The organism is Blastococcus sp. TF02A-35 (assembly GCF_004571075.1).
In the GTDB taxonomy this organism is placed as follows: domain Bacteria; phylum Actinomycetota; class Actinomycetes; order Mycobacteriales; family Geodermatophilaceae; genus Blastococcus.
The window spans coordinates 113,100-169,083 of sequence record NZ_SPQP01000001.1 but is presented as its reverse complement, the minus strand read 5'-3'; the positions used below and the strand labels follow the sequence as shown (position 1 = coordinate 169,083).

57 protein-coding genes (2 of these 57 only partly in view) are annotated in these 55,984 nt (G+C 75.2%); 24 read left to right on the top strand and 33 right to left on the bottom strand.

Annotation, left to right across the window (positions count from 1 at the left end; all coding sequences use genetic code 11):
• Together E4P43_RS00805 and E4P43_RS00800 are read right to left on the bottom strand one after the other, a co-directional pair.
• Positions 1–1,432, bottom strand: the 5' portion of a protein-coding gene (locus tag E4P43_RS00805) for an FtsX-like permease family protein (RefSeq protein ID WP_135143509.1). 1,055 nt of this gene lie to the left of the window's left edge; 1,432 of the gene's 2,487 nt are visible here — the first part of the coding sequence; the start codon lies at positions 1,430–1,432; its stop codon lies off the left edge, out of view.
• Between the two features lie 5 nt (positions 1,433–1,437).
• On the bottom strand, positions 1,438–2,214 hold the full coding sequence (locus E4P43_RS00800; RefSeq protein WP_245158852.1) for an ABC transporter ATP-binding protein: 777 nt from the start codon (positions 2,212–2,214) through the stop codon (positions 1,438–1,440).
• A gap of 164 nt (positions 2,215–2,378) precedes the next feature.
• Here E4P43_RS00800 and E4P43_RS00795 point away from each other — a divergent pair, with 164 nt between their 5' ends.
• On the top strand, positions 2,379–2,906 hold the full coding sequence (locus E4P43_RS00795; RefSeq protein ID WP_135143508.1) for a hypothetical protein: 528 nt from the start codon (positions 2,379–2,381) through the stop codon (positions 2,904–2,906).
• Between the two features lie 6 nt (positions 2,907–2,912).
• Here the strand turns inward: E4P43_RS00795 and E4P43_RS00790 are convergent, their stop codons facing one another.
• On the bottom strand, positions 2,913–3,608 hold the full coding sequence (locus E4P43_RS00790) for a response regulator transcription factor (protein ID WP_135143507.1): 696 nt from the start codon (positions 3,606–3,608) through the stop codon (positions 2,913–2,915).
• Positions 3,605–4,789 (bottom strand): sensor histidine kinase, encoded by a 1,185-nt coding sequence (locus E4P43_RS00785; protein ID WP_135143506.1) that lies wholly within the window; start codon positions 4,787–4,789, stop codon positions 3,605–3,607. Before E4P43_RS00785 ends, E4P43_RS00790 begins: the two co-directional genes overlap by 4 nt.
• Before the next feature lie 91 nt (positions 4,790–4,880).
• On the opposite strand from E4P43_RS00785, the gene E4P43_RS20725 reads away from it, so the two are divergent.
• Entirely contained in the window at positions 4,881–5,009 is a 129-nt protein-coding gene (locus E4P43_RS20725) for a hypothetical protein (protein ID WP_280790918.1), read from the top strand.
• A gap of 4 nt (positions 5,010–5,013) precedes the next feature.
• Here the strand turns inward: E4P43_RS20725 and E4P43_RS20720 are convergent, their stop codons facing one another.
• A complete protein-coding gene (locus E4P43_RS20720) occupies positions 5,014–6,330 on the bottom strand; it encodes a Rieske 2Fe-2S domain-containing protein (protein ID WP_135143505.1) in 1,317 nt (438 codons plus the stop codon).
• A 216-nt stretch (positions 6,331–6,546) separates the two neighbouring features.
• On the opposite strand from E4P43_RS20720, the gene E4P43_RS00775 reads away from it, so the two are divergent.
• From E4P43_RS00775 to E4P43_RS00750, 6 genes are all read left to right on the top strand, one after another.
• Positions 6,547–7,671: a histidine kinase gene (locus E4P43_RS00775; protein WP_135143504.1), complete on the top strand. Its 1,125-nt coding sequence runs from the start codon at positions 6,547–6,549 to the stop codon at positions 7,669–7,671.
• On the top strand, positions 7,668–8,411 hold the full coding sequence (locus E4P43_RS00770) for a response regulator transcription factor (protein ID WP_135143503.1): 744 nt from the start codon (positions 7,668–7,670) through the stop codon (positions 8,409–8,411). The genes E4P43_RS00775 and E4P43_RS00770 overlap by 4 nt, the downstream gene beginning before the upstream one ends.
• 3 nt (positions 8,412–8,414) lie before the next feature.
• Positions 8,415–8,789, top strand: a complete 375-nt coding sequence (locus E4P43_RS00765; RefSeq protein WP_209313661.1) for a hypothetical protein — start codon at positions 8,415–8,417, stop codon at positions 8,787–8,789.
• 49 nt (positions 8,790–8,838) lie between these two features.
• On the top strand, positions 8,839–10,341 hold the full coding sequence (locus tag E4P43_RS00760) for a cation acetate symporter (RefSeq protein ID WP_245158851.1): 1,503 nt from the start codon (positions 8,839–8,841) through the stop codon (positions 10,339–10,341).
• Positions 10,342–10,537: 196 nt separating this feature from the next.
• A complete protein-coding gene (locus E4P43_RS00755; protein WP_135143501.1) occupies positions 10,538–10,936 on the top strand; it encodes a DUF485 domain-containing protein in 399 nt (132 codons plus the stop codon).
• Positions 10,929–12,569, top strand: a complete 1,641-nt coding sequence (locus E4P43_RS00750; RefSeq protein WP_135143500.1) for a cation acetate symporter — start codon at positions 10,929–10,931, stop codon at positions 12,567–12,569. The genes E4P43_RS00755 and E4P43_RS00750 overlap by 8 nt, the downstream gene beginning before the upstream one ends.
• A 70-nt stretch (positions 12,570–12,639) precedes the next feature.
• On the opposite strand, the gene E4P43_RS00745 is transcribed toward E4P43_RS00750, so the two are convergent.
• The 3 genes from E4P43_RS00745 to E4P43_RS00735 form a co-directional block, all read right to left on the bottom strand.
• Positions 12,640–12,900: a hypothetical protein gene (locus E4P43_RS00745; protein ID WP_135143499.1), complete on the bottom strand. Its 261-nt coding sequence runs from the start codon at positions 12,898–12,900 to the stop codon at positions 12,640–12,642.
• A 103-nt stretch (positions 12,901–13,003) separates the two neighbouring features.
• Positions 13,004–13,864 carry a manganese catalase family protein gene (locus E4P43_RS00740; protein WP_135143498.1) on the bottom strand — a complete coding sequence of 287 codons (861 nt, stop codon included), beginning with the start codon at positions 13,862–13,864 and terminating at the stop codon, positions 13,004–13,006.
• Positions 13,865–13,975: 111 nt separating this feature from the next.
• Positions 13,976–14,707 carry a HAMP domain-containing sensor histidine kinase gene (locus tag E4P43_RS00735; RefSeq protein WP_135143497.1) on the bottom strand — a complete coding sequence of 244 codons (732 nt, stop codon included), beginning with the start codon at positions 14,705–14,707 and terminating at the stop codon, positions 13,976–13,978.
• A gap of 60 nt (positions 14,708–14,767) precedes the next feature.
• Between E4P43_RS00735 and E4P43_RS00730 the strand changes: the two genes are divergently transcribed.
• Complete coding sequence (locus tag E4P43_RS00730) at positions 14,768–15,481, top strand: response regulator transcription factor (RefSeq protein WP_245158850.1); 714 nt, start codon at positions 14,768–14,770, stop codon at positions 15,479–15,481.
• Between the two features lie 108 nt (positions 15,482–15,589).
• Positions 15,590–16,690, top strand: a complete 1,101-nt coding sequence (locus tag E4P43_RS00725) for a saccharopine dehydrogenase NADP-binding domain-containing protein (RefSeq protein WP_135143496.1) — start codon at positions 15,590–15,592, stop codon at positions 16,688–16,690.
• A gap of 1 nt (position 16,691) precedes the next feature.
• Here E4P43_RS00725 and E4P43_RS00720 read toward each other — a convergent pair whose 3' ends face one another.
• Positions 16,692–18,155, bottom strand: a complete 1,464-nt coding sequence (locus tag E4P43_RS00720) for a PH domain-containing protein (RefSeq protein WP_245158849.1) — start codon at positions 18,153–18,155, stop codon at positions 16,692–16,694.
• A complete protein-coding gene (locus E4P43_RS00715; protein WP_135143495.1) occupies positions 18,152–18,664 on the bottom strand; it encodes a PH domain-containing protein in 513 nt (170 codons plus the stop codon). Before E4P43_RS00715 ends, E4P43_RS00720 begins: the two co-directional genes overlap by 4 nt.
• 57 nt (positions 18,665–18,721) lie before the next feature.
• Here E4P43_RS00715 and E4P43_RS00710 point away from each other — a divergent pair, with 57 nt between their 5' ends.
• Positions 18,722–19,051 (top strand): rhodanese-like domain-containing protein, encoded by a 330-nt coding sequence (locus E4P43_RS00710; protein ID WP_245158848.1) that lies wholly within the window; start codon positions 18,722–18,724, stop codon positions 19,049–19,051.
• A gap of 40 nt (positions 19,052–19,091) precedes the next feature.
• On the opposite strand, the gene E4P43_RS00705 is transcribed toward E4P43_RS00710, so the two are convergent.
• The 4 genes from E4P43_RS00705 to E4P43_RS00690 form a co-directional block, all read right to left on the bottom strand.
• Positions 19,092–20,708, bottom strand: a complete 1,617-nt coding sequence (locus E4P43_RS00705) for a long-chain fatty acid--CoA ligase (RefSeq protein WP_135143493.1) — start codon at positions 20,706–20,708, stop codon at positions 19,092–19,094.
• A gap of 75 nt (positions 20,709–20,783) precedes the next feature.
• Entirely contained in the window at positions 20,784–21,029 is a 246-nt protein-coding gene (locus E4P43_RS00700; protein WP_135143492.1) for a hypothetical protein, read from the bottom strand.
• Between the two features lie 71 nt (positions 21,030–21,100).
• Positions 21,101–21,469, bottom strand: coding sequence for a hypothetical protein (locus E4P43_RS00695; RefSeq protein ID WP_135143491.1), 369 nt, complete (start codon positions 21,467–21,469; stop codon positions 21,101–21,103).
• A 56-nt stretch (positions 21,470–21,525) separates the two neighbouring features.
• The gene (locus tag E4P43_RS00690) at positions 21,526–22,740 is read right to left on the bottom strand and encodes a cytochrome P450 (protein WP_245158847.1); all 1,215 of its coding nucleotides are present in this window, start codon (positions 22,738–22,740) and stop codon (positions 21,526–21,528) included.
• A gap of 100 nt (positions 22,741–22,840) precedes the next feature.
• On the opposite strand from E4P43_RS00690, the gene E4P43_RS00685 reads away from it, so the two are divergent.
• Positions 22,841–23,767 carry a DUF5926 family protein gene (locus E4P43_RS00685; protein WP_135143489.1) on the top strand — a complete coding sequence of 309 codons (927 nt, stop codon included), beginning with the start codon at positions 22,841–22,843 and terminating at the stop codon, positions 23,765–23,767.
• Between the two features lie 76 nt (positions 23,768–23,843).
• Here the strand turns inward: E4P43_RS00685 and E4P43_RS20325 are convergent, their stop codons facing one another.
• The 4 genes from E4P43_RS20325 to E4P43_RS00665 all read right to left on the bottom strand — a co-directional run bounded on the left by E4P43_RS20325 (position 23,844) and on the right by E4P43_RS00665 (position 29,200).
• Positions 23,844–24,824 carry an excalibur calcium-binding domain-containing protein gene (locus E4P43_RS20325; RefSeq protein ID WP_245158846.1) on the bottom strand — a complete coding sequence of 327 codons (981 nt, stop codon included), beginning with the start codon at positions 24,822–24,824 and terminating at the stop codon, positions 23,844–23,846.
• Positions 24,825–24,961: 137 nt separating this feature from the next.
• A complete protein-coding gene (locus E4P43_RS00675) occupies positions 24,962–26,404 on the bottom strand; it encodes a M20/M25/M40 family metallo-hydrolase (RefSeq protein WP_135143488.1) in 1,443 nt (480 codons plus the stop codon).
• Entirely contained in the window at positions 26,401–27,885 is a 1,485-nt protein-coding gene (locus tag E4P43_RS00670; RefSeq protein ID WP_135143487.1) for an MFS transporter, read from the bottom strand. Before E4P43_RS00670 ends, E4P43_RS00675 begins: the two co-directional genes overlap by 4 nt.
• Positions 27,886–27,976: 91 nt before the next feature.
• A complete protein-coding gene (locus tag E4P43_RS00665) occupies positions 27,977–29,200 on the bottom strand; it encodes an arginine deiminase (RefSeq protein WP_135143486.1) in 1,224 nt (407 codons plus the stop codon).
• Positions 29,201–29,316: 116 nt separating this feature from the next.
• Between E4P43_RS00665 and E4P43_RS00660 the strand changes: the two genes are divergently transcribed.
• Positions 29,317–30,084 (top strand): SDR family oxidoreductase, encoded by a 768-nt coding sequence (locus E4P43_RS00660; RefSeq protein ID WP_135143485.1) that lies wholly within the window; start codon positions 29,317–29,319, stop codon positions 30,082–30,084.
• A 70-nt stretch (positions 30,085–30,154) separates the two neighbouring features.
• On the opposite strand, the gene E4P43_RS00655 is transcribed toward E4P43_RS00660, so the two are convergent.
• Positions 30,155–31,816, bottom strand: a complete 1,662-nt coding sequence (locus E4P43_RS00655; RefSeq protein ID WP_135143484.1) for an FAD-binding oxidoreductase — start codon at positions 31,814–31,816, stop codon at positions 30,155–30,157.
• Between the two features lie 38 nt (positions 31,817–31,854).
• On the opposite strand from E4P43_RS00655, the gene E4P43_RS00650 reads away from it, so the two are divergent.
• The gene (locus E4P43_RS00650; RefSeq protein WP_135143483.1) at positions 31,855–33,357 is read left to right on the top strand and encodes a glycerol-3-phosphate dehydrogenase/oxidase; all 1,503 of its coding nucleotides are present in this window, start codon (positions 31,855–31,857) and stop codon (positions 33,355–33,357) included.
• Between the two features lie 60 nt (positions 33,358–33,417).
• On the top strand, positions 33,418–34,212 hold the full coding sequence (locus tag E4P43_RS00645) for a methyltransferase domain-containing protein (RefSeq protein WP_135143482.1): 795 nt from the start codon (positions 33,418–33,420) through the stop codon (positions 34,210–34,212).
• Between the two features lie 39 nt (positions 34,213–34,251).
• Here E4P43_RS00645 and E4P43_RS00640 read toward each other — a convergent pair whose 3' ends face one another.
• Positions 34,252–35,004: a MerR family transcriptional regulator gene (locus tag E4P43_RS00640; RefSeq protein WP_135143481.1), complete on the bottom strand. Its 753-nt coding sequence runs from the start codon at positions 35,002–35,004 to the stop codon at positions 34,252–34,254.
• Positions 35,005–35,098: 94 nt separating this feature from the next.
• Between E4P43_RS00640 and E4P43_RS20105 the strand changes: the two genes are divergently transcribed.
• Positions 35,099–35,815 (top strand): methyltransferase domain-containing protein, encoded by a 717-nt coding sequence (locus E4P43_RS20105; protein ID WP_135143480.1) that lies wholly within the window; start codon positions 35,099–35,101, stop codon positions 35,813–35,815.
• Here E4P43_RS20105 and E4P43_RS00630 read toward each other — a convergent pair.
• The 6 genes from E4P43_RS00630 to E4P43_RS00605 all read right to left on the bottom strand — a co-directional run bounded on the left by E4P43_RS00630 (position 35,802) and on the right by E4P43_RS00605 (position 44,347).
• The gene (locus E4P43_RS00630) at positions 35,802–36,269 is read right to left on the bottom strand and encodes a helix-turn-helix domain-containing protein (protein WP_135143479.1); all 468 of its coding nucleotides are present in this window, start codon (positions 36,267–36,269) and stop codon (positions 35,802–35,804) included. The genes E4P43_RS20105 and E4P43_RS00630 overlap by 14 nt on opposite strands.
• 51 nt (positions 36,270–36,320) lie before the next feature.
• Positions 36,321–36,914, bottom strand: a complete 594-nt coding sequence (locus E4P43_RS00625; RefSeq protein WP_135143478.1) for a TMEM165/GDT1 family protein — start codon at positions 36,912–36,914, stop codon at positions 36,321–36,323.
• A gap of 108 nt (positions 36,915–37,022) precedes the next feature.
• Complete coding sequence (locus E4P43_RS00620; RefSeq protein ID WP_135143477.1) at positions 37,023–38,471, bottom strand: sensor domain-containing diguanylate cyclase; 1,449 nt, start codon at positions 38,469–38,471, stop codon at positions 37,023–37,025.
• Between the two features lie 203 nt (positions 38,472–38,674).
• Positions 38,675–39,886 carry a nickel pincer cofactor biosynthesis protein LarC gene (gene larC, locus E4P43_RS00615; protein ID WP_135143476.1) on the bottom strand — a complete coding sequence of 404 codons (1,212 nt, stop codon included), beginning with the start codon at positions 39,884–39,886 and terminating at the stop codon, positions 38,675–38,677.
• A gap of 22 nt (positions 39,887–39,908) precedes the next feature.
• A complete protein-coding gene (locus E4P43_RS00610) occupies positions 39,909–42,533 on the bottom strand; it encodes a diguanylate cyclase (RefSeq protein ID WP_245158845.1) in 2,625 nt (874 codons plus the stop codon).
• Positions 42,534–42,661: 128 nt separating this feature from the next.
• On the bottom strand, positions 42,662–44,347 hold the full coding sequence (locus E4P43_RS00605; RefSeq protein ID WP_135143474.1) for a GGDEF domain-containing protein: 1,686 nt from the start codon (positions 44,345–44,347) through the stop codon (positions 42,662–42,664).
• Positions 44,348–44,457: 110 nt separating this feature from the next.
• Between E4P43_RS00605 and pheA the strand changes: the two genes are divergently transcribed.
• Genes pheA through E4P43_RS20715 form a run of 3 tightly spaced genes read left to right on the top strand, consistent with a single transcriptional unit; the run spans position 44,458 to position 45,817 of the window.
• Positions 44,458–45,405, top strand: a complete 948-nt coding sequence (gene pheA, locus E4P43_RS00600; RefSeq protein ID WP_135143473.1) for a prephenate dehydratase — start codon at positions 44,458–44,460, stop codon at positions 45,403–45,405.
• A gap of 58 nt (positions 45,406–45,463) precedes the next feature.
• A complete protein-coding gene (locus E4P43_RS00595; protein ID WP_135143472.1) occupies positions 45,464–45,661 on the top strand; it encodes a hypothetical protein in 198 nt (65 codons plus the stop codon).
• A gap of 24 nt (positions 45,662–45,685) precedes the next feature.
• Complete coding sequence (locus E4P43_RS20715; protein WP_280790917.1) at positions 45,686–45,817, top strand: hypothetical protein; 132 nt, start codon at positions 45,686–45,688, stop codon at positions 45,815–45,817.
• Here the strand turns inward: E4P43_RS20715 and E4P43_RS00590 are convergent, their stop codons facing one another.
• Together E4P43_RS00590 and E4P43_RS00585 are read right to left on the bottom strand one after the other, a co-directional pair.
• Positions 45,818–46,705 carry a 2-dehydropantoate 2-reductase gene (locus E4P43_RS00590; RefSeq protein WP_135143471.1) on the bottom strand — a complete coding sequence of 296 codons (888 nt, stop codon included), beginning with the start codon at positions 46,703–46,705 and terminating at the stop codon, positions 45,818–45,820.
• 11 nt (positions 46,706–46,716) lie between these two features.
• Positions 46,717–48,840, bottom strand: coding sequence for an MMPL family transporter (locus tag E4P43_RS00585; RefSeq protein ID WP_135143470.1), 2,124 nt, complete (start codon positions 48,838–48,840; stop codon positions 46,717–46,719).
• 77 nt (positions 48,841–48,917) lie between these two features.
• On the opposite strand from E4P43_RS00585, the gene E4P43_RS00580 reads away from it, so the two are divergent.
• Complete coding sequence (locus tag E4P43_RS00580; protein WP_135143469.1) at positions 48,918–49,385, top strand: MarR family transcriptional regulator; 468 nt, start codon at positions 48,918–48,920, stop codon at positions 49,383–49,385.
• On the opposite strand, the gene E4P43_RS00575 is transcribed toward E4P43_RS00580, so the two are convergent.
• From E4P43_RS00575 to E4P43_RS00555, 5 genes are all read right to left on the bottom strand, one after another.
• On the bottom strand, positions 49,348–49,692 hold the full coding sequence (locus E4P43_RS00575; RefSeq protein ID WP_135143468.1) for a hypothetical protein: 345 nt from the start codon (positions 49,690–49,692) through the stop codon (positions 49,348–49,350). The genes E4P43_RS00580 and E4P43_RS00575 overlap by 38 nt on opposite strands.
• Before the next feature lie 48 nt (positions 49,693–49,740).
• Positions 49,741–50,076 carry a co-chaperone GroES gene (locus E4P43_RS00570; protein ID WP_245158844.1) on the bottom strand — a complete coding sequence of 112 codons (336 nt, stop codon included), beginning with the start codon at positions 50,074–50,076 and terminating at the stop codon, positions 49,741–49,743.
• A 26-nt stretch (positions 50,077–50,102) separates the two neighbouring features.
• Positions 50,103–50,396 (bottom strand): hypothetical protein, encoded by a 294-nt coding sequence (locus tag E4P43_RS00565; RefSeq protein ID WP_135143467.1) that lies wholly within the window; start codon positions 50,394–50,396, stop codon positions 50,103–50,105.
• A 62-nt stretch (positions 50,397–50,458) separates the two neighbouring features.
• Positions 50,459–50,806 carry a metallopeptidase family protein gene (locus E4P43_RS00560; RefSeq protein ID WP_135143466.1) on the bottom strand — a complete coding sequence of 116 codons (348 nt, stop codon included), beginning with the start codon at positions 50,804–50,806 and terminating at the stop codon, positions 50,459–50,461.
• Positions 50,803–52,233: a GuaB1 family IMP dehydrogenase-related protein gene (locus tag E4P43_RS00555; protein WP_135143465.1), complete on the bottom strand. Its 1,431-nt coding sequence runs from the start codon at positions 52,231–52,233 to the stop codon at positions 50,803–50,805. The genes E4P43_RS00560 and E4P43_RS00555 overlap by 4 nt, the downstream gene beginning before the upstream one ends.
• A gap of 68 nt (positions 52,234–52,301) precedes the next feature.
• On the opposite strand from E4P43_RS00555, the gene serS reads away from it, so the two are divergent.
• The 4 genes from serS to E4P43_RS20320 form a co-directional block, all read left to right on the top strand.
• Positions 52,302–53,600: a serine--tRNA ligase gene (gene serS / locus E4P43_RS00550; RefSeq protein ID WP_135143464.1), complete on the top strand. Its 1,299-nt coding sequence runs from the start codon at positions 52,302–52,304 to the stop codon at positions 53,598–53,600.
• Complete coding sequence (locus E4P43_RS00545) at positions 53,597–54,505, top strand: HAD family hydrolase (protein ID WP_135143463.1); 909 nt, start codon at positions 53,597–53,599, stop codon at positions 54,503–54,505. The genes serS and E4P43_RS00545 overlap by 4 nt, the downstream gene beginning before the upstream one ends.
• Positions 54,498–55,301, top strand: a complete 804-nt coding sequence (locus E4P43_RS00540) for a Cof-type HAD-IIB family hydrolase (RefSeq protein ID WP_135143462.1) — start codon at positions 54,498–54,500, stop codon at positions 55,299–55,301. The genes E4P43_RS00545 and E4P43_RS00540 overlap by 8 nt, the downstream gene beginning before the upstream one ends.
• Positions 55,302–55,439: 138 nt before the next feature.
• Positions 55,440–55,984 carry the 5' end (the start) of a methyl-accepting chemotaxis protein gene (locus tag E4P43_RS20320; protein ID WP_245158843.1) on the top strand. 871 nt of this gene lie beyond the right edge of the window, so the window shows 545 of its 1,416 coding nt (coding positions 1–545); it begins with the start codon at positions 55,440–55,442; the stop codon falls past the right edge of the window.

Here is a 55,984-nt window from a genome sequence, read left to right as displayed (position 1 = left end):
TCGCGGCCGTCCGCCGGGGGTTGCGGGTCGCGTTCCCGGCCGCGAGCCGGGCCGGGACCCCGCCGAGCCGCCCGGCCAGCCGGCCCGCGGCCGCCACCACGGGCGGCACCCCGCGCTGGGCGAGCAGGACGACGCCCAGGAAGCTCAGCACGCCGCCCGGCAGCGCGATCAGCACGTCCCCCGCGGTCACGCCCACGGCCATGAGGCCGACCCCCGGCAGCAGGAGCAGCAGCCCCAGGACCAGCCGCAGGACGCCCGGCCGCGAACGCAGGGGCGCCTGGTCCACGGGGCGCAGGGCGGCCAGCGGGGCGACGCGCGTGGCGGCGCGGGCGGGGGCCAGCGCGGCCAGGAAGGTCACCAGCGTGCCGACGACCACGCCGGCCAGCGGGGCGTACCAGGGGACGGAGATGCCGGCGAGCGGGATCGGCGACTCGGCGCCGCCCACGAGCGCCGAGACCAGCGCGGCCAGCCCGATGCCCGCGACGGCGCCGGTCGCCGAAGAGACCAGCCCGGTGACCAGCGCCTCGCCGAGCACGCCGCGGCGCACCTGCCGGGCGGTGGCGCCCACGCAGCGCAGCAGCGCGAGCTCCCGGGTCCGCTGCGCGAGGAGGACGGCGAAGGTGTTGGCGATGACCAGGCCGGCCACGACGACGGCGACCGTCCCGAACACGAGCAGCACCGCGGTGAGCGCCATCGCGTTGCCGAGCATGTTCGCGGCCGCCTCGTCGGCGCGCTCGGAGCCGGTCAGCACCTCGACCTGCCGGTCCCCCAGAGCGGTGGCGGCGTCGGAGCGGACCTGTTCGTCACCCGCGCCGGGGGCGGCGGCGACCCGCAGCTCCACGGGGTCGACCGCGCCCCACTGCCGCGCCTGGTCCGCGGTCACGAAGGCCCGGCCGAACAGCCCGGCCTGCGGGTCCCCGCTGAGGTCGACGATCCCGGTGACCGTCGCCTCGGAGGTGCTCTCGCCGCCGGTCTCGTCGTAGCTGGTCACGGTGAGGACGTCGCCCACCTCGGCGCGGGCGCGCTCGCTGACGGCGACCTCGCCGGGACCGTCGGGCAGGGCGCCCTCGGTCATCCGCTGCCAGCGCAGCGCGGCGTCGTCGGCCACCGACTCGACGAAGAGGTACTGGGAGCCGACGCGGCCGGGGATCCCGGCCTGCACGGACGTCTCGTACGACGGGGCGACGGCGGCGACCGAGCCCAGGCCGGCGAGGGTGTCGACGTCGTCGGCGAGGGAGGCGCCGTCGGTCGAGGTCACGACCGCCGCTGCGCCGACGTACTGGGCACCGACGGCCTCGAGCACGGTGCTGCGGGCGGTCGCGTTGAGCACGAGCGTGGCGACCACGAAGCCCACCGCGATGACGATGGCCAGGGTGGAGGCGACCAGGCGCGCGGCGTGCGCGCGCAGCTGGGCGATGAGGACGGAGCGCATCGGGGTCAGGCCCCCAGCCCGCGCAGCGCGTCGAGCACCGTCTCGGCCGTGGGGTCGGTGAGCTCACCGGCGAGCCGGCCGTCGGCCAGCAGCACCACGCGGTCGGCGTAGGCGGCGGCCGAGGGGTCGTGCGTGACCATGACGACGGTCTGCCCGGTCTCCCGCACGCTGGAGCGCAGCAGGCCGAGCACCTCGGCGCCGGAGCGCGAGTCGAGGTTGCCCGTGGGCTCGTCGGCGAAGACGACGTCGGGGCGGGGGAGCAGGGCGCGGGCGATGGCCACCCGCTGCTGCTGGCCGCCGGAGAGCTCGTGCGGCCGGTGGCCCAGCCGCTCGCGCAGGCCCAGGCGGGCGACGACGTCGTCGAACCAGACCGGGTCGGGGCGGGAGCCGGCCAGCTGCATGGGCAGGACGATGTTCTCGCGGGCCGGGAGCGCCGGCAGCAGGTTGAACGCCTGGAAGACGAAGCCGATCCGCTGCCGGCGGAGGGCGGTCAGGGCGTCGTCGCGCAGGGCGGTCAGCTCGGTGTCGCCGAGCCAGACCTGCCCGGCCGTCGCGGTGTCGAGGCCGGCGAGGCAGTGCATGAGCGTGGACTTGCCGGAGCCCGAGGGGCCCATGATCGCGGTGAACCCGCCGCGGGCGAAGGTGACGTCGACGCCGGCCAGCGCCTGGACGGCGGTCTCCCCCTTGCCGTAGGTCTTGCGGAGGCCGGCGGCGCGCACGGCGACCCCGGCGGGGGTGGCGGCCGGCGGCTCGCCGGGGACGGTCATGACGGGGACGGACACTGCGGACCTCCGCGGGCAGGTGATCGGGACGCTGATCACGCTGCCGCCCGGCGTCGTCCCCCCGCGTCGGAGCCAGGGCCCGTCCTCCGGCGCGTGCAGGTGCCCCTCCAGGTGGAGGCCGTGTCATCCTGCGGTCGGAGTTCCGGAACCGTCGGGAGGCGTGCGTGGAGGCCGACGACCCGACCCAGGCCGGCACACGGCTCGGCCGGCTCGGCTCCGGGGAGGAGCAGGACCCCGACCACGACCAAGACGCCTGCCCGCGCGGCCGGCTCGGCGCCCGGCGGCTGCCGCCCTGGGCAGTGCTGGTGCTGGTGGGGCTCGGTGCCGCCTGGTTGGTCTCCGCCGTCGACCTCACGGCCTCGCTGATCGGGGCGCTGTACGACCAGGCGACCAACGGCATCACCTTCTTCGGCGAGCAGCCGACGGAGTGGGGTGGCCGGGACGAGGCGCAGGGCGACGCGCTCCGGCTCGCCTGGATCAGCCTCCTGCCCACCGCGGGGCTGGTGCTGGCGCTGAACCGGCGACGCCCGGTCCTCGCTGCCCTGTACGGCGCAGCGGCCCTGCTCGGGCTGGTCGCCGCGCTCGTGGCGCACGACTGGGTGACGCCGGACCAGCCCTCCTGGCAGCAGGATGACCGCCCGCGGGTGTGCCAGGAGCACAGCGGCGGGGACACCCGCTGCCCGGGCGGCTGAGCAGGCTCAGGCGTTGCGGAGCAGATCGGCCGGCGCCACCAGGCCGGTGCGGTAGGCGAGTACGACGGCCTGGACCCGGTCGCGGGAGCCGGTCTTGGCCAGCACCCGCCCCACGTGGGTCTTCACGGTCGCCTCGCTGACGAAGAAGTGCGCGGCGATCTCGGTGTTCGTCGCCCCGTAGGCCATCTGCTCCAGCACCTCGCGCTCGCGCGGCGTGAGCTCGGCCAGGGCGCGGTCGTCCGACGGTGCGGCCGCCTGCGTCGCGCCGCGGAGCATGGGCGCCACGTGCTGGAGCAGCCGCCGCGTGGAGCTGGCCGCGATCACCGAGTCGCCGGCGTGCACGGTCCGGACCGCGTCGAGCATCTCCTCGGGTGCGGCGTCCTTGAGGAGGAAACCGCTTGCACCCGCCCCGATGGCGGCGACGACGTACTCGTCGAGGTCGAACGTGGTGAGGACGACGACCTTCGGCGGCTCGGGCAGCGCGGTCACCTGCCGCGTCGCCTCGATCCCGTCGGTGCCGGGCATGCGGACGTCCATGAGGACGACGTCGGCCGGGGTGGCGGCCAGCAGCTCCACCGCGGCGGCGCCGTCGCCCGCCTCACCCACGACCCGCAGGTCGGGCTGGGAGTCGATGACCATGCGGAACCCGGCCCGGACCATCTGCTGGTCGTCGACGAGGACGACACGGATCGGCTCGCTCATCGACGGGAACCGTAGGGCAGGGCGGCGTGCACGCCGAACCCGCCGCCGTGCCGCGGCCCGGCCTCCAGGCGCCCACCGTGCAGCTGGGCGCGCTCCCGCATCCCGAGCACGCCCTGCCCCTGGCCGTCGGAGTCCACCATGGCCGCCGACGCCCCCCGCCCGTCGTCGAGCACCGACAGCTCCAGGGCGTCGGGGCGCCACTGCAGCCGCACCCAGGCGCGGGAGGCGGGGCCGGCGTGCTTGAGCACGTTGGTCAGGGACTCCTGCACGATGCGGTAGGCGGCCAGCTGGGGACCGGCCGGCAGCGGCCGCGGCTCCCCCTCGATGATCAGGTCCACGTCCAGGCCGCTGGCGCGCACGTCGTCGACCAGGGCGGGGATGGCCGCGACGTCGGGCTGGGGCGCGTACTCCTCGGCGCCGCCCTCGCGGAGCACGCCCAGCAGGGAGCGCATGTCGGTCAGCGCCTGGCGCCCGGTGGCGGCGATCGCCTCGAGGGCGCCGGTCGCCGCCTCCGGGTCGGCCTTCCCCGCGTAGCGGCCGCCGTCGGCCTGGGCGATGACGACCGAGAGGGAGTGCGCGACGACGTCGTGCAGCTCGCGGGCGATCCGCGCCCGCTCGGTGCTGGCGGCCAGCCGCATCTCCTGGTCCCGCTCGAGCTCCAGCAGCTGCGCGCGCTCCTCGAGCGCGGCCAGCTGCTGGAGCCGGGCCCGGCGCAGGTTGCCCAGCGCCCAGGCGGCGACCACCGAGACGCCGATGGCGGCGGCGGTGGCGAGTACGTTCGCGAGGTCGTCGAACGGGGCGAGGTACCGCACCGCGGCGAGCAGCGCGGCGAACAGGCCGACGCCCAGCCCGGCCTGCGACGCCCAGCGGGGCGCGTAGGCGGCCAGCGCGTAGACCATGAGCAGCGCCGAGACGTTGGCCGCGAGGAAGGTCGGGAGGAACACCAGCTCGAGCAGCCCGGCGGCCACGACCACGGCGGCGGCCGGGACGGGGGCCCGCCGGCGCCAGGCCAGCGGGGCGGTCAGCAGCACGCCGACGAGGAACGCCGGCACGGTGCTCGCCCAGTAGGTCTCCGCGGTGACCAGCACCGTGAAGAAGAAGACGGTCCCGGCGAAGGCGACGTCGACGACGAACGGATGCGTGCGCATCCACTCGGTCAGGCGGTTGAGGGGCCGGTCCACGGCGACGACCCTAGGCACTGGGGCCGCGGAAATCGTCGTCCCGCGGGGGGAGACGCGGGTCCTCCCGCGGGTGGAGGGGTAGGACGGTGCAGTGACCAAGGAGGAGGGCGGCGACGCCGCGTGCTGGCTGCGCCGGGTCTGCCCGGCCTGCGGGCGGATCGCCGACGAGGACCCGCCGACCCGCTGCCCCGCCTGCGGTGAGGAGCTGCCGGCGGAGTGACCGCTCAGGCCGCCCGGTGCCGCCGGCGGCCGGCCACCGTGAAGTCGCACAGGGCCTCGCGCAGCGCCAGGCCGAGCCGGTCGGCCGGCACGTGTACCTCGTCGCGCGGGTCCAGGGGGAGCCCGGGGACGGCGAGCGTCTCCTGGGAGCGGACGTCCTCGGCCAGGACCCGCCGCTGCAGCGCGACCTGCTCGGCCATCCAGGCGGGCGTGGGCAGCGGCTGGCCGGGACCGGCGGAGACCAGCAGGCAGGTGTAGACCCGGGTCGAGTCCAGGTCCTCCGGCTGCAGCAGGTAGAGCAGCGTCGTCGCCGCGCCGGAGTCGAGGAACTCCTGGCGCAGGCACATCCGGAACGGGGCGCGGAACGTGTACGTCGTCCGGCGGCGCTGGCGCAGCGGCCGGCCCCCGGTGGCCACCTCCGGGTCCACCGGGTTGTCCACCCACTGCTCCTGGATGCTGCTGAACCCGCCCGGCTCGCGGACCACCTCGCCCGGGACCACCTCGGTGCGGTCAACCGCCCCGATCGTCGCCGCGTGGACGAAGGGCCCGTGGGTCGCGTCGAGGAACGTGTCGGCCAGCGGACCGGCCGGCCCCGGGGAGCGCAGCGGTGGCAGCCAGCCGGCCACGAACCGGCGGTCGCCGACCTCCGGCACCTCCAGCGGCACGTCGGCGGGCTCCGCCGGCGCCAGCCAGATGAGACCGAGCCGCTCGCGCACGCCGAACGCGGCCGGCTCGACGGCCACCGCGCCGTCCGCGCCGCGCCGGAGGTTCCACGTGCAACCGAGCAGCCGCACCTGGGACCAGCCGCCGGGCCGCAGCTCCCGGCTGAGCGCCACGGGGTGCCACGCGTGCTCCAGGGCGGGCGCGAGGTTGTCGAACACGGGTCCGGCCGGGACCGGCGGGCCGGGGTCGGGCGCGGGCCGTGGGTCGGCGGCCGGCCGCGGCGGGCGCCCCGTCGTGGGCTCGGGGGCCACCCAGACCCAGCCGTGCCGCTCCTCCACCGCCCACGGGCCGCGCAGGTCGGCGCGCGGTGGGGGGCAGCCGTCGGCGCCGAGCGAGGGGACCTCGGTCCACCGGCCCTCGCCGTCGAACCGCCACCCGTGGGCGGGGCAGACCAGCCGGCCGTCCTCGACCCGGCCGGCGGACAGCGGCACCAGGCGGTGGGGGCACCGCGCGGGGAACGCCGTCACCTCGCCGTGCGGCCGGAGCCGGACGACGACGTACGACCGGCCACCCGCGCCGACCGGCACCGGCGTCGTCCCCACCTCCGCCGCCCGGGCCACCGGATACCAGCCCGTCGTCCCGCCCCCGACCATGTCCATGCCGCAGTGCACCAGCCCGGGGTTTCTCCGGAGTTACGCCCGTGCCACATGTCGCGCACCATGGGTTCCCCGGAACACGCCCGATTGGGTGATCCGGTGCCGGCGGACGGGCGTCTACGGTGCGCAGGCCCGCCTGCCCGGCTCTGCAGCGGGCACCGTGACCTGGGAGGGAGGGCGGGGACCGGGTGGCGCAGCGCTCCCGGCGCCCGGCTGTCGATGCGTGATCTCTGGCGGTGGCTGCGACCCGGCCACCTGGGCACCGAGGCCGAGCTGGCGACCTTCCGCACCCTCCACTCGGCCTCCCGCACCGCGCCCGAGCTGCGCGAGGGCCTGACGACGGAGTCCGCCGAGCGCGCGGTGCGGCACCTGCGGGACCTGCTCGGGGTCCCCGCCGTCGCCCTCACCGACACCGTGTCGATGCTGGCCTGGGACGGCCGGTTCGGGCACCACGAGCGCGACACCGCGGGGCTCGCCGCCCTCGTGCTCGGGTCCGGCAACACGGTGGTCCGCGACCGGAAGGACTTCCCCTGCGCGGACGCCGGCTGCGGTCTGCGCCAGGTGGTGGTCAGCCCGCTCGTCGTGGAGGACCGGGTCGTCGGAACCCTGCAGGCGTTCACCTCCTCGGCGTCCGCCGGGCTGGTCCGGGCCGCCGCCGAGGTCGCGCGCTGGGTGTCGGGCAACCTGGAGCTCGCCGAGCTCGACGCGTCCCGCACGCGCCTGATGGAGGCCGAGGTCCGGGCCCTGCGGGCGCAGATCAGCCCGCACTTCATCTACAACTCGCTGACCGCGATCGCGTCGTTCGTGCGGACCGACCCCGTGCGGGCGCGGGAGCTGCTGCTGGAGTTCGCCGACTTCACCCGGTACTCCTTCAGCCGACACGGTGAGTACACGACGCTGGCCGAGGAGCTGCGGTCGATCGAGCGGTACCTCGTCCTGGAGAAGGCGCGGTTCGGCGACCGGCTGCAGGTCACGCTGCGGGTGGCGCAGGAGGTGCTGCCCGTCGCCGTCCCCTTCCTCTGCCTCCAGCCGCTGGTGGAGAACGCGGTCCGGCACGGCCTGGAGCGCAAGCCGGGGACCGGGAGGGTGACGATCATCGCGGCGGACCAAGGGGGCGAGTGCCTGATCTCGGTGGAGGACGACGGCGTGGGTGAGGACCCGGAGAAGGTGCGGCGGGCGCTGGCCGGTGACGTCTCCGTCGACTCGGTCGGCCTGGGCAACGTGGACGCCCGGCTGCGGACGGCGTTCGGGGACGACTACGGGCTCGTGGTCGAGACCGCTCCCGGCGCCGGCGCCCGGGTGATGGTGCGGGTGCCGAAGTTCGCCCCGGGAGTGCGGCCGTGACCGCCGACCGGCTGACCGTCCTCGTGGTCGACGACGAGCGCCCGGCGCTGGAGGAGCTGCGCTGGCTGCTCGAGCGGGACGGCCGGATCGAGACCGTGCTGACCAGCGACTCGGCCACCGAGGCGCTGCGGCTGCTCCAGGAGCGGAGCGTGGACGCCGTCTTCCTGGACATCCGGATGCCCGGCCTCAGCGGGGTCGACCTGGCGCGGGTGCTGTCCCGGTTCAAGGTGCCGCCCGCGGTCGTCTTCGTCACCGCCCACGACGACCACGCCGTGGACGCCTTCGAGCTGGGCGCCGTCGACTACGTCCTCAAGCCGGTCCGCGACGACCGGCTCTCCGAGGCGGTCCGCCGGGTGGTCGGCGGCCGGGCCGGCGGCTCGGCACCGGCGGACGACGACATCGCCGTCGAGCTGGGCGGCGTGACGAGGTTCGTGCCCCGGTCCAGCGTCGGCTACGTCGAGGCGCAGGGCGACTACGCCCGGCTGCACACCCCCACGGGCAGCCACCTGGTCCGGGTGCCGCTGACCACGCTGGAGGAGGCGTGGAAGGACGCCGGCTTCGTGCGCATCCACCGGTCGCTGCTGGTCGCGCTCCAGCACGTCAAGGAGGTGCGGATGGACGCCGGCCGGTGCACGGTGGTCGTGGGCGGCGTGGAGCTGGGCGTGAGCCGTCGGCACACCCGGGAGCTACGCGACCTGCTGGTGCGCCGGGCACGGCCGGGCACCTCGGGACGGGGGTGACCGGTGTCGGAGACCCCGCCCCGGCGGGTGCGCGTCACCAGCCCGCGCACCGGTGCCGCCCGCGCCCAGCGGGTCCCGGCCGCCCGCGAGATCGACGCCCAGACCTTGCTGGGCGAGGTCTTCATGTCCTCGCTGCTGCGCTCCCAGCTGCGGCTGGCGCTGCTCGCGCTCACCGCCGTCGTGGTGCTCGTGGGCGGGATCCCGCTGGTGTTCTGGCTCTTCCCGGACCTGTCGCAGATCGAGGTGCTCGCCGTCCCGCTGCCGTGGCTGCTCCTGGCGTTCGCCGTCTACCCGTTCCTGCTGGGGATCGGCTGGCTCTACGTGCGCGCCGCGGAGCGCAACGAGCGGGACTTCGCCGACATGCTGGAACGCTCGTGACCCGCCCCGCCGGCCGGCGATGACGGCCGCCGGCTACAGCGTCCTCGGCGTGACCGCCGTCTTCGTGGCCACGCTGGCGGTCGGCGCCTACGGCTGGCGGTTCTCCCGGACCACCAGCGACTTCTTCGTCGCCTCGCGCACCGTGCGGCCGGGGCTGAACGCGTCGGCCATCGGCGGCGAGTACCTCTCCGCGGCGTCCTTCCTCGGCGTCGCCGGCCTGGTGCTCGCCTTCGGCACGGAGATGCTCTGGTACCCGGTGGGCTGGACCGCCGGCTACCTCGTCCTGCTGGTCCTGGTCGCCGCCCCGCTGCGCCGCTCCGGTGCCTACACGCTGCCCGACTTCGCCGAGAGCCGGCTGGAGTCCCGCATGGTGCGGCGGCTGTCCGCACTGCTCGTCGTGGCCATCGGCTGGCTGTACCTGATGCCGCAGTTCCAGGGCGCCGGGATCGCGCTGGCGGCGACCACCGGGACCGGGCCCTGGCTCGGTGGCGTGCTGGTCGCGACGGTCGTGCTGGTCAACGTGCTGTTCGGCGGTATGCGAAGCATCACCTTCGTCCAGGCCTTCCAGTACTGGCTGAAGCTGACCGCGCTGCTGTTCCCGCTGCTGTTCATGGTCGGCATCTGGATGGGCGACGGCGCCGTCTCCCCCGCATCGGTCGACGTGGGGCCCGGCGGCACGCCCGGGGACTCGTGGGAGTCGCCGCTGGCCGGGGCCGGCGACCACCAGCTCTACACGACCTACTCGATCATCGTCGCCACGTTCCTCGGGACGATGGGCCTGCCGCACGTGGTGGTCCGCTTCTACACCAACCCCGACGGGGCCGCGGCCCGCCGCACGACCCTCTTCGTGCTGGCCCTGCTGGGCGTCTTCTACCTGCTGCCACCGGTGTACGGCGGCCTCGGCCGGCTGTACGCCCCCGACCTCATCGCCAGCGGGCGCACCGACTCGGTGGTGCTGGAGCTGCCGGCCCGCATGCTCGCCGGCACGCTGGGCGACCTGCTCTCCGCGCTGACCACGGCGGGGGCGTTCGCGGCGTTCCTGTCCACGTCGTCCGGGCTGACCGTGGCGGTGGCCGGCGTCATCAGCCAGGACGTGCTGGGCCGCCGGTCCGGCGGGGTGCGGGCGTTCCAGGCCGGTGCCGTCGTCGCGGTCCTCGTCCCGCTGGGCCTGGCCCTGGCCGCCGAGGGCGTGGGGGTGGCCCAGGCGGTCGGCCTGGCCTTCGCCTTCGCCGCCTCCACCTTCTGCCCGCTGCTGGTGCTGGGCATCTGGTGGCGTCGGCTCACCGACGTCGGGGCGGTGGCCGGCATGGTCGTCGGCGGCGGCTGCGCCGGTGGGGCGGTGGTAGCCACGCTGCTCGGGGCGGCCCCCCTCGGCTGGCCGGGCGCCCTCCTCGGCCAGCCGGCGGCCTGGACGGTCCCCCTGGCGTTCCTCGTCATGGTGGGGGTCTCCCTCGCCACGCCCCGGCGGCTGCCGCCGCACGCCGCCCGCACGATGGTCCGGCTGCACACGCCCGAGGACGTCCAGCTGGACCGCGGGACGCCGCCCCGGTGAGCCGGCGCGCCCACCGCTGACCCGGCCACGACCGCTCGTCCCGCCGTACCTGCCGTACGGCGACGGCCGGTCACCGCTCGGCGCACAACGGCGTGACCCACTGCACTCCTGGCGGCCCTGCTCCTAACGTGACACCGCTCACAGCCCCGCGCCACCGCTGCGAGCGACCACCCCTACCCCGCCAGGAGGACGCACCTTGACCGAGCCAACGGAACGGCGCCTGCTGACCCCGGAGGAGTACCTGCAAGCACAGAACTCCCCCGAGTTCGCCGAACTGAAGAGCCGGTTCCGCCGGTTCGCCTTCCCGATGACCTTCGCCTTCCTGGCCTGGTACCTCCTCTACGTCCTGCTCTCGACCTACGCGCCGGACTTCATGTCCACGCAGGTCTTCGGCAACGTGAACCTCGGGATCCTGCTCGGGCTGGGGCAGTTCCTCTCGACGTTCGTGATCACCCACCTCTACGTCGCGCACGCCGGCAAGCGCACCGACCCCATCGCCGACGAGATGCGCGAGCGGCTCGAGCGGCACGACTACGCCCGCCCCGCCGGGACCGACACGACGAACGAGACGACCGGAGGAGCCACCCGTGCCTGACCTGCTCGCCGCCGACAGCACGATCGGCAACCCGACGATCAACATCGCGATCTTCGGCGCGTTCGTGCTCATCACGCTGGCCATCACCTTCCGGGCCAGCCGCAACAACAAGAGCGCGGCCGACTACTACGCCGCCGGCCGCAACATCAGCGGTACGCAGAACGGCCTGGCCATCGCCGGCGACTACCTGTCGGCCGCCTCGTTCCTCGGCATCGCCGGCGCCATCGCCGTCTTCGGCTACGACGGCTTCCTCTACTCCATCGGCTTCCTCGTGGCCTGGCTGGTCGCCCTGCTGCTGGTCGCCGAGCTCATGCGCAACACGGCGCGGTTCACGATGGCCGACGTCCTGGCCTTCCGGATGCGGCAGCGGCCGGTCCGCATGGCCGCGGCGATCTCGACCCTCGTCGTCTCGCTCTTCTACCTGCTCGCCCAGATGGCCGGCGCCGGTGGCCTGGTCACCCTGCTGCTGGGCGTCAGCGGCGAGGCGGCGCAGGCCGTCGTCGTTACCGTCGTCGGCGCGCTGATGATCTTCTACGTGCTCGTCGGCGGCATGCGCGGCACCACGTACGTGCAGATCATCAAGGCCACGCTGCTCATCCTCGGCGCGCTCGTGATGACGGTGTGGGTGCTCGGCAAGTACGGGTTCAACCTGTCCTCGCTGCTCGGCGGGGCGCAGGAGATGGCCGTCGAGGGCCGCGACGTCACCAAGCCCGGTGCGCAGTACGGCGCGACGAACACCTCGAAGCTCGACTTCGTCTCGCTCGGTCTGGCCCTGGTGCTCGGCACCGCCGGCCTGCCGCACGTGCTGATGCGCTTCTACACGGTGCCCACCGCCAAGGACGCCCGGAAGTCGGTCGTCTGGGCCATCTGGCTGATCGGCATCTTCTACCTGTTCAGCCTGGTCATCGGCTACGGCGCCGGTGCGCTGGTCGGCCCGGAGCGGATCCTCGGTGCTCCCGGCGCGGTCAACGCCGCGGCCCCGCTGCTGGCCTTCGAGCTGGGCGGCACGGTGCTGCTCGGCATCATCGCCGGCGTCGCGTTCGCCACCATCCTCGCGGTCGTCGCGGGCCTCACCATCACGGCGTCGGCGTCCTTCGCCCACGACGTGTACGCCTCGGTGATCAAGAAGGGCCAGGTCAGCGGCAACGGCGAGGTGAAGGTCGCCCGGGTGACCGCGGTGGTGATCGGCGCGATCTCGATCGGGCTGGGCATCCTCGCCCTCCAGGCGGGCCTCAACATCGCCTTCCTGGTGGCGCTGGCCTTCGCGATCGCGGCCTCGGCGAACCTGCCCACGATCATCTACACGCTGTTCTGGAGGGGCTTCACCACCCAGGGCGCGCTGTGGTCGATCTACGGCGGTCTCATCACCTGCCTGACGCTGATCGTCTTCTCGCCGGTCGTGTCCGGCGGGCCGGTCAACGCGGCCACCGGCAAGAGCACGTCGCTGTTCCAGGACGTGGACTTCCACTGGTTCCCGCTGAACAACCCGGGCCTGGTGTCCATCCCGCTGTCGTTCTTCCTCGGCTGGCTGGGCAGCAAGCTGTCGAAGGACCGCGGCGACGAGCTCAAGAACGCCGAGCTCGAGGTGCGTGCCTTCACCGGGATCGGTGCGGAGAAGGCCGTCGCCCACTAGGCAGTACCGCTCTCAGGGGCCCACTCCTCGGTCGTCGGGGGGTGGGCCCCTTCGCGTGCGGCGGGCCCGCTCAGGCCGCGGCGGCGGGGGCAGGGGCGGCGGTCTCGGGGGTGAGGGCGTCGGGCACGACGGCCAGGGGGACGACGACCGCGGCGCGCCGGCGGTGGCGCAGCGCCCAGCGGGCGGTGAGCCCGGCGAGGACGACGACCCCGGCCACCGTCGGGCGGCCCGGGTTGGCCAGGGCGACGGCGATGGCGGCGGCGTAGACGACGGAGAGCAGGAGGGCGGCGGGCGGCAGGTGGGGCAGGCGCAGGTGCAGGTTCGGGTGCACGGCGGTTCGACCTTCCGGGGGTGAGGGCCCGCCGGGCCGGCGGCCGCTCCCGCGAGGGGCGGCCACCGGCACGGCGACGGCGCAACAGGGAGTGGGCCAGGGCCTACTTGAGCATGTCCTTGGCCTTCTGCAGGAGCGACTGCCCCTCCATCTGCGGCGTCGGGAACAAGCGCGGGTCACCCGGGGGCAGGATCGGGGCGTCGGCGGTGGCCTCGATCGGGCGGGCCGAGAAGGTGCCGCGGCCGTCGATCGAGGGGCCGGAGGCCCAGCGGCCGGCGGCGGCGTCGGGGCCGTCGGAGGCGTCGATGAAGACGTAGCCGAGGTCGGCGACCTCCTCCTCCAGCGGGAACGCCTCGGGCACCGGGATGTTCTCCAGCCCGTCGGCCTTGAGCTCCTCGATCGCGGCCAGCCACTGCTGCTGGTGGTAGTGGTCGCGGGTGATGAGGAACCGGAGCATGTCCTTCACGCCCGGGTCGTCGGTCATGTTGTAGAGCCGGGCCACCTGCAGCCGGCCCTGCATCTCGGCCGTGGCGTTGTAGTGGAAGTCCGCCATCAGGTTGCCGCTGGCGGTCACGTACGCACCGGTCCAGGGGTTGCCCATGGAGTCCATGTAGCTGGCGCCGGCCCCGTTGACGATCGGGTGCTGCGGGTTGTGCTGCCCGTAGCCGGCGGCGGCCTCCTTGGTGCGGTCGGCCGAGTCGGGCTTGAGCGGGATGTGGTCCAGCAGCCGGTCGATCATCGTCACGATCATCTCGACGTGGGCGAGCTCCTCGGTGCCGATGGCGAGGAGCAGGTCCTTGTACTTGCCGGGCAGCCGGCAGTTCCAGCCCTGCAGCAGGTACTGGGTGGCGACCGTCATCTCGCCCCACTGGCCGCCCAGGACCTCCTGCATCTTGCGGGCGAAGTCCGGGTCGGGACCGTCGGGCTTGGCCTCGTACTGCAGAGCGTGGGTGTGCGTGAACATCTCGTGCTCCCTGGTGCGTCGTCGTACCGCCGCTGCTGCGGCGACACCAGGGAGATGCCCCCGGCCGATGGCCCGCCCGTGCCGACCGGTGGCCCCCGGGGGCCTACCTCGTCAGCGGTCCGGGAGCTGCACGGTGAGCGTGAACGCCTCCTCGTCGCCGGACCACAGGATCCGGCCGCCCAGCTCGCGGGTCTGCCGCTGCACCGACCACAGGCCCAGCCCGGTCAGGTCCAGCGGCGGCTGCGTGCGGCTGAGGTGGCCGACCACCCGCTGCGCGGGCACGCCGGCCTGGACCAGGGACAGGTCCACCCAGCCCGGCCGCGAGACCACCCGCAGCAGCACCGGCCGGCCACCGCCGTGCCGCTGCGCGTTCTCGAGCAGGTTGGTGAGTATCCGGCCGACCCGGGCATCGGCCACGCGCACCTCCCCGGCACCGTCGCCGACCTCGACGCTCAGCCGGCGCCTGGGCAGGCCGGAGGAGGCGGTGGCCGCCTGCAGCACGTCGCGGAGCGACCGTGTGCCGGCCCGCGGGGGTGCGCCGGCCGTCGCGTCGGCGGTGCGGAGCATCGAGGACAGGTGCGCCGTCTGCGCCCGGGCCAGCTCCAGCAGCTCGCGGCCCTGCTCCGGCGCCCGGTCCAGGCTGCCGAGCACGGCCTCCAGCGAGGCCAGCGGGGAGCGCATGTCGTGGCACAGCGCGCGGAGGACGGCGTCCTCGGTGGTGGGGGGCTCGGGGGTGGTGCCGCCCCTCCGCGGCCGCGGAAGATGCGAGCGGAGCACGCGGGCGAGATCGTTGAGCAGTCCGCGGCTGGGCTTCGACGTCGCGACGTCCGGAGCAACGGTCACGGGTACCTCCTCACGGAGACCGGTCAGCAACGCCGGGACACGACGGCCGACAGGGGAGATGTGGCGGAGAACGACGGCGCGCTCGCTGCTGAACGCGGGGCCCCGGTGGACGTGGTGGTCGTGGACGACCACCCGCTGTTCACGCGGGGCCTCACCCTGCTGCTGCCGGGGCTGAGCGGCGGCCGGGTGCGGGTGGTGGGGACGACGGACGACGCGTCGGCGGCGGCCGCGCTGGTGCGGCGCCACCACGCGGACGTGGCGATCGTGGACCTGCACATGCCGCCACCGGGCGGGACCAGGGCGATCGCAGCGATCCGGCGGGCGGACCCGATGGTGCGGGTGGTGGCCCTGTCGGGGCTGGCCGAGGCGGACGCGGCGATCGAGGCGCTGCGGGCCGGGGCGTCGGGGTTCCTGCCCAAGACCGCCGACCCGGAGCACCTGGTGCGCCCGCTGCTCGCCGTCCTCGACGGCTGGTCGGTCGTCCCGGAGGCGCTGCTGCGGCAGCTGCTGGAGGACGCGGCCCCGGCCGGCGACAGCATCGCCGACCAGCTCACCGCCGACGAGCGGCGGCTCTGGCGGCTGATCGCCGACGGCACCAGCACCGTGGACATCGCGACGACGCTGCACGTCTCGGAGCGGACGACCAAGCGGCTGGTGGCCCACCTGCTGCGCCGGCTGGACGTGACCACCCGCGTGGAGGCGGCCGCGCTGGCCGGGCGGGTGGGGCTGGGCAAGGACGGCGCCGGACGGCAGGCCGGTGGCCTGGCGGGGTGACCGGCGCGCGATGTCATCGCCGCCCCGCTACCCGGCACCGTGATCGACAAGCGCCGGTGACGGAAAGGTTCGCCTCACCTTTCCCGGCCGGTCACTAGGGTCCGCTGCATGAGCGCACGGATCGTCCTCTTCGGGGCCACCGGCTACACCGGTGCGCGGACGGCGGAGGCGCTGGTCGCCGCCGGCGCGCGCCCGGTCCTGGCCGGCCGGGACCCCGCCAAGCTGGCGGCGCTGGCCGACCGGCTCGACGGGGTGGAGACGGCCCGCGCGGACGTCACCGACCCGGCGTCGGTGCGCGCGCTGCTCAGCAGGGGCGACGTCCTCGTGACCACCGTCGGCCCCTTCCTCCAGCTCGGGCGGGCCGCCGTCGACGCGGCCGTGGAGGTCGGGGCGGTCTACCTCGACTCCACGGGCGAGCCGCCGTTCGTGCGGCGGGTGTTCGACGAGGCGGGCCGGCGCGCGGCCGCCACGGGCGCCGCGCTGGTCCCCGCGTTCGGGCTGGACTACGTGCCCGGCAACCTCGCCGCCGCCCTGGCGCTGGCCGAGGCCGGCGACCGCGCCCACCGCGTGGACGTCGGCTACAGCATGTCGGGCACCTCCGGGCAGGCGTTCTCCCGCGGCACGCTGGTCTCGCTCATGGGCGTGCTGACCGAGCCCGGGTTCGCCTACACCGGGGGGCGGCTGACCGAGGAGGGCGCCGGGCGCCGGGTGTGGGAGTTCCAGGTGGGCGGGCGCTCCCGGCGCGGGCTCTCGGTGGGCGGCTCCGAGCACCTGACGCTGCCTGGGCTGGCCCCGACGCTGCAGGAGGTGGCCGTGCACCTGGACTGGTTCGGCCCGCTCACCCGGCCGGCGCACGTGCTCGCCCCGCTCACCGGGCTGCTCGGCCGGGTGCCGGGTGCGCCCGTCGCGGCGCAGCGGCTCGCGGACCTGGTGGGCCGCCGCGTGGCGGAGGCGCCGTCGGCGGAGACGGTGGCCAGCGCGCGCACGCACACCGTCGCCGAGGTGCGCGACCGGGCCGGTGCGCTGGTCAGCCGGGTGCAGCTGGACGGGCCGGAGGCCTACGGGCTCACCGCGTCGCTGCTGGCGTGGGGTGCGACCACGGCCGCCGAGCACGGGGCGCGGGGCACGGGTGCGCTGGGGCCGGTGCAGGCGTTCGGGCTGCCCGAGCTCACGGCGGGTGCGGCGTCGGCCGGGCTGGTGCGGGCCTGAGTCAGCCGGCCGGCCGCATGGTGTCCGCCCACGGGCCGGAGGCGGCGGTGGTGAAGGCCGGCACCTCGGCGGCGGACATGTCCACCGCGGCGTAGCCGCCACTCCCGGCGCCGACGCAGGCGGTCACCGTGGCCAGCCCGTCCCGGCGCTGGAACCACGACTGCCGGACCTCCCAGCCGATGACGGCGCGGCGCTCGAGCACCGTCTGCTCGCGCACCAGCCATCCCCGGCGGACGCTGAACGAGCGGGGACCGACCGCATGCCCGAGGGAGGCGTACAGGCTGCGGGCCAGCAGGACGCCCAGGGCGGTGACCACCGGGCCGGCGGCGAGCAGCTCCCAGTGGCCCTGGGCCACGCCCAGGACGACGCCGCCCACGGTGACCAGCAGCCCGAGCGCGACGGCCCGCACGATGCGGCGGCGGCGCGCGGCCGGGGGGTGGGCGACGAGCGGGCCGGGGTCGTCGACCAGCCGGTCGGCCAGCGACCAGGCCTCCTCCCGCGGGCCGAGCGGCAGCAGCTGCCCGCGCCGCTCGGCGTCGGCCAGCCCGGTGACCAGGGCGCTGGCGCGGCCGGCCCCGACCAGCCGCATGCCGAGGCCCTCGGAGACGCTGACGCCGCGGATGCGGTCGATCTCCAGCTCCGTGTGCCGCCGGGTGACCAGCCCCCGGACGGCGACGAGCGAGCCGCCGCGGCGGACCAGGCGGAAGCCCCAGTTGACGACGGCGGCGCCGATGACCGAGCCGGCCACGAGCAGGAGCAGGGCCGCGGCGGCGACACCGAGGGCGAGGGCCCAGCCGGCCGGCAGCTCGAGGGCGAACAGGTCCTCGAGGGGGTCGCCGGGGATCTCGTCCACCAGCCGCGACAGCGCCCCGACCGCCGCCGCGGGGAGCGCCAGGTAGCTGCCGACGAGCGGGGCGTAGAGCAGCCAGCGGTTGTCCCAGCGGGAGAGCTCCTCCTCGGCGGGCGCCTCCCCGTCCTCCGCGTCGGGCGCCGTGGCGCCGCGGTGGGTGAGGACGGCGACGCGCAGCCGGTCGCCCTCGGCGCGGGGGACGCCGTCGACCACGACCTCCTCGTCCTCGCCCGCGGCCCCGGCGGCGGCGTCGATGCGCACGCGCACCAGCCCGAACACCCGGTGCACCGGCGGCGCCTCGACCTCGACGCCGCGGATGCGGTCGTTGGGCACCGTGCGCACCGACCGGGACAGCAGCCCCCGGGTGATCACGACGGCGCTGGGGCCGTCGGCGTAGGAGAACCGCCACCAGGAGAGCGCGGCGGCGGCCACCGAGACCAGCGTGATGGCGACCGCGAGCAGGACGACCGTGGTCACCCCGCCGCCGAACCCGATGCCGGCCACGACCGGGATGAGCACCGGGACCAGCTGGCGGGCCTGCTTGAAGGTGACGGTGTGGACCAGCACGATCCGCCGCGACGTGCGGCGGGCCTCCGGCAGCGGGCCCGCCGTCACGTGGCCTGGTCGCGGACCAGCTCGGCCCGCCGGGCGAGGTCGTCGGCGACGCGCTGGGCCACCGCGTGCTCCAGGTGCCAGATCCGCACCGTGCCCTGGCTGGACGCGGTGAGGACGGCCACCGTGGCCAGCCCGAACGCCTGCTGCAGCACGCCCCGGGTGACGTCGACGGTCTGGATGCGGCTGATCGGCACCAGCGTCCAGGTCTGGGTGAGCCAGCCGGTGCGGGTGTAGGCGGCCTCCGCGGTGATCTCCCAGCGGTACACGCGGTGCTTCACCCACGGGCGGATGCCGACGGCGACCACCGTGTGCACCAGCGCCAGGGTCGGCAGCAGCCAGCGCAGGACCGGCACCGGCCCACCCGCCGACGGCGGGACGAAGAGCAGGAAGGCCCCGGCGCCGAGCCACAGGAGCACCGTGCTGATCGCGCTCTCGACGGTCCACAGGCCGATCGCGGAGCGCGGGAGCTCCCACGAGGGCTCGCGGACCGGGGCGGGGGCGGTGGTCATCGCGCCCATCCTCGCAGTGGGAGGCGCTGCGGTGCGCGTGCCACGATGGGCGGTGTGATGCCGCAGCAGGTCCCGACCGTGTCCGCCGCCGAGCTGCCCGAGGGCGCCGTCGTCCTCGACGTCCGCGAGGACGACGAGTGGGTGCACGGCCACATCGACGGCGCGACCCACATCCCGATGGGCGAGGTCCCCTCGAAGCTGGACGCGCTGCCCGAGGGCGACCCCCTGTACGTGGTCTGCCGCAGCGGCGGCCGCTCCGCGCGGGTGGCCGCGTGGCTCAACGCCAATGGGTTCGACACGGTGAACGTCGGCGACGGCATGGGCGCGTGGGAGGCGGCCGGCCGGCCCATGGTGAGCGAGACCGGCCAGCCGCCCTTCGTGCGCTGACCCCAGGGGCCGAGATGGCCATTTCGGCCCCTGGAGGACGTCAGCTCGGGAGCTGGTACTCCGCGAACTTGCTGCGGAGGTCCTTCTTCGAGAACTTGCCGACGCTGGTCTTCGGGACCTCGTCGATGAACTCGACGGCGTCGGGCATCCACCACTTGGCCACCAGCGGCTTGAGGTGCTCGAGGATGTCCTCCTCGGTCGCGGTCTCGCCCTCCTTGAGGACGACGCAGGCCAGCGGGCGCTCGTCCCACTTCGGGTGCGGGATGCCGACGACCGCGGCCTCCTTCACCTTCGGGTGGCTCATGATCGCGTTCTCCAGGTCCACCGAGCTGATCCACTCGCCGCCGGACTTGATCAGGTCCTTGGTGCGGTCGGCGATGCGGATCGAGCCGTAGGCGTCCATGGCGGCGACGTCGCCGGTCTTCATCCAGCCGTCCTCGGTGGAGAGCTCCACGCCGGCGTCGGGGTTGTAGTAGTCCTTCGCGCACCACGGCCCGCGGACCTGCAGCTCACCGGTGGCCTTGTCGTCCCAGGGCTGCGGCTCGAGCGTGTCGGCGTCGACGATCCGGGCCTCGACGCCGAGGAAGGGGATGCCGGCGCGGGCGCGCTGGCTGGCCTTGGTCTCGTCGTCGGCGTCCTGGTACCGCTTGGGCAGCACGCCGGAGGAGGCGACCGGGTGGGTCTCGGTCATGCCCCACGCCTGCAGGATCGGGATGCCGACCTGCTCGCGGTAGGCCTCGGACAGCGCCTTGGGGACGGCGGACCCGCCGCAGCCGATGTCGCGCAGCTTGTGCGGCTGGCCGGCCAGGTGGGGGAGGACGCCCTGCCAGATGGTCGGGACGCCGGCGGTGAAGGTGACGCCCTCGTCGACGATCAGCTTCGCCAGCGCCTCCGGCTGCATGAGCGCACCGGGCATGACCAGCGAGGCACCGGCGGCCGGGGCGGCCTGCGCGATGCCCCAGGCGTTGGCGTGGAACATCGGCACGACCGGCATGGCGACGTCGTTGATGCCCAGGCCGAAGGCGTTCGGGGCCATCACGCCCATCGTGTGCAGGAACGTCGAGCGGTGCGAGTAGACGACGCCCTTGGGGTTGCCTGTGGTGCCGCTCGTGTAGCACATCGAGGCCGCGGAGTTCTCGTCCGTGACGTGGAAGTCGACCGGCTGCGCGTCGGCCAGGAGCGTCTCGTAGTCCAGGATCCGGGCGTCGTCGGGGATCTGGTTGTCCCCGCCGTCGTCCATGACGACGACGTGCTTGACGGTCTTCATCGTGTCGATGAGCGGCCACAGCAGGGGCAGGACCGTGCGGTCGACGAAGACGACCTCGTCCTCGGCGTGGTTGGCGATGTAGGTCAGCTGCTCGGGGAAGAGGCGCACGTTGAGCGTGTGCAGCACCCGGCCGGTGCAGGGGGCGGCGAAGTACAGCTCCAGGTGGCGCTGGCTGTTCCAGCCGAAGGTGCCCACCCGGCCGTCCGCGCTGATGCCGAGCGTGTCCAGGACGCCGCCCAGCCTGCGGGTGCGCTCGGCCCACTCCGCGTAGGTGGCGCGGGTGACGCCGCCGGGGTTGTTGGTGACGATCGTCCCGTCGCCGTAGTGCTGCTCCACGTGGCGGAAGATCGCGTCGATCGTGAGGGGGTAGTCCTGCATCAAGCCGCGCATGGCCGCATCGTGCCAGTGACCGTGCTCACCTTCTAGCCGGGAGGTCGCGCCCGCCTCGACCTTCGCGGCGCGGGCTCAGGCGCCCTGGCGCACGGCCTCGCGGCGGGTGGGCGCAGAAGGCGGCACGTCGTGCAGGACCCAGCGGCCGTAAGGAACCAGGTAGTCCTCGATGTAGTCGTGGAGCAGCCGGCCGACCTGCAGCTCCCACACCGTTCCAGGGGCGTAGACGCCCTGCTGGCAGGCGGAGCGCGCCTCCCACCACGCGGCAAGCCGCGGAAGCCCGTCAGGAGCGTCCGACGGCCGGGTGAGGGAACCCTCCACGTGACCGACGACCTGCCTGGAACTCCAGGTCGCGCCTGCCTCCGCGGGGTCCTTCTTGAGGTAGGAGTTGATCAGGTTGTTCGCGACGTCGAGGACCCACGCAAGACATCGCCCATGTCCCCGCGCATGAGCCGGTAACGCATCGCCAGGTTCTTGAACGTCCGGAAGTTCTCCTCCGCCAGCTCCAGCGCGCGGTGGTACTCCGAGCCGCCGAATGCGTGGAGGGCGGGGCGGGCCTGGATGTGGGTGACGACCTCTTGGGCGGCGGTGACCATCTCGGCGAGAACCCCTGCGACGCGACTGCGCTCCTCGCTCTGCTTGGCGTGCCTCAGCTGCCTCGCGGCGTAGACCACGGTCGCGAGCGTCACGACCAGGCTCGCCAGCGGGATGGCGGTGTTCGGGTCGATCGAGGTGAGCAGGTCGCCGACGCGGTTCAACACACGGTGATGATCGGTCGCGGCGCGGAGTGCTTGAGCCAGGATGGCCCGTCGACCGGTCAGGCCGTCAGGACGACGGGCAGGTCGGACAGCCCGCGGATCACGAACTCGGGGCGCCGCACCGGCTCCGCGCCCAGCTCGATGACCGACGTCCGGTCCAGCAGCGCGCCGAAGCTCGCCTGCAGCTCCACCCGCGCCAGCGGGGCGCCGATGCAGAAGTGGACGCCGGCGCCGAACGTGATGTGCGGGTTGTCCGCGCGGCCGACGTCGAGGGTGTCGGGGTCGGTGAACACCGCCGGGTCCCGGTTGGCCGCGCCGAGCAGTGCCGCGATCTTCTGGCCCCGCTCGACGGTGACCCCGCCGATCTCCACGTCGGTCGTCGCCGTGCGCTCGAACAGCTGCAGCGGGGAGTCGTAGCGGATCAGCTCCTCGATCGCGCCGGGCAGCAGGGAGCGGTCCGCGCGCAGGCGGGCGAGCTGGTCGGGGTTGCGCAGCAGGGCGAGGGTGCCGTTGCCGCTCACGTTGACCGTCGCCTCGTGGCCGGCGTTCAGCAGCAGGATGCAGGTGGTGACCAGCTCGTCCTCGGTGAGCGCGTCGCCCTCGGCGTCGCGGACGCTGACCAGGTGGCTGACCAGGTCCTCGCCCGGAGCCTTCCGGCGCTCGGCGGCCAGCTCGCGCAGGTAGGCCACGAACTCCTGGGCCGCGCGCTCGGCGTCGTCCTCGATCTCCGTCGTCCGGCCGTACTCGTACATCTTCACGATCGCGTTGGACCACGGCCGGAGCAGGTGCCGGTCGGCCTCGGGGACGCCCAGCAGCTCGGCGATGACGGCGACCGGCAGGTGCTCGGCCATGCCGCTGAGCAGGTCGACGGCCTCCGTGCCGCCGGACCGCTCGACCAGCTCGTCGACCAGCCGGCCGGCGAGCTCCTCGACCCAGGGCCGCAGCCGCTCGACGTGCCCCCGGGCGAAGGCGGAGCTGATCAGCCGGCGCAGCCGCGTGTGCGCCGGCGGCTCCATCTCCAGGATCGCGTTCCGGTGGATCAGGTTGAAGCTGTCGAACCGCTCGGCCGGCTCCTTGTCCGACCAGATCCGCCCCAGCCGCCGGTCGCGGAGGACGGCGTTCGCCTCCGGGTGCGTGAAGGCGAGGAACAGGCCGAGCTCCTCGTGCCACTGGACCGGCGCCTCGGCCCGCGCCCGGGCGAAGGCGGGGTAGGGGTCGGCCACGACGGCCGGGTCGGTGAGGTCGAGCGGTGTCGGTGCGGCGGCCAGGGTCACGGGACGAGCGTAGGAACCCGCCACCGTGCCCGGACAGGCCGGGGAACGTGTGCCCGGGTGACGTGCGCCGCCGCGCGGGGGCACACCTACGCTCTGTCCCATGGCTTCCCGCAAGCGAACGTCCGCCCCGGCCGCGACCGAGGGCATCAACCCGAAGGCGCCGTGCCCGTGTGGTTCGGGCCGTCGCTACAAGCACTGCCACGGCTCGGGCTACGCCCCGCCGGTGACCCGGCCGTTCGAGGGCCTGCCCGGCGAGGCCGACTGGGTGGCGCTGCGGGAGCTGGTCCCGGCCGCGACGGCGAAGCTGACGACGGCGGACGGCCGACAGGTCACGCTGGCCAGCGTGCTGCCCGGTGGGGCGCCGGCGCTGGTGCGGGCCAACGGCGAGATCCTCGTCGGCGCCCAGCTGGCGACGTCGTCGGACGACGTGAGCCGCGACCTCGGGACGGCGCTGGCCGCGGCGCTCGAGGCGCCCAAGGGTGCCCCGGTCGACCCGGGCCCCATCGGTGGTGCCGGCTCGGCCGGTCCCCGGCTGCAGGAGGTCCTCGACCTCTCCGCGCCGCTGGACGTCGTCGTGCACGACAGCTTCGACTTCTGGCTGGAGGGCACCGAGCCCGGGGCCGCGGCGCGGGCGGGCCTGACGCAGGCCAACGAGGCGATCCTGCCGACCGTGCGGCTCGAGGGCCTGGAGGCCGCCTACTGGGTGCGCCCCGGCAACGAGCGCGCGCACCTGCGCTGGGTGCGCCCGGAGCCGGAGGAGCAGCTCCTCGACGCGCTGGCCCGGCTCTCGGCCGCCGAGCAGATCCTCCTCGGCGAGGGCACCCGCTACGCCGGCGCCTTCCGCGCCCACGGCCTGGTCGTCCCGGTGTGGGACCTGCCGGCCGACACCCCGGCCGAGGAGTGGGCCGGGCCCGCGGCGGAGTTCCAGGCCCGCCTGGAGAAGGCGCTGGCCGTGACGACGCCGCTCGACGCCGACGAGCGGCGGGCGCGGGCGGGGCTGCTGTCCCGCCAGATCACCCTGCGCTGAGCCGGTCCCGAGAACGACGGAGGCCGCTCCCCACCTCGGTGGGGAGCGGCCTCCGTGCTACCGGGACCTGCCGGTCTCAGCTCCTGCGGCGGGCGGCGAGCAGCGTCAGCGTGCCCAGGGAGAGCAGCGCCGCGCCGCCGGCGATGGCCGGGCCCGGGTCGAAGCCGGTGTAGGCCAGCTGCGGGGCAGCGGTGGGCGTGTGGCTCACCAGCGCGGCCTCCTGCTCGCAGCCGACGCCGTCGTTGTCGCTGTCGAGGTGGGCGCCGTAGCCGGGCTGACCGGCGTGCACCGGGGCGGCCCCGCGGGCGCGGGCGTCGTCGCAGTTCGCGTAGCTGACGGCGGCCGGCTGGGCCACGGGCTTGGCCGGCTCCGGCTGCGGCTCGGGCTGGGGTGCCTCGGGCACCAGCAGCTCCAGGCAGGCGAGGAACTGCTCCGCCGACTCCTCGAACAGCTCCTGGCCGTCGACGACGACCTCACCGATGGACTCCTCCAGGAGACCGCCGACCTCGGTCAGGAAGCCTGCCGGGTCGGTCAGGAAGTCCGCGAGGTTGGCCGGGTCGGTGAACTCCATGAGCGTGTCGCCGATCTCGACCGTCACGCTCTCGACGGTGCCCTCCAGGAGACCGGTGAGGCCCTCGACGAAGTCCTCGCCGACGCCGGCCAGGCACTCCAGGGTCGCCTGGATGTTCTCCGGCAGCTCCTCGGGGTTGCCGCCCGGCCCGGGCGGTGCTGGCAGGGGGGCGGCGCCGGTCGGGGGTGCCTGGTCCCCGGGGACCTCGAGCGGCACCACCGTGCCGGACCCGCCCGGGACGGTGAGGGTCTGGGTGGTCGCCTCCTGCGGTGCGGCCGGCGGGGCGTCGGGCTGGGCGGCGTCACCGGTCGGCGCCGCCTTGCGGGCCGGGTCCAGCGCGCAGACCGGCGCGTCCGGGGTCGTCGCGCAGAACTCGCTGAGCGGCGACGGGACGGGCTCGTCGGCAGCGGCTGCCGGACCGGCCCAGAGCAGCACCAACGCCGGGGCGGTCAGCACGGCGAGCGGCAACTTCAGGTACTTCGACAACGGACGTCCCCCGCGACTGGGCTACAAGGCCTGTGCAGTGCATCACCGTTCACAGGTATCGCGAAGGTCGAGCTGGTAGCGGAACCGAGGGGGTCCGTGCGTCGTCACCGGTTGTGACGGATCGGTCCGCCCAGAGTTCAGAGGTGCGCGATCAGATGCCGGAAGAAGCCGGCTCCGCGGTGCAGCGTGGCGACCGAGATGCGCTCGTCGGCGGCGTGCAGGGCGGCCAGCTCCTCGCGGCTGAGCGCGAAGGGCATGAACCGGTAGACGCTGTCGCTGATCTGGCTGAAGTGCCGCGCGTCGCTGGCCTGCACCATCAGGTACGGGGCGACGGCGGCGTCCGGGTAGGCGGTCCGCGCCGCGGCGCTGATCCGGGCGAACGCCTCGTTGTCCGCGCGCGACACCGGCGACGGGTCGCTGCCCGACACCACCCGCAGCTCCACCGACGGGTCGTCGATCACCTGCTGCAGCCGGTCCACCGTCGACCGCACCGTCTCGCCGAGCGCGATGCGGATGTTCAGGTGCGCGAGCGCCCGGGTTGCCAGCACGTTGGCCGCCGGGCTGCCCTCCAGCCGGGTCACCGCGACCGTCGTCCGCACCAGGGCGTTGGCCTCGCGCCCGGCGCGGGACAGCACCTGCGCCAGCGCCGGCCGCAGCTGCGCGGCGTGCGCGAACAGCGCCCGGTACGGCGGGCCCGCGTGCCGCCCGACGGCGTCGACCATGCCCAGGACGACGTCGTGCAGGCGGGCCGGGAAGGGGTGCTCCTCGATCGCCAGGATGGCGCGGGCCAGCCGGGCGGGGGCGCCGCCCCGCGTGGGCGCCGACGCGTGCCCGCCGGCGTCGCTGGTGACGACCTCGACGTCCAGCACGCCCTTCTCGGCGAGCCCGACGACCGCGACCCGGCCCGGGACGCCCGGGAACATGCCGGTGACCACGGCCCCGCCCTCGTCGAGGACCGCCCACGGCCGGATGCCGCGCTCGGTGAAGGCCTGCACCGCCAGCCGGGCGCCGACCCCGAGGACCTCCTCGTCGTCGCCGAACGAGAGGTAGACGTCGCGCCGGGGGGTGACGCCGGCGGCGACCAGCGCCTCGACCGCCTCCAGGATCGCCACCATCGAGCCCTTGTCGTCGATGGCGCCGCGGCCGTGGACGTAGCCGTCCTCGACCAGCCCGGAGAACGGGTCGCGGCTCCACTCCTGCCCGTCCACGGGCACGACGTCGTAGTGCGCCATCAGCACCAGCGGCGGATCGTCGGTCGAGCCGCGCCACCGGTACAGCAGCGCGCCCTCGCCCAGGACCTCGCGCTCGAGCGCGGCGTGCGTGCGCGGGTACAGCTCGGCCAGCTTCTGCCGGTAGCGCTCGAACGCGCCGGTGTCGGTCTCGCCCGGCACCCGGGAGGAGACCGTGGGGATCCGGATGAGCTCGGCCAGCCGGCGCGCGGCGCCGTCGGCGTCCAGGCCGGTAAGGTCCAGCGGGGCGGGCTCCGGCTCGACCGGGCGGAAGCGCTGCACCCGCCGGGCGCTCGCGGTCACCGCGGCGGCGGCCGCTCCGGTCGCGGCCAGGGTCAGGGCGCGCCTCATGCTCGGTGCTCCTCGGCGAGTGCGGGGACGTCGGGGTCGGAGAAGGCGAGCCTGGGGACGACGAGCAGCGCCAGGGCGGCCAGCAGCGCCGTCGTCCCGCAGATGACCCACACGGTGATGTAGCCCGACAGCGAGCCGGCGGTGCCCGCCACCCCGTCGACCAGCACGGGGGCGCCGGAGGCCAGCGCGAGGGCGAAGGCGGCCGAGGCGAACGACCCGCCGATCACCTTCGTCGTGTTGGTCAGCCCGGTCGCCACGGCGGTGCGCCCGGCCGGCGCGGCCGCCGCGGCCGCCGCGGGCAGCGCCGCGACCAGGGCCCCCGAGCCCAGGCCCGCGACGGCGATGCAGGCGAGCATCTGGGCGAGGGTGTCGTGGAACGGGACCAGCAGCAGGTAGCCGGTGCCGGTGAGGGTGGCGGCGCCGATCAGCGTGGTCCGCGGGGTGGTGCGCCGGCTGACCCGGGAGAACTGGCTGGCGCCGACGAGCATCGAGACGACGTAGGCCCCGATGACGATCGACACCTCGCTGGTCGAGAGGCTCAGCCCGTAGCCGTAGGTCTCCCGGTCGGTGCGGGCGTAGGTCGACAGCGGGCCCTGCGCGCCGAGCACGCTGACCCCGAACAGGCCGGCGGTGAGCTGCACCGGCCACATCGCGGGGCTGCGCAGCACCCGGAAGTCCACGAGGGGGTCGGCCTGGCGCAGCTCGTAGGCCACGAAGGGGACGACGAGCAGCACGCCGAGCCCGGCGACCGCCCACGGCCACAGGGCGCCCTCGTTGAGCCGGACGAAGCTCAGCCCACCGGTGACGACCAGCAGGATCAGGCTGAGCAGGGCCACCCCGGTGGCGTCGACGGTGCCGCCGGTGCGGTCCTCGCTCTCCGGGACCCGGAACGCCACGACGACGCAGACACCGATGACCAGCACCGCGGGCAGGACCAGCACCAGCCAGAGGTGGTCGCCCAGGCTCTGCCCGACCTGGCCGCCGCCGAGCGCCCCCGCGATGGCGCCGGCCTGGAGCGCGGCCACGATCAGCCCGGTCGCGCGCCGGGTCTGCCCCGCTGCGCCCGGCGTCCGGCGGGACCGGTCCCAGATCAGCGCGACCTGCAGCGGCAGCCAGACCACGTACAGGCCCTGCAGCGCCCAGGCGGCCAGGAACAGCGGGAAGCTGGTGGCGAAGGCCAGCGCGACGGTGGACAGCGCCGTGGCGACCGCGGACCACAGCAGCACCTTCCGGTGCCCGTGCAGGTCGCCGAGCTTGGCGAGCACCGGCACGGCGATGGCCGAGAGCATCAGCTGGGCGGCCTCGAGCCAGTTGACGTCGGCGTCGTCGACGTCCAGGTACCGGGCGATGTCGGTGAGCAGCGGGATGTAGTAGCCCTGCAGCACGCCGCTGGTGAACTCGACGAAGACCAGGTAGCCGACGAGGCCGCCGCCGATCCCCGCGATGCGCCCCGGCCTGCGGGCCGTTCCCGTCCCTGCCACCGCGCCGTCCCTCCGCCGAGCGCCGGGCCCGGCGCGGGAGGCAGCAGCGTAGCGGCAGATGATCACGGCCCGGCCACGGTCACCGGACGTCTCAGAGGGGCGCGCGGGACACCGGGCAGGACATGCAGCGCGGACCGCCCCGGCCGCTGCCCAGCTCGGAGCCGGCGATCCGTACGACCTCGATGCCGGCGGCCTCGAGCGCGGCGTTCGTGACGGTGTTCCGCTCGTAGGCGACGGTGAGCCGCGGGGCCAGGGCGAGGGTGTTGTTGCCGTCGTCCCACTGCTCCCGCTCGGCGGTGACCGGGTCCAGGCCGGTGTCGATCACCCGCAGCCGGTCGATGCCCATGGCCGCCGCGGCCGCGACAACGAACGGCTCCGGCCCGCTGACGGCGAGGTCGGTCGCGTCGGCGTCGTCCTGGATGCCGTAGGGCGCGCGGACGGTCCAGGCGACCAGCGAGTCGGCGACCGCCGGGTACATGACCATCGCGTCGACGTCGACCATCGTGGCGATGGTGTCCAGGTGCATCGTGGCCCGCTCCTGGGCGATCGGGACCACGAGCACCGTGTGCGCCAGGCCGCGGGCGAACAGCCTCCGGGCCAGCCGCTCGGCGCCGCCCGGGGTCGTCCGCTCGCCCACGCCCACGGCCACCACGCCCTCGGAGAGCAGTAGCACGTCGCCGCCCTCCAGGTGCTCCAGCTGAGCCCCGTAGAGCTGCTCGGCGCCGGCGAACCGCGGGTGGTGGGTGTAGATCGCGGCGGTGATCGTGCTCTCGCGGTGCCGGGCCGGCATCGCCAGCGACGTCACGGCCACCTCGTCGCCGACCCAGACCGAGGAGTCGCGCGTGAACAGCAGGTTCGGCAGGGGCGGGACGACGAAGTCCGACCGGTCCATCAGCTGGTAGGCCAGGCCGTGCCCGCGCAGCTCGTCGTGCGCGAGCCCGGCGATCAGGGCCGCGGCCAGGTCCTCGGGGGCGAGCCAGGCCAGGTGCCTGGTGGCGTCGCGCTGCAGGGTCGCGCCCAGCCGCGGGTCGTCGACCGCCGCGCCGATCAGCTCGGCGCGCGCTGCCGGGAACGCGAGCACCTCGGCCAGCAGCGTCGCCACGTGCAGCACCTCGACGCCGCGGTCGGTCAGCGCCTGCGCGAATGCGTCGTGCTCCTCCTGCGCCCGGGCCACCCACGGCACGCCGTCGAACAGCAGCTGGTCGTTGTTGCGGGGCGTCAGCCGGCGGAGCTCGGGGCCGGGCCGGTGCAGCAGGACCGTCTGCAGCGGGCCGACCTCGCTGGTGGCGCCGAGGGCGGCGGCGGGCTGGATCATGATCGAAGGCTGGCACAGGTGCCCCCTGCGGCGCCCGTTCCAGCGCCGGGAACCGCCTGGTTAGGGTGCGCGAGGGGCCGGAGCGGCACCCGACGCCGCGACCCCCGGAGGTACCCGTGGACCTGTTCGACCTGACCGGCAAGGTGGCCGTGGTCACCGGCGGCACCCGTGGCATCGGTCTGATGATGGCCCGGGGCCTGCTGCAGGCGGGCGCGAAGGTCTACATCAGCTCCCGCAAGGCCGAGGCCGGCGACGCCGCCGTCGCGGAGCTCTCGGAGTTCGGCACCGTGGTCTCCGTGCCCGCCGACCTCTCCACCGAGGCGGAGTGCCTCCGGCTGGCCGAGGAGGTCGGCAGGCACGAGCAGCGGGTCGACATCCTGGTCAACAACGCCGGCGCCAACTGGGGCGAGGCGCTCGAGACGTTCCCCGCCTCGGCGTGGGACAAGGTGCTGGACCTGAACCTGAAGTCGCCGTTCTTCCTGACCCGCGCCTTCCTCCCGCTGCTGGAGGCCGCCGGCGCCCCGGGCGAGCCGGCCCGCGTGGTCAACGTCGGCAGCATCGACGGGCTGCACGTGCCCGGGCTGCCCACCTACTCGTACTCCTCCAGCAAGGCGGCGCTGCACCACCTCACCCGGGTGCTCGCCGGTGAGCTGGGCCGCCGCCACATCACCGTCAACGCCGTCGCCCCGGGGCCGTTCGAGTCCAAGATGATGGCCGCGACGCTGGAGGCGTTCGGCGACGCGATCGCCGAGAAGGCGCCGCTGGGCCGCATCGGCCGCCCCGACGACATGGCCGGCGTCGTCGTCTACCTCTCCTCGCGGGCGGGCTCCTACGTGACCGGCGCGGTCATCCCGGTCGACGGCGGCATCGCCACCACCCTCTGAGCCCGCGCGAGATCTGCACACTCGCCCCTGTCGGACCGCTGACGGGGGCGAGTGTGCAGATCTCGCCGCTTCAGTCGGGGAGCAGGACGCCGGGGTTGCAGATCCCGGCCGGGTCCAGCCGCTGCTTGACCGCGCGCAGCACCTCGACGCCGAGCGGCCCCACCTCGCGCTCCAGCCAGGGGCGGTGGTCGGCGCCGACGGCGTGGTGGTGGGTGAGCGTGCCGCCGGCCGCGAGCAGGGCGTCGGTGGCCGCGCGCTTCGCGGTCAGCCACTGCTGGATCGGCAGCGCGTCGTCCCGGTCGGCGAGCACCGTCAAATAGAGCGAGGCCCCGGTCGCGTAGCCGTGCGACACGTGGCTCATCACGAGCGGCTCGTGGCCGCGACGGCCCAGCGACTCGCGCAGCGCCCGGCGGGTGGCGTCGTAGACGGTGGGGAGCGCCGACCAGGTGGCCGCCGTCTCCAGCGTCTCGACCAGCAGCCCGCTGTCCATCAGCCTGTCCCGGGTGTACGGGGCGCCGAAGCGGTGCGAGCGCCACGACTCGGCGACCCGCCGGCCCAGCCGCACCGCGCCGCCGTCGCGCAGCAGCGACGACGCCGCCCGCTTCCGGGCCCGCACGAGGTCGGGCAGCCCCTCCCAGCCCAGGATGAGCATGCAGCCCTCGCCGTGCCCCCGGGCCCGGAGGCTGCCGCGCAGCAGGGCCGCGCCGGTGCCGGCGGCCATGACGAGGTTGGCGCGGGTCTCGTCGGCGTCGGAGAGCCGGACCACGTCGGGCAGCAGGTCGTGGCGGGCCAGGTTCTGCAGGGTGGCGAGCCCCTGGGGCCAGGTGCGGAACGACCAGCCCTCGTAGCTCGTCACCGCCGGCTTCGGGCGGACCCGCAGCTTCAGCTCGGTGATCACGCCGAGCGTGCCCTCCGACCCCAGGGCCAGGCCCAGCAGGTCGGGGCCGGCCGCGGAGGCCGGCGGGTGCCCGAGCTCCAGGACGCCCGACGGCGTGGCGAGGGTGAGGCCGGCGACGAGGTCGTCGAACCGGCCGACCCCGGTGGAGGCCTGCCCGGCCGAGCGGGTCGCGGCGTACCCGCCCAGGGTGGCGAACTCGAAGCTCTGCGGCAGGTGGCCGAAGGTCAGCCCCTCCCGCCCGAGCGCCTGCTCCAGCGCCGGCCCCCGCATGCCCGGCCCGACGGTGACCATCGACGACGGCACGTCGAGGACCTGCACGGACGCCATGCGCCCCAGGTCGACGGCGACGGCGGGCCGGTCGTCGGGGTCGACCCCGGCCAGCCCGCCGACGACGCTGGTCCCGCCGCCGAACGGCACGACGACGACCCCGTGCTCGCTGCAGAGGGCCAGCAGCGCCGCGGTCTCCTCGGTCGTGCCGGGGAGGACGACGGCGCACGGCGCGTCGGAGGCGTCCCCGCCCCGCCGGCGCAGCAGGTCCAGGTAGCTCTTCCCGCCGGCCCGGCGCAGGCGGGACTCCCGGTCGGTGCGCACGTTGTCGGCGCCGAGGAGCTCGACCAGCGCGGTGTGGGCCGCCTCGGGCAGCCGGCTCGGCGCCAGCCGGATCTCGTCGACCGGCACGGGCGGGGTGGCGCGCGGGGTCCAGCCGAGCTCGCGGGCCAGGTGCCGGCGGGCGGCCTTGGTGAGCGTGCCGTCGAGCCCCTCCCCGTCCTGCGCGGCGGCTCCGGCGGGGGTGGGGCCCCATCCCTGGATCGTCAGTTCCGGCTGCTCGGGCACGGCTACAGTCTGCCGGTGCCCACCAGGGGGAGAGCCAGGTGATCGGGTCGCTGTCGCCCGGCCGGCGTACCCGGGACCTGGCGGAGCTGCCCGGCTCGACTGTCGACGTCGTGGTCGTCGGCGGCGGCGTCACCGGGGCCGGGGTGGCCCTGGACGCCGCCTCCCGCGGCCTGTCGGTCGTGCTGCTCGAGCGGGCCGACCTCGCCGCGGGCACCAGCCGCTGGTCCTCCAAGCTGGTGCACGGCGGGCTGCGCTACCTGGCGCACGGCGAGATCGGCCTGGCCCGGGAGAGCGCCCGCGAGCGCGCCGTCCTGATGGGTGCCACCGCTGCGCACCTGGTGCGGCCGCTGCCCTTCCTGGTGCCGGACGTCGCCGGGCGGGACGTGACCGCGCTGGCCGAGCTGGGCGGGCGGCTGGGCGACGCCGTCCGGCTGTCGGTGCCCGGCGGCCGCGGCTCGCTCCCCTCCACCCGCCGGGTGCGGGCCGACGACGTCGCGCGGCTGACCCCGGGCGTGCGGCCCGGCGCCGGCGGCGTCGTCTTCTGGGACGGGCAGCTCACCGACGACGCCCGCCTCGTGGTGGCGCTCGCGCGGACCGCCGCGGCGTACGGGGCGCGGGTCCTGACCGGGGCCGAGGTGCGCGCTGTCGACAGCGCGGACGTGCACGTGCGGGTGGACGGCGCGGACCTGTCGCTGCGGGCCGGCGTCGTGGTCAACGCGGCCGGTGTCTGGTCGCAGCAGCTGGCGCCGGGGATCCGGCTGGTGCCCTCGCGGGGGTCGCACCTCGTCGTCCCCGCCGACCGCCTCGGGTCGCCGTCCGCGGCGATGACCGTGCCGCTTCCCGGCTCGCGGTCCCGGTACGTCTTCGCCCTGCCGCAGCCCGGCGGCCTGGTCTACCTCGGCCTCACCGACGAGCCGGTCGACGGGCCGGTGCCCGACGAGGACCCGCTGCCGTCGGACGGCGAGGTGCAGCAGCTGCTGGACACCATGAACCAGGTGCTCGACGAGCCGCTGGCCCGCGGGGACCTGGTGGGCGCCTACGCCGGGCTGCGGCCGCTGGTCCTGCCCGAGTCGGCCGGCACGGGCCCGGGCGACGCGACGGCGGACCTCTCGCGCAAGCACCTGCTGCGCTGGGACGGAGCGGTCCTCTCCGTCGTGGGCGGCAAGCTCACGACCTACCGGGCGATGGCCGAGGAGGCCGTCGACGCGGTGGTCGCGCGGCTGGGCAGAGGTGCGCGGCGGACGACGACGGCGCGGCTGCCGCTCGTGGGCTCGGCCCCGCGGGTGGCGCTGGAGCGGGTGGCCGCGCCACAGCGGCTGGTCGCCCGGTACGGCACCGAGGCGCCGCTGGTGGAGTCCCTCGGCCCGGCGCTGGTGGTGGCCGGCCGCGACGAGACGGTGGGGGAGCTGCGGTTCGCCGTCCGCCACGAGGGTGCGCGCTCGGTCGCCGACCTGCTGGACCGCCGCACCCGGATCGGGCTGGTGCCGGCCGACCGGGAGCGGGCGGTCGCCGTCGCCGAGCAGGTGCTGGCCGAGGGCTGACCGTCCCAACATGCGGGAAAGCGGTTTCGCAGAGTGGGACGAGGGGAGTAGCACTTCCCCGTGGACACCTACACGCACGGGCACGCGGAGCCGGTCCTGCAGTCCCACCGCTGGCGGACGGCGGAGAACTCCGCGTCCTACCTCCTGCCCTCGCTGCGCCCGGGCCTGGACCTGCTCGACGTGGGGTGCGGGCCGGGCACGATCACCGTCGACCTGGCCGCACGCGTCGCGCCCGGCCGGGTGCTCGGGCTCGACCTCTCGCCGGACCCGCTCGACGAGGCGCGGACCGCCGCGGCCCGCGCCGGCGTGGAGGTCGGCTTCCGCGTCGGCGACGTCTACGCGCTCGACCTCCCCGACGGCTCGTTCGACGTGGTGCACGCCCACCAGGTCCTGCAGCACCTGACCGACCCGGTGGCCGCGCTGCGGGAGATGGCCCGCGTCTGCCGGCCGGGTGGCGTGCTCGCCGTCCGGGACGTGGACTACGCGGCGACCACGTGGTTCCCGCCCGACCGCGGGCTGGACCGGTGGCTGGAGCTGTACGGGCAGGTGGCGCGGCGCAACGACGCCGAGCCCGACGCCGGGCGCCGGCTGCTGGCCTGGGCGCACGCGGCCGGCCTGCGCGACGTCACGGCGACGACGTCGTCCTGGTGCTTCGCCACCCCGGCCGAGCGGCAGTGGTGGGGCAACTCGTGGGCCGGCCGGGCGACGTCGTCGTCCTTCGCCGAGCAGGCGGTGGCCTACGGGCTGGCCACACCCGCCGAGCTGGAGGAGGTCGCCGGCGCCTGGCGACGGTGGCGGGACGCCGACGACGGCTGGCTCGGCATGCTGCACGGCGAGCTGCTGATCCGCCTCTGAGAGGGGCCGAAATGGCCATGTCGGCCCCTCTCGGCCGGGTCAGGCGTGGCGGGCGGCGTTGGCCTGGACGGCGGTGCTCACGTACTGCGCGAGGCCGGGCGCGACCCGCTCGTAGTACGCGGTGAACCGCTCGTCCTCCACGTACATCCGGCCCAGGCCCGCGTGCATCTCCGGGGAGCAGTCGTAGAAGTTCCGGCTGATCTGCTGCCGGTGCTCCTCGGCGAGGTCCATCGCCTGCTCCGAGTCGGCCGGGACCCCCGAGCGCAGCGCGGCCGCGAACCGGGCCTCGACGTCGTCGCTCTCGGCCTTCACCCGCAGCCAGTCGTCCTTGGACATGGCGCGGGTCCGCTGCTGGGACTGCGCCCAGGCGTCGGTCCCGCCCCACTTCTCCTCGGCCTCGGCGGCGTACTCCTCGGGCAGCCAGTCGCCGAACACCTCGAACCGCTCCTCCGGGGTCAGGGAGATTCCCATCGCTCTCGCCTCCATCTCCTTCTCGACGGCCGCGACCATCGCCGACGTCCGCTCCAGCCGGTCCCGCAGCAGCCGGTGCTGCCGCCGCAGGTGCTCCGCGGGATCGGCGGACGGGTCGTCCAGCAGGGTCGCGACCTCCTCGAGGGGGAACCCGAGCTCGCGGTACAGCAGCACCTGGTGCAGCCGGTCCAGATCGGCCGGCGAGTACTGCCGGTAGCCGGCCGCCGTCCGCCCGGACGGCTGCAGCAGGCCGATCCGGTCGTAGTGGTGCAGCGTGCGCACCGTGACGCCGGCCAGCGCGGCGACCTCGCCTACGTTCATGGGGCCCCTCCTCCCTTGACGACGACGAGCGTCGGGCCTGACGTCGCGTCAGGGTCAAGCAGCTTTCCCGACGACGGCGCCTAGGGTCGACCCGATGAGCGACGAGGGACCGAGCGGCTGGGGCGCGCCGCTGCACGAGGCGGTGCTCGACGCGACGGCGGTCGGCGCCGGCACCCGCCTGCTCGACCTCGGCTGCGGCACGGGCCTCCTCGCCCGGGCGGCGGCCGGCCGGGGTGCCGCGGTGACCGGCGTCGACCTCGACGACGGCGCCGTCGAGCAGGCGGCCGCCGCCGTCCCGGAGGGCACCTTCCTGGTCCGGCACGCGCAGGACCCACCGCCGGGCCCGTTCGACGTGGTGGCCGCCGTGCAGCTGCTGATGCACGTCGCCGACCCGGTCGCGGTGCTGCACCGGGCCGGCCGCGTGGGTGCCGTCGTGGCGGCGACGGTGTGGGGCCGCGACTCCGAGTGCGACCTCCGCGTGCTGCAGGAGGCGCTGGCGCCGCGGCGGCCGCAGCGCCCGGCCGCGGTGAGCGAGCCCGCCCGGCTGCGCGCGATGGCCGAGCGGGCCGGGCTGGTGGTGGAGCGGCTCGACGAGGTGGTCGTGCCGTTCGACTACGCCGACGAGGACGAGCTGCTCCGCCCCCTGCTGGCCACACCGGTCGCCCGCGCGGCCGTCCAGCGGTCGGGCGCCGACGCGGTGCGCGACTCGGTGCTCGAGGCGGTCGAGTCGTTCGGCACGGGCGACGGCGGCTACCGGCTGGAGAACCTGTTCCGGGTGCTGGTCGCGCGGCCGCGGGTCAGCGGGGGCTGAGCGCCGCGCCCTTCGGGACGGCGTGGATCTCGCGGGCGGAGGCCAGCTCGTGCCCCTCGTCGCAGCGCAGCTCCAGGTGGACCGGCGCCCCGCAGCTGCGGTGCTCCAGGGCCATCGGCGGCACCTCGCCGTCGGCGAGGTACTTGTCGCCCCACTCCATGAGCGCCACCAGGGTCGGGACCAGGTCCAGCCCCTTGGCGGTGAGCCGGTACTCGTGCCGCTGGCGCTCGCCCTCGGCCTGGTAGGGCACCCGGCGCAGGATGCCGTGCTCGACGAGCGTGGCCAGCCGGTCGGTCAGCACGGCCTTGGGCGCACCCGTGTACCGCTGGATGTCGGCGAACCGGCGGACGCCGTGGGACGCCTCCCGCAGCACGAGCAGGCTCCACTTCTCACCCACCACGGCCAGCGTGCCCGCGACCGAGCACTGCGACCGGTCCCACGAGGCCTCGCTCATGGGTGCAGCCTAACGCGGCTGGGTTCGTTCGACGAACCTCGAAGGAGGTGGTCAGGCGAGCGCGCGGACGGTCTCCACGACCGCGACCACCGCGAAGAGGAGGAACAGCCCCGCCGCCACCCGCCGGATGAGCGCGATGGGCAGCTTGTCGGCCAGCTTCTTGCCGAGGAACACCGCGAGGCCGGAGACGACGAGCAGCGCCGCCCACGCCCCGACGAAGACCGACAGCGGCTCCTCGTAGCGGGCCGCCAGGCCGGCGGTGGCCAGCTGCGACAGGTCGCCCCACTCGGCGGCGAAGAGGACACCGAAGGAGATGGCGGCCGCGCGCAGGAACGACGTCTGCTCGCGGGCCTCGGCAGTCTCCCCGCCGTCCTCGACGTCCCCGGCGCTGCGCCACAGGAGAACCGCGCCGACCAGGAAGAGCACCGCGACCACGCCGGTGACCAGGGCCTCGGGCAGCAGCGACAGCAGCGAGCCGGCGGTGACGGCGATGGCGACCTGGAGGCCGAACGCCGTCCCGACGCCGACGAACACCGGCAGCGGCGGGAACCGGGTGGCCAGGACCAGGCTGGCGAAGAGCGTCTTGTCGGGCAGCTCCACCGGGAGCACCAGGACGAACGCGGCCAGCACGACCGACCAGATCACGACGAACCCTCCTCCGCGCGGCGCTGCCGGGCGGTGCTCGGGCAGGCGGTCTCTCGGCCGACCACGGTAGCGGTCGGTCCGGCCACCTCCCGCGGCCGGTGGAGCCGGTCAGCGGCGGCGGCTGGCCTTCACCCGGTACATCGCGGCGTCGGAGCTGGCCAGGGCCGTGTCGGGGGTGTCGCCCGGGCCGCAGAGGGTCACGCCGATGCTGATGCCGACGGAGTGCTCGGCGCCGTTGGCCCGGCGCAGCGGCTGCTCGAACGCGGCGGTGATGCGGTCGGCGATCACCTGGGCCGCCTGCTCGCTGCCGACCTCCGGGCAGAGCACGACGAACTCGTCACCGCCGATCCGCGCGACGGTGTCGCCCGGCCGGATGGCGCCGGCCAGGCGGCGGGCCGCCTCGACGAGCACCTCGTCGCCGGCGGCGTGGCCGGCGGAGTCGTTGACGGGCTTGAACCCGTCCAGGTCGCAGTAGAGGACCGCCATGGTGCGCTGCGCCCGCTCGGCGGCGGCCAGGCTCTGGTCCAGCCGGTCCAGCAGCAGGTTGCGGTTGGGGAGGCCGGTGAGCGGGTCGTGCAGCGCGGCCTCGCGCAGCGCGGCCTCCAGCTCCCGCTGCGCGGTCACGTCGTGCAGCACCGCGACGACGCCCAGCAGGTTGCCGTCGTCGTCGAGCACCTGCGCGCCGGCCGCGGCGACGATGCGGGTCGGCCGCCCGGGCACGGTGATGCCCGACTCCAGGCCGTCCAGCTTGCCCTCCGCGTAGATCCGCCAGAGCGGCACCTCGTGGGGCTCCAGCGGCCGGCCGTCGACGTCGGTGAGGGAGTAGGTCTCGGGGATCTCGGACCTCCCCACGGTCGGGTCCGCGTCCACGCCGTGCCACTCGCGGCTGGTCGCGTTGAAGAGGGTGACCCGGCCCTCGGCGTCCGCGCCGACCACGGCGACGGGCAGCACCTCCAGCAGGGCCTCGGTGAACGCGGTGGAGCGGGCCAGCTCCTCGTGCGCGCGGCTGACCTCGGCGCGGGCGAGCTGGCTGGCGGCCGCCAGGTCGGCGAGCGTGCGCGCCTGCTGCCGCGCCTGCACCAGGGAGGCGACGGCGGCGGCGACGTCGGCGAGGCGGGCCTGCTCGTCGTCGGTGAAGTCGTGCGGCTGGTCGTCGAAGACGCACAGCCCGGCCAGCCGGACGCCGTCGACGAGGACCGGCACGCAGGCGAAGGCCCGGATCCGGCCGCGCCGCCCGTCGGCCCAGGGGCTGCCGCTGAACTGGGACTCGGCAGCGATGTCCGAGCAGCACTGCACGCCCGGGCCGCGCTCCATGACGGTGGCGATGATCGAGCCCTCGCGCGGCCAGGAGGCTCCGCGGAAGCCGTGGTCGGACATGATCCGCATGACGGGGGTGTCCATGGTGACGACCGCCGCGAACCGCATCCCGGTGACCGCCGCGGCCACCCGCACCAGGCCGTCGAGGGCGGCGTCGGAGTCGAGCGCCGAGTGGCCGAGGTCGTCCGCCAGGGCACCGGGACGGCGGAGCTCCGGAGAGGGCTCCACCGTGCTGGCCATCTGGGGGTCCTTCCGCACACCGACCGGCGGCTCCGGTCCCGTCAGTTCCGCAACGGCGCGGACGCGGAGCTGGTTGAGCGCTCGCGGGCCAGTTCCCCCGCACGGGTCACCCCGCAGGCCGTTCCGGCGGTTCCCGCCTCACCGGTGCGGGCCGGTGTACCCCCGGGCGCCCCGCTACTCCTGGGGCGAGGGCGGGCGGGCGGTCACTCCCAGAGCGGGGGAGCGTCCTCCAGCCGCGAGGCCGGGTCGGCCGGGTAGGCGGCCTCCGCGGCGGCGGTGGCCGCGCGGAGCACCTCCTTGACCGGCAGCCCGCGCTCGCCGGCCAGCGCGACGACGTCCTCGAACTCGACGCTCACGTTCACCACGCGCTCGCCCGCGGCGGCGACCTTCACGCCCACCTGCCCGCCGAGGACGTCGACGGCGGCCTGCGTGCGCTCGAGCGCGACCTTGCGGACCTCGACGACCCGCATGCCGGTGGTGGAGGTGCTGGAGAAGACGGCGGACTGGACCGGGTTCAGGACGTCGGGCCGGCACAGGGCCGAGAGCATGTGCGCCGGCCGGCCGTGCTGCACCAGGATCGGCGTCAGCCACGCGTCGGAGGCGCCGGCGGCGAGCACCGCGTCCAGCACGCCGGGCCAGAGCCGGGGGTCCAGGTCGTCGACGTTGGCCTCCACGACGACCGGCAGGAGCGGCGCGGGCCGCGAGGGCTCGCCCAGGACCAGCCGGACGACGTTGGGCAGCTCGTCGGGGTCCTCCGCGCCGGCGCCGGTGCCCACCCGGGTCGGGCGCAGCGCGGGCAGCGGCGTCCACTCGTCCACCCGGGCCGCCAGCAGCGCGGCTGCGGTGGGCGTGCACATCTCGGTCGGCCGGGCCCCCGCGTGCACCGGCAGGCCGGCGAGCAGGTCGAGCACGGCCGGCGCGGGGACCGGGACGACGCCGTGCGGGCCGCGGACGGAGCCGCTGCCCAGCGCGACCGGGGAGGCCGTCAGCCGGTCCAGCTCCAGGTACTCCAGGGCGGCCACGACCCCCACGACGTCGGCCAGCGCGCCGAGCCCGCCCAGCTCGTGGACGAGCACGTCCTCCGGCTCCACCCGGCGCGCCCGTGCCTGCGCGGCGACCAGCCGCTCGAGCACGGCGAGGGAGCCGTCGCGCACGGCCGGCGGCAGGGCGCTGTCGCCGAGCAGGGTGCGGACGTCATCCCACGTCGAGGGCCCGCCCGCCTCCGGGGCGTCCACGCGGACGTGCGTGGCGCCCAGGCCCTGGCGGGAGACCTGCTCGGCAGCCGGCCGCAGGTGTTCCACGTGCAACGCCGCGACGGCCTCCGTGGGCACCTCGAGCGGGACCCCGGCGTCCACGAGGGCGCCGAGCAGCATGTCGCCGGACGCGCCGGCGGCGAGGTCCAGCCAGCCGATCACGCGAGCACCGCCTGCGGCCCCGTCACCGGGTCCTGCCGCTCCTCCTGGCGACCCGCGCGGCGAAGACGCCGGCCGAGTACCCGTTGTCGATGTTGCTGACGGTCATGCCCGGCGTCGCCGCCGTCAGCATGGTCATCAGGGCGCCGAGCCCGGCGAAGGCCTGCGGCTGGCCGGTCGAGGTCGGCACCGCCACCACGGGGACGTCGGTGAGCGCGCCCACCATCGTGGCCAGGGAGGCCTCCATGCCGGCGACGACGACCAGGCAGTCGCTGTCGTCGAACAGGGACCTGTCGGCGAGCAGGGACCGCGTCCGGCTGCCCGCGACGTCGTCGACCCGCACCACCTCGGTGCCGGCCACGCGGGCCACGAACGCCGCCTCGGCGGCCACGGGGATGTCCGCACCGCCGCCGGACAGCACGGTGACGCGGCCGACCGGCTCGGGGAACGGGCCGACCGCGGCGGCCGAGGCCGCGGCGTCCATCGTCGTGTACGCGTCGTGCTCGGTGGCCAGGGCGACGAGGACGTCGGGGGTGGCCCGGAGCACCAGCGCCGGGCGGTCCGGGTGCTCCCGGCGCGCCTCGCGGACCAGCGCCAGCACCTGCTCGGCGGTGCGTCCGGTGGCCCAGACGACCTCCGGCTCCCACGCCGGCGCCGGGGCCGGGGCGCCGACCGCGGCCGGCTCGACGACCTCGACCTCCGGCGGGACGGGGCCCAGCAGCGGCTCGCCGGGGCGGTCGGTGGTGAGGGGGACGTGCGGCGGGCTGAGCAGCGGGCCGAACCCGGAGCTCTCCTCCAGCACCGCGGCGGTGGTCGCCACCACGGCGTCGGTCCCCGTGGCGTCCGCGGGGGGTGCGCCGAACAGGACGTCGAGCGGGCTGCCCGCCGCGCGGGTCTGGGTGACGGCCGACAGCCGGACCACCCGGTCCCGCCCGCTGCGCTTGGCGTCGTAGAGGACGCCGTCGGCCGCGGCGAACAGCGTCTTGCGGTCGTCGCCCCGGGTCGCCGAGGCGATGCCGGCGCTGATGGTCACCGGGACGTCGAGCCCCAGCTCGGACCACGGGTAGCGGACGACCGAGGCCCGGATGCGCTCCAGGGCCCGCTCGGCCTGCTCGGCGGTGGTCTCGGGCAGCAGGATGACGAACTCGTCACCGGCCCAGCGGCACACCTCGTCGGTGTCGCGGACGCCGGCCACGAGCAGCTCGCCGACGGCCCGCAGCACGGCGTCGCCGCCCGGGTGGCCGATGGCGTCGTTGATGGACTTGAACCTGTCGACGTCGACCACGGCCAGCGCGGGGACGTCGCCGGCGGCCAGCAGCCCGTCGAGGCGGGCCTCGGCGTAGCGGCGGTTCGGCAGGTGGGTGAGCGGGTCCTCGTAGGCCTGCCGGCGCAGCTGCCCGGCGGCCCGCTCGGTCTCCAGCAGGCTCTTGCGCCGGCCGAAGAGCTCCACCCAGCGGGTGCGCCGCTCGTCGACGCGGTCCAGCTCGTCGGCGAGGTAGGACTGCAGGTAGGGCAGCGCCCGCTCGGCGTCGTTGAGGTCGGCGTGCAGCGTGCACAGCTCGCGCAGCGCGGCGCGGCGGACGCGCGGCAGGCCGTGCTCGGTCGCCAGGTCCAGCGCCGCCACGAGGTGCTGGTCGGCGGCGCGGCCGTCGCCCTGGCGGCGCAGCGCCCGGCCCAGCGCCAGCTGCGCGGAGGCGAGGCGGGCGCGGTCGTCGGCGGCGCCGGACAGCCGGACGGCGGCCCGCAGCGGGCCGACCGCCGCCGCCTGCTCACCCATGCCCACGAGCGCCCACCCGTGCACGATCTGCGCGGGCACCACGCCGGAGGCGCCGGGCGGCAGCTGGGCCAGCGCCTGCTCGGCCAGCTGCCGGGCCTCGGCGAAGTAGGGCGCCGCCGACTCGGGCGCGCCGTCGTCCAGGAGGCCCTCGCCCAGCTCGGCGCAGAGCTCCCCGAGCCGGGTGGCGGCGACCGCGACGAGGACGTCGGGGTCGGCCGCGTCGTCCTCCAGGACGGCCGGGTCCGCGGCGGCGGCCTGCGCCGTCTCGTGGGCCCGGCGCTGGTAGTCCAGGGCCAGCGGCATGAGCTCCAGGTCGGCGAGGACGCCGGCGAGGGTGGTCAGCGTGTCCACCAGCAGGACGCTCGGCGGGAGGGCCGGGTCGAGCAGGCTCGCCGCCTCGACCGCCTCGTCCATCGCGGCGTCGATGCGCCGGGAGAGCAGCTCGATGCGCGCGTGCCGGGCCAGGCCCGCCGCGCGCTGCAGGTCGTCGTCGGCGGCGTCGAAGGCCGCCTTGGCCGAGCGGACGAGGGCGATGGCCAGCGCCGCGCGGGAGGCCGACTCCGAGCGGGGGTCGGCCTCGGCGCCGGTCCCGTCGATCAGCTCCGCGACGCCGGCGTGCAGGTCGAGCGCGGGCTCGCCGGGCGGGTCGGAGGACACCGGCTCGCCGACGAGGGTGAAGCCGGCCAGGCGCAGCCGGCGCACCAGGAGCTCGGCGCGCAGCGTGTCGGCCCAGGCCCGGCCCAGCGACACCGGGGCACCCTCCAGCGCGTCGGCGCCCGGAACGGCCGCGACGTAGGGGGACGGGTCCCGCTCCACACCCGCGAGCAGCTGCTCGGCGTCGTCGAGCTGCCAGTTGCTGAGGGCGGCGGTCACCCGGTGATGCAGGGCTCCCGGTGGCACGACCGCACTGTGCAGGTCGGTACCGACGGTGTCGAGAACCGGTGACGAAACGCGCCGTCCCCCGTCCGTCGTGCCCCTCCCGTCCCACGCGTGCGGGAAGCTCACGCGCTCGCCCCCCGGTCGGTGCCGGTCGGGGGGAGCACGTCGGTGGGCGGCTGGGCGCGCACCCGGTTGCGTCCGCCGCGCTTGGCGGAGAACAGGTGCAGGTCGGCGGTGTCGAACAGCGCGCGCCACCCGACGACGGGGTTCGGCTGCCCGTCGGGGACCGCCGGCGCGGTCGCCACCCCGATGCTCACGGTCACCGGGTCCGACAGCGAGAGGTCGCTCCAGTCCGCCTCGGCGACCGCCGAGCGCAGCCGCTCCATCACGACCATCGCCAGCGCCTCGGTCGCCGTCGGCAGCACGACCAGGAACTCGTCGCCGGCCCAGCGGTACACCTCGTCGCCGGTGCGGCTGTGCTCGCGCAGGAGGTCGGCCACGCGGCGCAGGACGGCGTCGCCCTGCGTGTGCGAGGCCTCGTCGTTGACCTCCTTGAACCGGTCGACGTCGACGACGGCCAGCGACAGCGGCTCCTCGCCCAGCCGCAGCGAGCCCAGCCGGCGCTCGGCGCTGCGCCGGTTGCCCAGCCCGGTGAGCGGGTCCTCCAGGGCGTGCCGGCGGAGGACCGCGGCCTGGCGCTCGGCCTCGCGCAGCCGGCTGCGGCGGACGAACATCTCCGCCCACATCTCGCGGCCACGGGCGTGCGCCCGGCCGGTGTCGGCGCGGTAGGCCTCCAGCCAGTGCAGCGCCTCGGCGGGCCGGCCGAGGTCGGCGTTGTCCTGCCCCAGCTCCAGCAGCGTCTGCCGGTAGCGGCGCCGGTCGCCCGTCGCGGCGAACGCGCCGGAGGCGTCGACCAGCAGGTCGATCGCCTCCTCGCCCAGGACGACGTCGCCGTCCCGCTTGGCCACGGCGGTGAGCAGCCGGGCCAGCACGAGGTCGGTGTAGCCGCGCAGCCAGACGCCGGCGTCGCGCTGGACCGACCGGCGGACGCGCCGCAGCGGCCCGAGGGCGTCGTCGAGGTCCCCGGTGCACATGAGGGCCCAGGCCTGGACGACGTCGAGCAGGTCGGCCTCGGCCTGGGTCGGCTCCCAGGCCAGCTCGCGGGCCGCGGTCGCGCGGGCGATCGCCTCGCCCGCCAGCTCGGCGGCGCGCTCGCGGTCGCCGCGACGGCGCAGGGTCTGGGCCAGCTCCACGTGCTGGCGGGCCGAGAGCAGCAGCAGGCGCCCGTGGTCGCCGACGTCGGGCAGGGCCGCGGCCACCTGGTGGCCGCGCGCGGCGTGGGCGACCGCCAGCTCCTCGAGGTCCAGCCCGGAGAGGGTGAGGGAGAGCCAGCGGTGCGCCTGCAGCAGCGCGCGGGAGGGCTGTGCGCCGTGGGTGTCGGTGAGCAGGCTGGCGTCGACGGCCAGCAGCATCGCGTGGTCGAGGTGGTCCGCGGTGACCTCGATGTGGGCCAGGTAGGCCATGAGCAGCGCCGTCTCCGGCGAGACCGGGCAGCGGTCCAGCAGGTCGCGGGCGGCGGCCACCTCGTCGGCCGCGCGCTCGCCGTCGCCGTCGAGCTGGGCGCGCCGGGCCGCGAAGGCGTGCCGCCACGCGGTCCAGGCGGGGTCGTCGCTCTCGGCGAGGGTGGTGTCGGACTCGTCGAGCAGGTCGAGGAAGGCGGCCGGGTCCTCGGCGTCGGCGGCGTCGAGGAGCCGCCAGAGCGCGGCCTGGAGGACGCCGGGGGTGACGCGGGCCGGGCCGGGGGTCACCTGCTCCTCCACTCGCGGGTCGGGCGGCCGCTGGGGCCGGGTCTGCCGGTGGCGAGGCCGGTGTGCCGGGTGGGCCGTGCGCCTCGCCCTCAGCGCACTACCCTCGTCGGATGCCCGGGAAGCCACCCAGCTCGTCGCCGACGCGGTACGTCTACCTGGGGCCCGAGGGTACCTTCGCCGAAGCGGCCCTGAGCAGGGCGATTGCCACGGCGGAGGGACCCCGTGCCCCCCGCCCGAGTGTCGCCGCCGCCCTCGCCGCCGTCCGGTCGGGTGACGCCGACGCCGCCCTCGTGCCGTTCGAGAACTCCGTCGAGGGCTCGGTGCCCGCGACGATGGACGGCCTCGCCGACGGCGACCCGCTGGTGATCACCCGGGAGGTGTTCCTCGAGGTCGCGTTCGTCCTCGCGGTCCGCCCGGGCACGGAGCTCGCCGCGGTCCGCTCGCTGGCCAGCCACCCGCACGCGCTCGCGCAGACCGGCCGTCGCCTGGCCGAGCTGCTGCCCGAGGTCACCCCGATGCCCACGACGTCGACGGCGGCGGCCGCGGCGGCCGTCGCGGCGGGCGAGGTCGACGCGGCGGTGTGCGCGGCCATCGCGGCCTCGCGCTACGGGCTGGAGTGCCTGGTCGACGACGTCGCCGACAACGCCGGGGCCGTCACGCGGTTCGTGGTGGTCGAGCGCCCCGGCCCGCTGCCCGCGCCGACCGGCAACGACAAGACCTCGCTGGTGGCGGTGGTGGGCGACCGCACCGGCGCCCTGCTGGACCTGCTCCGCGAGTTCGCCGTCCGCCACATCAACCTGACCCGCATCGAGTCGCGGCCCACCCGGCAGCGCCTGGGCGTCTACTCGTTCTCGCTGGACTGCGAGGGGCACGTCGCCGAGCCGCGGGTGGGGGAGGCGCTGTCGGCGCTGCACCGGCTGAGCGACGACGTCCGGTTCCTCGGGTCCTACCCGCGGGCCGACGGCCGCGAGAACCGGCCGGTGCCCGGTGAGGCCACCGACGCCGCGTTCACCGAGGCCGAGGGGTGGCTGTCCCGCCTCCGCGCCGGCGAGCTCTGACCGGCCCGGCGGCGGAAACCAGCCCGGAGGCGCCGGGACACCGCTACGCTCCGCCGCCGTGACCGCACCCGCCATGCCCGCGCCGCCCGGCCTGCCGCTCGACCCGGCGGTCCGGCGCCGCGCTGCCATCGAGCTGGGCCTGCTGCAGGGCCTCTACCTGCTGTTCATGGTCGTGTGGTTCATGGTCGTCGTCGCCGGCGCAATGGCGGCCGGCAGCGCGGGCTCGGTGCTCGGCGTCCTGCTGTTCTTCGCCTAGGTCGCCTACCCGCTGGTCGCCCTCGTGACCACGGTCGTGGCCTGGGTGCTGTTCGCCAACAGGCGCGTCGCGCCTGCCCGGTGGGTCAACCGCGTCCCCCTGCTGTGGGTGGCCATCGGCGCCACCCTGCTCCTGTGGGTCTTCGTCGCCGGCTGATCACCCGAGGCGGGCGCGCAGCTCCTCGACGACCCGCCGGGTGACCGGGACGTCGACCCCGTGCCGGTCGGCCGCCCGCAGCACAGCGCCGCCGATCGCCTCGAGCTCGGTCGGGTTGCCCTCCGCGGCGTCCCGCTCCATCGACGACCGCATGCCCTCGGGCAGCGACCAGGCGAACTCGCGGGTGGCCGCGGGGTCCGCCGCGGCGCCGTCGGCGCGGGCCACCTCCGCGACCTCGGCGATGACGGCGACCAGCTCGTCGCCGTACCGGTCCCGCACCGCGCCGAGCGGCGTCATGGCCCGGGTGGTGAGCAGGGCCATGGGCGCCAGGAAGCAGAGCTTGTCCCAGAGCAGGCCCGCCTCGTCGGGCCGGACGGCGACGTCCACCCCGGCCTCCTGCAGGGCGTCGGCGAGGGGCTCGGCGCCCGGCGCCAGCTGCACGGCCACCAGCTGCCCGTCGTGCCGGACCTCGCCGGGGGCGGGCCGCGAGGCGAAGACCCGGATGGTGCCGGCGACCACCCGCGCAGCGGGGTAGCGCTCGCGCAGCGCCGCCATGTGCTCGACGCCGTTGAGCAGCGGGACGAGCACCGCGCCCCCGAGCACGTCGGCCGGCACCCGGTCGAGGGCCTCGGCCAGCTGGGTGGCCTTGGTCGTCACCAGGAGGACGTCGACCGGGGAGGTCAGCCGGTCGCTGCCGTGGACCGGCACGGCCAGCTCGCCGAACCGGTCGCTGGTCAGCCGCAGCCCGTGCCGGTCCAGGTGCTGGGCGGTCCCCGGGCGCGCGAGGCAGGTGACCGCGTGGCCCTGGCGGGCGAGGAGGGTGGCGAGCATCCCGCCGACGCCGCCGGGACCGAGCACCGCCACGCGCAGGGCATCCACGGCGCCCATCCTCCCCTGGGTCAGGTGGCCCCGACCCGCTCGGCCTCCCGCGGCTGCTCGACCGGGCCCTTCGCCAGCCTGCTGGGCCACCAGACCCGGTCGCCGGCCAGGTGCACCGCGGCGGGCACCAGCAGCGACCGGACGAGGAAGGTGTCCAGCAGGACGCCGAAGCCGACCAGGAACCCGAGCTGGGTCAGGATCACCAGCGGGAGCACGGTGAGCGCGCCGAAGGTGGCCGCCAGCACCAGCCCGGCGCTGGTGATGACCCCGCCGGTGACGGCCAGCGCGCGCAGCACGCCGTCCCTGGTCCCGTGCCGGAGCGACTCCTCGCGGGCACGGGTCATGAGGAAGATGTTGTAGTCGATCCCGAGCGCGACCAGGAAGACGAAGCCGATCAGCAGCACCTGCGGGTCGCTGCCGGGGAACCGGAAGAGGTGCTCGAAGACCAGGGCGCTCACGCCGACCGTGGAGAGCACGCTCACCGCCACGGTGGCGACCAGGAGCACCGGCGCGACCAGCGCCCGCAGCAGCAGCGCCAGGACGACGGTGATCACCAGCAGCACCAGCGGCACGATGACCGCGAGGTCGCGGGCCGCGGTGTCCTGGGTGTCCAGGTCGCTCGCGGTCGAGCCGCCCACCAGCGCCTCGGGGTCGACGTCGCTGACGGTGGCGCGCAGCGCGGCGACCGTGTCCTGGGCGGCGGGGCTGTCGGGGGTGTCGGTGAGGGTGGCGTCGATGCGGACCAGCCCGTCCACCTCGACCGGGGCGCCGGCCTGCCCGGGGGGCCCGTCGCCGGTGAAGGGCGCGACCTGGCCGACGCCGTCGACCCGGCCCACCGCCTCCGCGACGGCCTCCCAGCCGGCGGCAGGCGTGATGATGACGGCGGGGGTGGCGCTGCCGGCGTCGTAGTGCCGCTCGAGGGCCTCCTGCCCGACGGCGGAGGGGGACCCGCCGCGGACGGCCTCGGAGAGGGGGATGCCCTCGGCGTCGAAGGTGGGGGCGAAGGCGGCCATGACGACCAGCACCCCGAGGCTGCCGAGCAGGACGCGGCCCGGGCGGCGGCCGACCGACGTCGCCACCCGCTCCCAGCCCCTGCCGTGCGCGTGCTCCGAGCCGTACTTCGGCCGGAAGGGCCAGAACGCGGCGCGCCCGAAGAGGACCAGCACGGCCGGCAGGAAGGTGAGCGCGGCCAGCATGGCGAAGGCGATGCACACCGCGGAGATCGGGCCGAGGCCCCGGTTGCTGCCGAGGTCGGAGAAGAGCAGGCAGAGCACGCCGAGGACCACCGTGGCGCCGGAGGCGACGATCGGCTCCCAGGACTGCTTGAGCGCGATCCGCATCGCGGTGAACCGGGACTCCTCCTGGCGCAGCTCCTCCCGGTAGCGGGCGACCAGCAGCAGGCCGTAGTCGGTGGCCGCGCCGACGACGAGGATCGAGGCGATCCCCTGGCTCTGGCCGTTGACCGCGATCCAGCCCTCGCGGGCCAGGAAGTAGGCGACGGCCAGCGAGACGACGAGCGCCATGCCGGCGGTGCCGATGACCAGGAACGGCAGGATCGGGCTGCGGTAGACGACGAGCAGGATCACCAGGACGACGCCGAACGCCGCGAGCAGCAGCAGGCCGTCGATGCCGGAGAAGCCCTCGGCGAAGTCGGAGAACGTCGCGCCGGGGCCGGTGACGTGCGCCGTCGTGCCGTCGAACGCCGCCAGGTCGCGCAGCTCGCCGACGACCACGCCCAGCTCGTCGCCGAGGTCGGGGCTGAACGGCAGCACGACCTGCGCTGCGGCGCCGTCCTCCGAGGGGACCGGCGGCGAGCCGGGGCCGGTCAGGGCGTCGGCGTCCTCGGCGGTCCGGGTCGCCTCGTCCGCGCGCTGGGCGATCTCGCCCAGCTGGGCCTCGTCGAGCGGCCCGTCCTCGCTCTCCCAGAGCAGGATCACCGGGAGGCTGCGCTCGGTGGCGAACTCCCGCTGCAGCTCGGTGACGCGCGTGGACTCGGCGCTGTCGGGCAGGAACGCCGTCGAGTCGTTCTCCTGGACGGTGCTCAGCTTCCCGCTGAACGACCCGAGCGGGCCGGCGAAACCGAGCCAGAGGAGGGCGATGACGGCCGGGAGGACCCAGCGGAGCGGGGACGTGCGGCGAGGCATGATTTCCCTTGAGAGTCGATTATCTCGATCGTCGAGAGATTACGGTGGCACGGGACGTCGTGCGAACGGAGGGGCCGGTGTCCGACGAGAGCGCCCGTGAGCTGGCACTGCTCCTTCGCCGGCTGAACGTCGAGCTGGATGCGGTGACGGCGAGGTTCGCGGAGCTGCACGGGCTCAACCGGACCGACGTCCGGGCGCTCGTGGCGATCATGGACGCCGCCCGGCGTGGCGAGGCGCTGACCGCCGGCCGGCTGGGGGAGGCCGTCGACCTGCGCTCGGCCTCGGTGACCGCGCTGGTCGACCGGCTGGAGAAGGTCGGCCACCTCCGGCGGACGCGTGACGCCCAGGACCGGCGCCGCGTCGTGCTGGAGATGTCGGACTCGGCACGGGTCGCCGGGCACGAGCACTTCGGCGGGCTCGCGCGCGAGCTCACCGCCGCCATGGCGGGCTACACCGAGGACGAGCTGGCCGTCGTCCGCCGCTGGCTGGAGGACATGACCGCGGTCATCACCCGGCACTCCCGCGCGCAGCCGGACGGGGCGTGAGCCGCGCGGCCACGAGCGGGGCGCCGACCAGCCCGACCAGGCCGGTGGCGGCCAGGCCGTAGAACGCCCACAGGGCCGCACCGACCGGCGTCGCGAGCAGCAGGGACGTCAGGAGGAGGGCGGCGTTCAGCACCACGAGCGCGGCGTGCGCCGCCGTGGAGCCGCGGTGGGCCAGGAGCCCGAGGACCGCCAGGGCGACCAGCCAGGGCACCGGGACCGGGCCGGGGTCCCCGGGCAGCTGGGCGACCGCGGCGCAGGCGGCCACCGAGGCGGCCCAGACGGCGAGCCCGAGGCGGTTCGGCTGCATGCGCGCATCGTGGACCGGCAGCGGCGCCGCGACAAGCGCCCGGGCCGGTCAGAGGTAGAGGCCGGTCGACTCCTCGATGCGCTCGGCGGCGACGGCGTGCACGTCGCGCTCGCGCAGGATGATCAGGTCCTCGCCGTGCACCTCGACCTCGTGCTGGTCCTCCGGGGAGAAGAGCACCTGGTCCCCGAGCTTCACCTGGCGCACGCTCGGGCCGACGCCCTTGGCCTCGCCCCACACCAGCCGCTTGGCCACCTGGGCGGTCGCGGGGATGAGGATCCCGCCGCTGGAGCGCCGGTCGCCGTCCTCCTTGCGGAGCGCGACCAGGATGCGGTCGTGCAGCATCTTGATCGGCAGCTTGCCGGCGGTGGCGATGTTGTCGGGCACGTCGGTCGACGGTACCGGTAGGGCGCTCAGCCGAGCCCGCGGTGGGCGGCCCAGAGCTGCCCCGCGCGGTCGGCGGCCGCGGCGACCAGCGCCGCCAGCTCCGGCCGGTCCGGCACGGGGAAGGAGACGTACGCGCCGCGCCCACCGGCGGTCGGCCGCCCGTACGCCTTGGCGGCCAGGGACCCGTCGGGGAGCAGCCGCACGGTGAGGGTCGTCAGCCCGAACTCCTCGCCGCGCCGGGTGTCGGTCCAGCGGAGGTGCTCGGGGATGGTCACGTTGATGGCCAGAGCGCCGACCTCTACGGCGTCGTCGCTGCTCATGGGCCGGACGCTACCGCCGTCCCGGGGGTGGCAGAGGGGCCGGAATGGCCCTGTCGGCCCTGTCAGCCCCAGCCGAGCTCGTGGAGGCGGTCCTCCTCGATGCCGAAGTGGTGCGCGATCTCGTGGACCACGGTGATCGTGACCTCCTCCACCACGTCCTCGGCCGTCTCGCAGATGTCGCAGATGGCCTCGCGGTAGATCATGATCCGGTCCGGCAGCGCCCCGCCGTACTCCCAGCCGCGCTCGGTCAGCGCGTACCCCTCGTAGAGCCCGAGCAGCTCGGGCTCGTCGGGGTTCCGGTCCTGCACCAGGACGACGACGTTGTCCAGCAGCGCCATCAGCTCGGCCGGCACCTCGTCGAGGGCGTCGGCGACCAGGCCCTCGAAGACCGGCAGCGGCAGGGGCCTCACCAGCTGGTCGGCAGCGGCCGGCCCTCTTCGTAGCCCGCCGAGCTCTGCACGCCCAGGACGGCCCGCTCGTGCAGCTCGTCGACGGTGCGGGCGCCCGCGTAGGTGCAGGACGACCGCACGCCGGCCACGATCTGGTCGATGAGGTCCTCGACCCCGGGGCGCTGCGGGTCCAGGTACATGCGGGACGAGGAGATGCCCTCCTCGAACAGGCCCGCCCGCGCCCGCTCGAAGCCGCTCTGGGTCGCCGTCCGCGCCTTGACCGCGCGGGCCGACGCCATGCCGAAGGACTCCTTGTAGAGCCGGCCGGCGTCCTCGTGCACGTCGCCGGCGCTCTCGTAGGTGCCGGCGAACCAGGAGCCGACCATCACGTTCGCCGCGCCCGCGGCCAGCGCCAGCGCGATGTCGCGCGGGTGCCGGACGCCGCCGTCGGCCCACACGTGCCTGCCCAGCGAGCGGGCCTCGGCGGCGCACTCCTCGACGGCGGAGAACTGCGGCCGGCCGACGCCGGTCATCATCCGCGTGGTGCACATGGCCCCGGGCCCGACGCCGACCTTCACGACGTCGGCACCGGCCTCGACCAGGTCGCGGGTGCCCTGCGCCGTCACCACGTTGCCGGCGACGACCGGCGTGGAGCCGGCCACCGAGCGCACCGCGCGCACGGCCTCGATCGCCTTCTCCTGGTGCCCGTGCGCGGTGTCGACCACGAGCACGTCGACCCCGGCCGCGAGCAGGGCCGACGCCTTGCCGGCGACGTCGCCGTTGATGCCGACGGCGGCAGAGGTGAGCAGCTGGCCCTCGGCGTTGACGGCGGGCGTGTAGAGCGAGGAGCGCAGCGCGCCCTTGCGGGTGATGACGCCGACCAGCCGGTCGCCCTCGACCACCGGGGCGGCGCTGACGCGCTCACCGGACAGCACGTCGAAGATCTTGGTGAGGTCGGTGCCGGCGGGGATCGTCAGCGGCTCCCGCGTCATGACCTCGGACAGCTGGGTGAACCGGTCGACCCCCTGGCACTGGCCGTCGGTCACGACGCCGACGGGGGCGCCGTCCTCCACGACGACGACGATCCCGTGCGCGCGCTTGGTCAGCAGCGACAGCGCCTCGCCGACCGTCGAGGTGGGGGAGAGGGTGATCGGGGTGTCGTAGACGGGGTGCCGCGTCTTGACCCAGGAGACGACCTCGGAGACGACGTCGACCGGGATGTCCTGCGGCAGGACGGCGAGGCCACCGCGGCGGGCGGCGGTCTCGGCCATCCGCCGGCCGGAGATCGCGGTCATGTTGGCCACGACGATCGGGATCGTCGTCCCCACGCGGTCGGGGGTGGTCAGGTCGACCTCGAGCCGGGACCCGACCGTGGAGTGCGCCGGGACCATGAAGACGTCGGAGTACGTCAGGTCGTGCGCCGGACGGGAGCCTTCGAGAAAACGCATGCCTCCATTGTGGGCGGTGTTCAGCACTGGTGGACGCACCGTCCACCAGCAGGTGACAAAATCGGCCGGTGATCGACCTCCGGCTCCTGCGCGAGAACCCCGACCTCATCCGTGCCAGCCAGCGTGCCCGGGGTGCCGACGAGTCCCTGGTCGACCAGCTGCTCGCCGCCGACACTGCCCGCCGCGAGGCGGTGCGGCGCGCCGACGACCTGCGGGCCGAGCAGAAGAACGCGTCCCAGGCGGTCAAGAAGGCCACGCCGGAGGAGCGGCCCGCCGTCCTCGAGCGGGCCAAGGCCCTGGCCGCGGAGGTCAAGGAGGCCGAGGAGGCGCAGCGCGCCGCCGACGCCGCCCTGCGCGAGGTGCACGCGAAGATCCCGAACGTCGTCGCCGACGAGGTGCCCCCGGGCGGTGAGGACGACGCCGTCACCATCCGCACGGTCGGCGAGGTGCCCACCTACGACTTCGAGGTGCGCGACCACATCGAGATCGGCGAGCTCCTGGGTGCCATCGACATGGAGCGCGGCGCCAAGGTGTCGGGCTCGCGCTTCTACTTCCTGACCGGCCCGGGCGCCCTGCTGGAGTTCGCCCTCGCCCAGCTGGCCATCAGCCGGGCCGTCGCCGCCGGCTTCACCCCGGTCATCGCGCCGGCGCTGGTGCGCCCCGAGGCCATGGAGGGCACCGGCTTCCTCGGCGAGCACGACGAGGAGGTCTACCGGGTCGAGCGCGACGACCTGTACCTCGTCGGGACGTCCGAGGTCGCGCTCGCCGGCATGCACGCCGGCGAGGTCCTCGACCTCTCCGCCGGCCCGAAGCGCTACGCCGGCTGGTCCTCCTGCTTCCGCCGCGAGGCCGGCTCCTACGGCAAGGACACCCGCGGCATCATCCGCGTGCACTGGTTCGACAAGGTCGAGATGTTCAGCTTCGCCCGGCCGCAGGACACCGAGGCCGAGCACCTGCGGCTGCTGGCCTGGGAGGAGGAGTTCCTCCAGGCCCTCGAGCTGCCCTACCGGGTCGTCGACATCGCCGCCGGCGACCTGGGCACCAGCGCCACCCGCAAGTACGACATCGAGGCCTGGTTCCCGACCCAGGGCACCTACCGCGAGCTCACCTCGACCTCGGACTGCACCACGTTCCAGGCCCGCCGGCTCGACATCCGGTACCGGGACGAGGACGGGAAGACGCAGACGGCGGCCACGCTCAACGGCACGCTCTGCGCCATCGCCCGCACCATCGCCTGCCTGCTCGAGGTGCACCAGCGGGCCGACGGCTCGGTGCACGTCCCGGTGGCCCTGCGGCCCTGGCTCGGCGGCATCGAGGCCATCACCCCGGGCATGACGCTGGCGGCGCCGCTGCCGCCCACCGCATGAGCGAACGCCCGCCGAAGGCCCTGCAGGCCTACGGCGTCCTGCCCGGCGCCGACACCGTCGTCGAGCTCGGGGACCTGGGGCCCTGGCGTCCCAAGCTGGTCGCGACCGACCTCGACGGCACGCTGCTCGACGAGGCCGGCGAGGTCACCCCGCGCACCCGGGCGGCGCTCACCGCCTGCTGGGACGCCGGCATCCCCGTGGTGGGCGTGACCGGCCGCGGGCCCCGGCTGCTGGAGAGCGTGCGCGCCGCGCTCGACGGCCGCGGCATCGCGGTGCTCTCCCAGGGCGGGTTCGTCGTAGACCTCGAGCGCGACGAGGTGCTCCGCGCCGTCGCGCTCCCCCGCGAGCAGGCGATGGCCGCCGTGGAGCGGATCGAGGCGGTGGCCGGCGACCTGCTCATGGCTGTCGAGGAGGCCGCGGAGCAGGGCGAGGTGCGCGGCGCGCTCCGGGTGCAGCACGGCTTCGACTGGCCCTACCCCGAGGCGGCCGAGCTGCTGCCGAAGGGCGAGGTGCTGCCGCCGGGCGCCGTCCTCAAGGTCTTCCTGCGGTCCCCGGAGCTGGGGCAGGACGAGCTCCTGGCCCGCGCCCGCGCCGCCCTGGACCCGGCCGAGGCCGAGGTGACGCACGCGGGTCTCGGCTTCATCGAGGTGCTGCCGCCCGGCATCACCAAGGCGTCCGGGCTGGCGATCGCGCTGGACCGGTACGGCGCCGACCTCGGCGACGTCCTGGTCTTCGGCGACATGCCCAACGACCTGCCAATGCTGACCGCGGTCGCCGGGGCGGGCGGCCGGGCCGTGGCGATGGCCAACGCCCACCCCGACGTGCGTGCCGTCGTCCAGGGCGTCACCAGCGGGCACCGCGCCGACGGCGTGGCCCGCTACCTGGAGGCACTGCTCGATGTCTGACCGGAAGCCCCGGCTGATCGCCAGCGACATGGACGGCACGCTGCTGCGCTGGGACGACACGGTCAGCGACGCGACGGTGGCCGAGCTGGAGCGGTGGCGCGCCGACGGCGTCCCCGTCGTGCTGGCCACCGGCCGGCCGCCTCGCTGGATGGTCCGGATCCGCGAGGTCCTGCGCTACGGCACGGCGGTCTGCTGCAACGGCGCCGTCATCCTCGACCTGGAGCGGTTCGAGATCCTGCACGAGGAGCCGCTGCACCCCGACGTGCTCGGGTCGGTCACCGCCGAGCTCCGCCGCCGGCAGCCGGACACCTGGTTCGCGGTCGAGTACGGCCTGGAGTTCCGTCACGAGCCGATCTACAAGCCGCGCTGGGACGTCGACGCGCCCGGCGTCGCCGAGGCCACGCTGGACGAGATGACCGCGCAGCCGGTCGCCAAGCTGCTCGCGCGCCACGAGCACCTGCCGCGCGACGAGTTCGTCGCCCTGGTCCAGGCCGTCGTGGGCGACCGGGCGACGGTCACGAACTCGTCCAGCGACGCGCTCGCCGAGATCTCCGCGGCCGGCGTGACGAAGGCGTCCGGGCTGGCGAAGGTGGCCGCGCAGCACGGCGTCGGGCCGGAGGACGTCGTCGTCTTCGGGGACATGTCCAACGACATCGCCGCGTTCGAGTGGGTCCGGGCCGCCGGCGGCCGCGCCGTGGCCATGGCGCACGCCCACCCCGACCTCCTGGCGGTGGCCACCGACGTCACGGGCACCAACGACGACGACGGCGTCGCGGAGTTCCTCGCGTCACTCTGAACACGCTGGTCACAGGGTCGTGCACAACGATCCCACTGGCTGGAGCGCTCCACGGTTCGGCTTGAGCGGGCCGGGGCGTCGCCGACATGGGGGGTGCGGGGCGACGGACCCCGCCCTCTCGCCCGCGGAGTCCACGCAATGCTCACGAACCTGTCGATCAGCCGGCGTCTCGGCCTCGGCTTCCTCGTCGTCGTCCTCTGCATGGTGGGTCTGACCGCCACCGGTGTGTGGCGTGTCGAGACCATCAACAGCCACCTGACGACGATCAACGACCTCAACGCGGTCAAGCAGCGGTACGCGATCAACTTCCGCGGCAGCGTCCACGACCGCGCGATCGCCGTTCGCGACGTGGTCCTCTCCACCACCGCCGCGGAGGTGGCGACCGAGGTCGAGCTCATCGAGGCGCTGACCCAGAAGTACACCGACTCCGCCGGCCCCATGGACGAGCTCTTCGCGGTGCAGGCCAACGCCGGCGAGGCGGAGCGCAAGGCCCTGGCCGACATCAAGGACGTCGAGCAGCAGACCCTGCCGCTGATCGACCAGATCGTGCAGGCCGGGACCGCCGGTGACATGGCGACCGCGGCGCAGGCGCTCGCCCAGGCCAAGCCGCTCTTCGTCGAGTGGCTCCGCACCATCAACGTCCTCATCGACATGGAGGAGGCGATGAACCAGGAGCTGTCCTC

Coding starts and splice junctions, on each gene's coding strand:
- E4P43_RS00675 (WP_135143488.1), bottom strand. CDS start 26,404: ATGAGGCGCGCCCTGACCCTGGCCGCGACCGGAGCGGCCGCCGCCGCG.
- E4P43_RS00640 (WP_135143481.1), bottom strand. CDS start 35,004: ATGAACGTAGGCGAGGTCGCCGCGCTGGCCGGCGTCACGGTGCGCACG.
- E4P43_RS00705 (WP_135143493.1), bottom strand. CDS start 20,708: ATGCGCGGCTTGATGCAGGACTACCCCCTCACGATCGACGCGATCTTC.
- E4P43_RS20105 (WP_135143480.1), top strand. CDS start 35,099: ATGAGCGACGAGGGACCGAGCGGCTGGGGCGCGCCGCTGCACGAGGCG.
- E4P43_RS00790 (WP_135143507.1), bottom strand. CDS start 3,608: ATGAGCGAGCCGATCCGTGTCGTCCTCGTCGACGACCAGCAGATGGTC.
- E4P43_RS00585 (WP_135143470.1), bottom strand. CDS start 48,840: ATGCCTCGCCGCACGTCCCCGCTCCGCTGGGTCCTCCCGGCCGTCATC.
- E4P43_RS00620 (WP_135143477.1), bottom strand. CDS start 38,471: ATGGCCAGCACGGTGGAGCCCTCTCCGGAGCTCCGCCGTCCCGGTGCC.
- E4P43_RS00715 (WP_135143495.1), bottom strand. CDS start 18,664: ATGACCACCGCCCCCGCCCCGGTCCGCGAGCCCTCGTGGGAGCTCCCG.
- E4P43_RS00555 (WP_135143465.1), bottom strand. CDS start 52,233: ATGCGTTTTCTCGAAGGCTCCCGTCCGGCGCACGACCTGACGTACTCC.
- E4P43_RS00565 (WP_135143467.1), bottom strand. CDS start 50,396: ATGAGCAGCGACGACGCCGTAGAGGTCGGCGCTCTGGCCATCAACGTG.
- E4P43_RS00740 (WP_135143498.1), bottom strand. CDS start 13,864: ATGTTCACGCACACCCACGCTCTGCAGTACGAGGCCAAGCCCGACGGT.
- E4P43_RS00710 (WP_245158848.1), top strand. CDS start 18,722: ATGCCGCAGCAGGTCCCGACCGTGTCCGCCGCCGAGCTGCCCGAGGGC.
- E4P43_RS00725 (WP_135143496.1), top strand. CDS start 15,590: ATGAGCGCACGGATCGTCCTCTTCGGGGCCACCGGCTACACCGGTGCG.
- E4P43_RS00545 (WP_135143463.1), top strand. CDS start 53,597: ATGAGCGAACGCCCGCCGAAGGCCCTGCAGGCCTACGGCGTCCTGCCC.
- pheA (WP_135143473.1), top strand. CDS start 44,458: ATGCCCGGGAAGCCACCCAGCTCGTCGCCGACGCGGTACGTCTACCTG.
- E4P43_RS00540 (WP_135143462.1), top strand. CDS start 54,498: ATGTCTGACCGGAAGCCCCGGCTGATCGCCAGCGACATGGACGGCACG.
- E4P43_RS00685 (WP_135143489.1), top strand. CDS start 22,841: ATGGCTTCCCGCAAGCGAACGTCCGCCCCGGCCGCGACCGAGGGCATC.
- E4P43_RS20720 (WP_135143505.1), bottom strand. CDS start 6,330: ATGGACATGGTCGGGGGCGGGACGACGGGCTGGTATCCGGTGGCCCGG.
- E4P43_RS00630 (WP_135143479.1), bottom strand. CDS start 36,269: ATGAGCGAGGCCTCGTGGGACCGGTCGCAGTGCTCGGTCGCGGGCACG.
- E4P43_RS00575 (WP_135143468.1), bottom strand. CDS start 49,692: ATGCAGCCGAACCGCCTCGGGCTCGCCGTCTGGGCCGCCTCGGTGGCC.
- E4P43_RS00590 (WP_135143471.1), bottom strand. CDS start 46,705: ATGGGCGCCGTGGATGCCCTGCGCGTGGCGGTGCTCGGTCCCGGCGGC.
- E4P43_RS00665 (WP_135143486.1), bottom strand. CDS start 29,200: ATGATCCAGCCCGCCGCCGCCCTCGGCGCCACCAGCGAGGTCGGCCCG.
- E4P43_RS00775 (WP_135143504.1), top strand. CDS start 6,547: ATGCGTGATCTCTGGCGGTGGCTGCGACCCGGCCACCTGGGCACCGAG.